General features: G+C 65.9%; 40 protein-coding genes and 5 pseudogenes. 17 read left to right on the top strand and 28 right to left on the bottom strand.

The window, feature by feature from the left end; translation table 11 throughout:
* Positions 1-102 precede the first annotated feature (102 nt).
* Positions 103-525 (bottom strand): Zn-ribbon domain-containing OB-fold protein, encoded by a 423-nt coding sequence (locus tag BST40_RS32535; protein ID WP_075549475.1) that lies wholly within the window; start codon positions 523-525, stop codon positions 103-105.
* Complete coding sequence (locus BST40_RS12150) at positions 522-1,685, bottom strand: thiolase family protein (protein WP_083154380.1); 1,164 nt, start codon at positions 1,683-1,685, stop codon at positions 522-524. Before BST40_RS12150 ends, BST40_RS32535 begins: the two co-directional genes overlap by 4 nt.
* 52 nt (positions 1,686-1,737) lie before the next feature.
* Here BST40_RS12150 and BST40_RS12145 point away from each other — a divergent pair, with 52 nt between their 5' ends.
* Positions 1,738-2,607 carry an NYN domain-containing protein gene (locus BST40_RS12145; protein ID WP_075549565.1) on the top strand — a complete coding sequence of 290 codons (870 nt, stop codon included), beginning with the start codon at positions 1,738-1,740 and terminating at the stop codon, positions 2,605-2,607.
* A gap of 7 nt (positions 2,608-2,614) precedes the next feature.
* Here the strand turns inward: BST40_RS12145 and BST40_RS12140 are convergent, their stop codons facing one another.
* On the bottom strand, positions 2,615-3,274 hold the full coding sequence (locus BST40_RS12140) for a hypothetical protein (protein WP_083154373.1): 660 nt from the start codon (positions 3,272-3,274) through the stop codon (positions 2,615-2,617).
* A gap of 329 nt (positions 3,275-3,603) precedes the next feature.
* Between BST40_RS12140 and BST40_RS12135 the strand changes: the two genes are divergently transcribed.
* A complete protein-coding gene (locus BST40_RS12135) occupies positions 3,604-5,106 on the top strand; it encodes an HNH endonuclease signature motif containing protein (protein ID WP_083154371.1) in 1,503 nt (500 codons plus the stop codon).
* Between the two features lie 43 nt (positions 5,107-5,149).
* Here the strand turns inward: BST40_RS12135 and BST40_RS31650 are convergent, their stop codons facing one another.
* From BST40_RS31650 to BST40_RS12120, 4 genes and pseudogenes are all read right to left on the bottom strand, one after another.
* On the bottom strand, positions 5,150-5,392 hold the full coding sequence (locus BST40_RS31650; RefSeq protein ID WP_244174366.1) for a hypothetical protein: 243 nt from the start codon (positions 5,390-5,392) through the stop codon (positions 5,150-5,152).
* A gap of 76 nt (positions 5,393-5,468) precedes the next feature.
* A pseudogene (locus BST40_RS31645) lies at positions 5,469-5,948 on the bottom strand (SDR family NAD(P)-dependent oxidoreductase); the annotation flags it as partial.
* A gap of 271 nt (positions 5,949-6,219) precedes the next feature.
* On the bottom strand, positions 6,220-6,750 hold the full coding sequence (locus tag BST40_RS12125) for a DUF2231 domain-containing protein (protein ID WP_075549479.1): 531 nt from the start codon (positions 6,748-6,750) through the stop codon (positions 6,220-6,222).
* 201 nt (positions 6,751-6,951) lie between these two features.
* Entirely contained in the window at positions 6,952-7,776 is an 825-nt protein-coding gene (locus tag BST40_RS12120; protein ID WP_371687228.1) for a class I SAM-dependent methyltransferase, read from the bottom strand.
* Between the two features lie 120 nt (positions 7,777-7,896).
* Between BST40_RS12120 and BST40_RS12115 the strand changes: the two genes are divergently transcribed.
* Positions 7,897-8,679, top strand: a complete 783-nt coding sequence (locus BST40_RS12115) for an SDR family oxidoreductase (RefSeq protein ID WP_083154369.1) — start codon at positions 7,897-7,899, stop codon at positions 8,677-8,679.
* Positions 8,680-9,108: 429 nt separating this feature from the next.
* On the opposite strand, the gene BST40_RS12110 is transcribed toward BST40_RS12115, so the two are convergent.
* Positions 9,109-10,752 carry a PE family protein gene (locus tag BST40_RS12110; RefSeq protein ID WP_240316768.1) on the bottom strand — a complete coding sequence of 548 codons (1,644 nt, stop codon included), beginning with the start codon at positions 10,750-10,752 and terminating at the stop codon, positions 9,109-9,111.
* A gap of 310 nt (positions 10,753-11,062) precedes the next feature.
* Between BST40_RS12110 and BST40_RS12105 the strand changes: the two genes are divergently transcribed.
* A complete protein-coding gene (locus BST40_RS12105) occupies positions 11,063-11,479 on the top strand; it encodes a CBS domain-containing protein (RefSeq protein ID WP_075549482.1) in 417 nt (138 codons plus the stop codon).
* Between the two features lie 58 nt (positions 11,480-11,537).
* Here the strand turns inward: BST40_RS12105 and BST40_RS12100 are convergent.
* Positions 11,538-12,243 (bottom strand): annotated as a pseudogene (locus tag BST40_RS12100) (class II aldolase/adducin family protein); the annotation flags it as partial.
* Positions 12,230-13,852: a class I adenylate-forming enzyme family protein gene (locus BST40_RS12095; protein WP_075549483.1), complete on the bottom strand. Its 1,623-nt coding sequence runs from the start codon at positions 13,850-13,852 to the stop codon at positions 12,230-12,232. The gene BST40_RS12095 and the pseudogene BST40_RS12100, both read right to left, overlap by 14 nt.
* Positions 13,853-13,985: 133 nt before the next feature.
* Between BST40_RS12095 and BST40_RS12090 the strand changes: the two genes are divergently transcribed.
* Entirely contained in the window at positions 13,986-14,507 is a 522-nt protein-coding gene (locus tag BST40_RS12090) for a GNAT family N-acetyltransferase (protein ID WP_241780353.1), read from the top strand.
* A gap of 19 nt (positions 14,508-14,526) precedes the next feature.
* Here BST40_RS12090 and BST40_RS12085 read toward each other — a convergent pair whose 3' ends face one another.
* Positions 14,527-17,166, bottom strand: coding sequence for an FHA domain-containing protein (locus BST40_RS12085; protein WP_083154378.1), 2,640 nt, complete (start codon positions 17,164-17,166; stop codon positions 14,527-14,529).
* A gap of 196 nt (positions 17,167-17,362) precedes the next feature.
* On the opposite strand from BST40_RS12085, the gene BST40_RS12080 reads away from it, so the two are divergent.
* On the top strand, positions 17,363-17,668 hold the full coding sequence (locus BST40_RS12080) for a hypothetical protein (protein ID WP_089025109.1): 306 nt from the start codon (positions 17,363-17,365) through the stop codon (positions 17,666-17,668).
* A 434-nt stretch (positions 17,669-18,102) separates the two neighbouring features.
* Complete coding sequence (locus BST40_RS12075; protein WP_083154376.1) at positions 18,103-19,446, top strand: PPE family protein; 1,344 nt, start codon at positions 18,103-18,105, stop codon at positions 19,444-19,446.
* An 83-nt stretch (positions 19,447-19,529) separates the two neighbouring features.
* Here the strand turns inward: BST40_RS12075 and BST40_RS12070 are convergent, their stop codons facing one another.
* Positions 19,530-20,972, bottom strand: coding sequence for a serine/threonine-protein kinase (locus tag BST40_RS12070; RefSeq protein ID WP_075549570.1), 1,443 nt, complete (start codon positions 20,970-20,972; stop codon positions 19,530-19,532).
* A 223-nt stretch (positions 20,973-21,195) separates the two neighbouring features.
* Positions 21,196-22,218, bottom strand: a complete 1,023-nt coding sequence (locus BST40_RS12065; protein WP_176357708.1) for an alpha/beta hydrolase — start codon at positions 22,216-22,218, stop codon at positions 21,196-21,198.
* 379 nt (positions 22,219-22,597) lie between these two features.
* On the opposite strand from BST40_RS12065, the gene BST40_RS12060 reads away from it, so the two are divergent.
* Positions 22,598-22,867, top strand: coding sequence for a DUF4242 domain-containing protein (locus tag BST40_RS12060; RefSeq protein ID WP_075549572.1), 270 nt, complete (start codon positions 22,598-22,600; stop codon positions 22,865-22,867).
* Positions 22,868-22,870: 3 nt separating this feature from the next.
* On the opposite strand, the gene BST40_RS32530 is transcribed toward BST40_RS12060, so the two are convergent.
* Positions 22,871-25,768 (bottom strand): helix-turn-helix transcriptional regulator, encoded by a 2,898-nt coding sequence (locus BST40_RS32530; protein WP_083154367.1) that lies wholly within the window; start codon positions 25,766-25,768, stop codon positions 22,871-22,873.
* A 155-nt stretch (positions 25,769-25,923) separates the two neighbouring features.
* On the opposite strand from BST40_RS32530, the gene BST40_RS12050 reads away from it, so the two are divergent.
* Positions 25,924-27,300 (top strand): FAD-binding oxidoreductase, encoded by a 1,377-nt coding sequence (locus tag BST40_RS12050; RefSeq protein WP_075549486.1) that lies wholly within the window; start codon positions 25,924-25,926, stop codon positions 27,298-27,300.
* A gap of 15 nt (positions 27,301-27,315) precedes the next feature.
* Here BST40_RS12050 and BST40_RS12045 read toward each other — a convergent pair.
* Positions 27,316-27,785, bottom strand: a pseudogene (locus BST40_RS12045) (divalent metal cation transporter); the annotation flags it as partial.
* A 184-nt stretch (positions 27,786-27,969) separates the two neighbouring features.
* Between BST40_RS12045 and BST40_RS12040 the strand changes: the two are divergent.
* Positions 27,970-28,806 (top strand): SDR family NAD(P)-dependent oxidoreductase, encoded by an 837-nt coding sequence (locus BST40_RS12040; protein ID WP_083154365.1) that lies wholly within the window; start codon positions 27,970-27,972, stop codon positions 28,804-28,806.
* Positions 28,807-28,858: 52 nt separating this feature from the next.
* The gene (locus BST40_RS12035; RefSeq protein WP_083154375.1) at positions 28,859-29,356 is read left to right on the top strand and encodes a flavin reductase family protein; all 498 of its coding nucleotides are present in this window, start codon (positions 28,859-28,861) and stop codon (positions 29,354-29,356) included.
* A gap of 10 nt (positions 29,357-29,366) precedes the next feature.
* Here the strand turns inward: BST40_RS12035 and BST40_RS32525 are convergent, their stop codons facing one another.
* The 4 genes and pseudogenes from BST40_RS32525 to BST40_RS12020 all read right to left on the bottom strand — a co-directional run bounded on the left by BST40_RS32525 (position 29,367) and on the right by BST40_RS12020 (position 34,275).
* On the bottom strand, positions 29,367-29,495 hold the full coding sequence (locus BST40_RS32525; protein WP_255245952.1) for a hypothetical protein: 129 nt from the start codon (positions 29,493-29,495) through the stop codon (positions 29,367-29,369).
* Positions 29,496-29,515: 20 nt separating this feature from the next.
* Positions 29,516-31,166: pseudogene (locus BST40_RS12030) on the bottom strand (DUF4185 domain-containing protein).
* A gap of 4 nt (positions 31,167-31,170) precedes the next feature.
* Positions 31,171-33,486, bottom strand: coding sequence for a Tex family protein (locus tag BST40_RS12025; protein ID WP_075549489.1), 2,316 nt, complete (start codon positions 33,484-33,486; stop codon positions 31,171-31,173).
* 84 nt (positions 33,487-33,570) lie between these two features.
* On the bottom strand, positions 33,571-34,275 hold the full coding sequence (locus BST40_RS12020) for a potassium channel family protein (protein WP_075549490.1): 705 nt from the start codon (positions 34,273-34,275) through the stop codon (positions 33,571-33,573).
* Positions 34,276-34,427: 152 nt separating this feature from the next.
* On the opposite strand from BST40_RS12020, the gene BST40_RS12015 reads away from it, so the two are divergent.
* Positions 34,428-35,924 carry a potassium/proton antiporter gene (locus tag BST40_RS12015; RefSeq protein ID WP_083154363.1) on the top strand — a complete coding sequence of 499 codons (1,497 nt, stop codon included), beginning with the start codon at positions 34,428-34,430 and terminating at the stop codon, positions 35,922-35,924.
* Here BST40_RS12015 and BST40_RS12010 read toward each other — a convergent pair.
* The 8 genes and pseudogenes from BST40_RS12010 to BST40_RS11985 all read right to left on the bottom strand — a co-directional run bounded on the left by BST40_RS12010 (position 35,891) and on the right by BST40_RS11985 (position 43,813).
* Positions 35,891-36,897, bottom strand: a pseudogene (locus BST40_RS12010) (acyltransferase family protein). The gene BST40_RS12015 and the pseudogene BST40_RS12010 overlap by 34 nt on opposite strands.
* 59 nt (positions 36,898-36,956) lie before the next feature.
* Positions 36,957-37,820, bottom strand: a complete 864-nt coding sequence (mmaA2, locus tag BST40_RS12005) for a cyclopropane mycolic acid synthase MmaA2 (protein WP_075549492.1) — start codon at positions 37,818-37,820, stop codon at positions 36,957-36,959.
* A 135-nt stretch (positions 37,821-37,955) separates the two neighbouring features.
* On the bottom strand, positions 37,956-39,788 hold the full coding sequence (locus tag BST40_RS12000) for a serine/threonine protein kinase PknE (protein ID WP_083154361.1): 1,833 nt from the start codon (positions 39,786-39,788) through the stop codon (positions 37,956-37,958).
* Positions 39,789-39,921: 133 nt separating this feature from the next.
* On the bottom strand, positions 39,922-40,662 hold the full coding sequence (locus BST40_RS11995; protein ID WP_083154359.1) for a hypothetical protein: 741 nt from the start codon (positions 40,660-40,662) through the stop codon (positions 39,922-39,924).
* Between the two features lie 310 nt (positions 40,663-40,972).
* Entirely contained in the window at positions 40,973-41,122 is a 150-nt protein-coding gene (locus tag BST40_RS33230; RefSeq protein ID WP_373420085.1) for a hypothetical protein, read from the bottom strand.
* Positions 41,107-41,451, bottom strand: a complete 345-nt coding sequence (locus tag BST40_RS33225) for a hypothetical protein (RefSeq protein ID WP_075549495.1) — start codon at positions 41,449-41,451, stop codon at positions 41,107-41,109. Before BST40_RS33225 ends, BST40_RS33230 begins: the two co-directional genes overlap by 16 nt.
* A gap of 111 nt (positions 41,452-41,562) precedes the next feature.
* A complete protein-coding gene (locus BST40_RS33220; RefSeq protein WP_075549496.1) occupies positions 41,563-41,865 on the bottom strand; it encodes a PE family protein in 303 nt (100 codons plus the stop codon).
* Between the two features lie 421 nt (positions 41,866-42,286).
* Positions 42,287-43,813: an MFS transporter gene (locus tag BST40_RS11985; RefSeq protein ID WP_083154357.1), complete on the bottom strand. Its 1,527-nt coding sequence runs from the start codon at positions 43,811-43,813 to the stop codon at positions 42,287-42,289.
* 167 nt (positions 43,814-43,980) lie between these two features.
* Here BST40_RS11985 and BST40_RS11980 point away from each other — a divergent pair, with 167 nt between their 5' ends.
* The 4 genes from BST40_RS11980 to BST40_RS11965 all read left to right on the top strand — a co-directional run bounded on the left by BST40_RS11980 (position 43,981) and on the right by BST40_RS11965 (position 49,526).
* Complete coding sequence (locus BST40_RS11980; RefSeq protein ID WP_075549498.1) at positions 43,981-44,841, top strand: SCO6745 family protein; 861 nt, start codon at positions 43,981-43,983, stop codon at positions 44,839-44,841.
* A gap of 144 nt (positions 44,842-44,985) precedes the next feature.
* Positions 44,986-47,430, top strand: coding sequence for a glycogen/starch/alpha-glucan phosphorylase (locus tag BST40_RS11975; protein WP_241780354.1), 2,445 nt, complete (start codon positions 44,986-44,988; stop codon positions 47,428-47,430).
* A gap of 75 nt (positions 47,431-47,505) precedes the next feature.
* Positions 47,506-48,174 carry a VldE C-terminal domain-containing protein gene (locus BST40_RS11970; RefSeq protein ID WP_075549574.1) on the top strand — a complete coding sequence of 223 codons (669 nt, stop codon included), beginning with the start codon at positions 47,506-47,508 and terminating at the stop codon, positions 48,172-48,174.
* 227 nt (positions 48,175-48,401) lie between these two features.
* The gene (locus tag BST40_RS11965; protein WP_082275658.1) at positions 48,402-49,526 is read left to right on the top strand and encodes a DUF2293 domain-containing protein; all 1,125 of its coding nucleotides are present in this window, start codon (positions 48,402-48,404) and stop codon (positions 49,524-49,526) included.
* Here BST40_RS11965 and BST40_RS11960 read toward each other — a convergent pair.
* Positions 49,523-50,008 (bottom strand): pyridoxamine 5'-phosphate oxidase family protein, encoded by a 486-nt coding sequence (locus BST40_RS11960; RefSeq protein WP_075549500.1) that lies wholly within the window; start codon positions 50,006-50,008, stop codon positions 49,523-49,525. The genes BST40_RS11965 and BST40_RS11960 overlap by 4 nt on opposite strands.
* Positions 50,009-50,283: 275 nt before the next feature.
* Between BST40_RS11960 and BST40_RS11955 the strand changes: the two genes are divergently transcribed.
* Positions 50,284-52,539, top strand: a complete 2,256-nt coding sequence (locus BST40_RS11955; protein ID WP_075549501.1) for a glycoside hydrolase family 3 C-terminal domain-containing protein — start codon at positions 50,284-50,286, stop codon at positions 52,537-52,539.
* Positions 52,540-52,767: the final 228 nt, after the last annotated feature.

Here is a 52,767-nt window from a genome sequence, read left to right as displayed (position 1 = left end):
CCGACTCAGGCTTGCGCCAACCCGCACGAGGCATACCCTACAAACTACACCCATGTAGTCTTAACTGAACGGTATTGGGTCTAAGCCAGGTCTAAGCCAGGTCTAAGCCGGCGTGAAATAAGGCAGTGTCAAATCAGAGCCAATCTCGTGGAATTGCACGTGCACCCGCATGCCGATGTCCAGATCCGCCGGTGCTATGCCGACGATGTTGGTCAGCATCTGGTAGCCCTCGTCCAGCGTGACGATCGCCGGCGCATATGGCGGCTCGAACTCGGGCGTCACCGGCCGGTAAACCACTGTCCAGCTGTATATTTCGCCTACCCCGGCACTGCGCATCCAGATTAGATTCCCGGACATACACTGCCGGCAGTGCTCGGCCGGCGGGAAATGCGCGGCGCCGCACGTCTGACAGTGTTGATAGCGCAGCTCGCCTGCTCGGCATCCGTCCCAGAAAGGAGCGCTGAGCGGACTTCTCGGGTGCGGCGCCGGCCCGCGCTGCGGCCGCAACACCTCGCCCGAACTCATCGCGGTTCGGCTCCGAGGATCAGCACCGTGGTGAACAATGCACCCGCTCCCCCGTTGCTGCACAACGCGATACGTGCATCCGGAACTTGAAGCGCGCCGGCCTCGCCGCGCAACTGCTGAACCGCTCGAATGGCGCGCTGCATCATTTGCGGATTCCTCCCGGCATGGCTGAAGGACATGGTTCCGCCGTCGGTGGTGACCGGGTGGCTACCGCCGATGGCGATGTGACCGTCGGCGACGAACGGTCCGCCTTCGCCCGGGCCGCAGAAGCCGAACGCTTCCAGCTGACGGATGATCTCGAACGAGAACGGATCGTAGAGTTCCAGCACATCCACCTGGTCGCGACGCAGCCCGGCATGCTTAAACGCGCGATCGGCCGCACGGCTGCCCACCCGGCCATTGACCTGACCACCGTGCCGGCCTGCGAGGTCCCAAGCGGGTGGGTGCTGATACGACGGACCGAAATGATCTGCGCCACTTGCCAATACGTAGATCGGCTGGCTGGCGACCGGCACCTTGTCCAGGTTCGCCACCACCAGGGCGCAGCCTCCCTCGGAGGTGGTGGCGCAATCGAGTAGGTGAAAGGGCTCGGCGATGGGTCGTGATGCGGTGATGTCCTCAGGGGCGAAGGGTCCGCGTTGGTAGTACACGGCTTCCGGGTTTCGCGAGCCGTTGTTGCGGATGGTGGCCGCGACGATGGACAGGTGCTCGCGGGTGGTCCCAAAGACGTGCATGTGGCGACGGGCGATGAGTGCGAACTCGGCGGCGGTGAACATCCCCCACGGCGCCACGAACTCGTTCTCCGGCCGGGTCCACGGCGCCGTGGCTACATGGTCGCGATATTCACCTGCCTGGGCGGCGACGAGGACCACCACGTCGGCCATGCCGTGCTCGATCGCGGTGACGGCCTCGGTGATCATGCCGATCCCGAACCCCACCCCCTGCCAGGCCGGCCCGAGCCGGAGGTCGTAGATCAGTGCCGTGGACAAGGTGCCGGCACTGATGCCGTCCACGTCGTCGAGGTTGAGGCCGGCGTCGTCGAGGGCTCCCCGGATGGCCTTCACCGCCAGGCTGCGGGAGGTTTCGCCGTCCAGGCGGCGTCGCTGGCGGGTGTTGTACACGCCGACGACGGCTGCGGTGTTGCGCTTGGTCGCGCCCACTGTCACTCCGTTCTGCTGCCGTGCGGGTGTGGCACACGGCACGATGACGATCATGACCGATTCCAGCGCGACCCGAGTGGCCGTCTACTTCGACTTCGACAACATCGTGATCTCGCGCTACGACCAAGTACACGGACGCGGCACCTTCCAAAAGGACAAGACCAAGGGTCTGGACCCGCAGCGGCTGCGAGCGGCGACGGTCGATTTGGGCGCGATCATGGATTTCGCGTCGTCGTTCGGCACCCTGGTGCTTACCCGCGCGTACGCGGATTGGTCGGCCGAGGTGAACGCCCGCTACCACGGCCAGCTTGTCGGACGCGCGGTCGATCTCGTGCAACTGTTCCCCGCAGCCGCATACGGCAAGAACGGCGCCGACATCCGGCTGGCCGTCGATGCGGTCGAGGACATGTTCCGGCTGCCCGACCTGACCCACGTGGTGATCGTCGGCGGCGACTCCGACTACATCGCGCTCGCACAACGCTGCAAGCGGCTGGGCCGGTACGTCGTCGGCATCGGCGTGGCCGGCGCCAGCAGTCAGTCGCTGGCCGCCGCGTGCGACGAGTTCGTCACCTACGACACGCTGCCCGGGATATCCACCACCGTCGTGGCGGCGCAGCCCAAGAAACGCGGACGCCATGCCAGCACCGCGGAGCCGGACGAGGAGCCGGCTTCACCCGACCCGCAGGCCGCCGCCACCCGACTGCTCGAACGGGCGCTTCGGATCGGCCAGGAGAAAGACGACGCGGACTGGCAGCACAACTCGATGGTCAAGGCCCAGATGAAGCGGATGGACCCCTCGTTCAGCGAGAAGTCGCTGGGCTTCAAGTCGTTCAGCGACTTTCTGCGTTCCCGCAGCGAGGTGGTCGACCTTGACGAGAGCAGCACCACGCGGATGGTGCGCCTGCACAGCGACGCGGGTTGATCGCCGATCATCCGTCTATTTCGCCGGCGATTCCGCGCTCGATGCTGGCCCGGATGCTGCCCGGCAATACGATGAGGCCGTCGAGTTCGGTACGCGCCAAAGCATATGCGCGCTGTCGCTCCTGCTGCGTCGCGGAAGTGTCGGCCGCCACCCGCAACAGGCTCTGGGCACGCGCCAGGCGCTGCCGTTCCTCCCGTGAGAAGTCGTTCCTGCCTTTACGAATGGCCTCTGTTTCCGCGGCGTTGAACGCGGTCACATAGCTTTCGACAGCGTCGAGGTAGTGTCGCGTACCCTCCCGGTCGTCGACCAGATCTTCCGCACGAACCGGCCGATGGAAATCGGCCGCCAGTTTGGCCTTGTGAAACGCCGTTGTCAGCGGATCTCGCATGTCGGTCATCACCGGGAAGTCGAGGAGCTTGGCGGGATCGAGTTCGTACTCCAGCCAGCGAGCATCGGTGTGGTCATGTGCATCGATCGCGCGTCGTATCGCGCGCCAGTGCGACGCATGATTGCCGACCTCACCCGAGTCAGCCGCAGGTTCTGCGGGATCGCCTGAGGACTGTCGTTGTCTATTCAGCGACGACAGCGCCCGGATGCCGGCATAAATCACGCCGATCACCGGTGCGGCCAGCACCAGCAACTCCAGCAGCCGAAACAGCAGTCCCACCAGGCAAGGATGCCATCATTGCGCTTAAAGGGCTGCCTGCTGCGCCAACCGCACCCCGAGATGCGGTGTCGAGCTTGGCATCGACATACGTCGACGTCGACGGCATCGAACCGTCAATGCCGAAGTCGTGAATCGTAAACCGCACCAAGACCATCCGTTGTCGCAGGGTTGCGTTTCGCCGAGCGCCCAATGAGCTTCCGGGCGCTCACCGCCGACGATATCCACGAGATGGCCGACTGAGCTGACGTAAGGCTGCGAACCTGGCGGGTTATCCACAGCCTGACGGTGGACCCGCGGTGTTGTCGGCCGGCCGTGGCATAATCGAATGTATGTTCGACTACCAGACCGGTGAGGTCGCCGAGATGGATGACTGGTTTGAGCGCCGTCATCCCTCCCAAACCCTGGAGTCGGCGAGGTTGTTGGACCGGATGTGTGCGGCGGGCCGGACGGAGAATCGGGCCGCCGCGGCACAGCTGAGCGCGATCGGGGAACTGTTCGCCTATCGGCTCTCCCGGTGTTCAGAGACCGAGGATTGGGCCATCGACACCATGGAGGCGGTGGCCGCCGAAGTCGGGGCGGCGTTGCGGATCAGCCAGGGGTTAGCGGCCAGCCGGCTGCGCTATGCCCGGGTGATGCGTGAGCGGTTGCCGCAGGTCGCCGAGCTCTTTAAGGCCGGGGACATCGACTACCGGGCGTTTCAAACGCTGGCCTATCGCACCGAGCTGATCGAGGATCCGCAGGTGCTGGCAGGGGTAGATTCCCAGTTGGCGGCGCTGGTGCCGCGCTGCCCGTCGCTCAGCCGGGGCCGGCTGGGCGCCCTGGTCGACAAGGTCGTGGCCAACGCCGACGCCGATGCGGTGCGACGCCGCAAGGAACAGCAGACCGAACGCCAGATCCGCATCGACGAGGGTATCGGCGGGATCTCCCAGATCGAGGGCACCCTGTTGACCCCCGATGCCCACGCGCTGGACAAGCGGCTGACCGCGCTGGCGGCCACGGTCTGTGACCATGACCCGCGCACCCGCGACCAGCGCCGCGCCGATGCGTTGGGGGCCTTGGCCGCCGGGGCCGATCGGCTGGGGTGTGGCTGCGGGCGTACCGACTGCTCGGCCGGCAAACGGCCGGCCGCATCCCCGGTGATAATCCACCTGATCGCCGAGCAGGCCAGCCTCGACGGGCGCGCCCAGACGCCGGCATCCCAAGTCTGCGCCGACGGGCTCATCGGCCCCGAAACGGTGGCCGAGTTAGCGGCCTCGGCCAAACTGGTGCCGTTGACCCACCCTGCCGACACCGGCCCGGAGTCGGGCTATGTTCCGTCGAAGGCCTTGGCCGATTTCGTGAGATGCCGCGACTTGACGTGTCGCTGGCCCAACTGTGATCGCCCGGCCTTCGATTGCGACCTCGATCATTCCATCCCCTACGCCGCCGGCGGGCCCACCCATGCGTCAAACCTTAAGTGCTACTGCAGGACTCACCATTTGCTGAAAACCTTCTGGGGCTGGCGCGACATGCAACTGCCCGACGGCACGCTTATCCTGACCTCCCCGACCGGGCACACCTATGTCACCACTCCGGGCAGTGCGCTGCTGTTTCCCCACCTGTGCGCACCCACTGCCGATCTCCCCACCGACCAAATCCAAACACCTGACCCCTGTGCCGGGCGCACTGCGATGATGCCCAGACGCCGCCGCACTCGCGCCCAAGACCGCGCCCAGCGCATCGCCACCGAACGCCGCCACAACCACCGCGCTCGCACCACCCCGCACACCGAACACACCAACCAAACCGGACCCGCCCCACCCGACACCGACGACGAACCACCGCCGTTCTGATACAGAACGGCCTCGATGTAAGCGAGGTCGCTACCGCGCGCCATTACCGCTTGTCGGTCTGACCGGCCGCGATCTCGTCCGCCGCCTTGGCGACAATTCCTCCGGCCAGTCGCGACGACATCTCGGGGGCGTTCGCCGCGAACCGGGCCAGCGCCCGCTGACGCAGCGGGGCCACGGTGACTTCGGCGCGATTTCGCTCGATGGCGTCGACTACCGCCGCACCGACCTGTTCGGGTGTGCCGGTGCCGATCAGCGGCGGCATCGCGGCCCCCGAATCGGCGAACATCCCGGCACCACCGATTGCCCCCCGGGCTAACCACCGAGACGCCCACCCCGGCCGGTCGCAGGTCGTCGCGCAGGCACAGCGCGAATCCCCGGATGCCGAATTTCGTTGCTGCATAGAGCGAGGCGCGCGGTGTGGCGGCCTTGCCGGAGATCGACGAGAGGAAGACGAAATGCCCAGACCTTCGTTTGGTGAACACCGGAATCAGTTCGCGCGTCAGCTGTACCGGTACCTCGAGGTTGACCCGTAGCGCACGGTCTACCTGCTCGGCAGTGAAGCTGTCCAGTTTTCCCGACGCCGGCAGCGCGGCATTGGCGACCAGGACGTCGATCTCCCCCGCCTCGGCAAGCAAGGCGGCTGCGGCGCCGGATTCGGACAGGTCACTGACGACCGTTCGGTGGTCGAGTCCGCTCAGCGAAGCCGCAAGCCTGTCCAGCTCCGCCGGTTTGCGGGAGCTCAGGATCAGTCGCGCGCCGTGGTCGGCGAGTGCCGCGGCGATCGCTCGTCCGAGGCCGCCGGTGGCACCGGTGAGCAGGACGGTCTTGCCCGTGAGTTCCATTCGCTCGACGCTAGTCCAGGTCGCCGTGTCAACCGAATGCATCGTCGAGCAATGGGATTCGATGGCGGCGTGTCAACTGTTGGAACCCGTCGCCTCCCCGGCACGCGGCACCCGCCAGCCGGGCTCACCAAGCCGACCAAGGCCCCGTGGTTCCGCCCGATCGAGCTGGCAAGCGATGCACGCTCTTCAGGATGCCAGGCTGGTGAAGCCGCCGCCGGCGATCAGGACCCACAAGGCGAGAACGGCGCTACCGATAACGTGTCATTGCCCTTCATTGGGTGGGCGTGGCTGGGTATCGGTAGCCTGCGGCCTGATCAGACTCCCGCGCGACGCGTACACCGTAGTAGTACGCCAGCTTGCCGCCCAGGAACCCCGACACCGCCAGGAACGTCAGGCTGACGATGGACAGCACCAGCGGGCCGATGCCCACGGCGGAGGGTTGGTGGTAGTTGCTGTAACGCCAGATGAAGTTGACGATGTAGGCCACCACGACGCTGACGTTGAGCGTCATGTGCAGCAGCCCGGTGCGGAAAGCGGGTGTGCCGGTGGGGATGGTCAACAGATCCAGGAAACCGACGATGGCTGCGGCGAGCGCGCCAATCACACCGATGGCGATCAGCCACTGCGACCCCTGATACAAGAATCCGGGCTGGTCGACGATGCGCGAGGCGATGTCGAAGACCAAGCTGGCCACCCACGCCCCGATGGGCACCGTGACCAGGATCGGGTGATACGGATGACCGTAAGGCCCGGCCAATAGGGAGCTGACGGGCTTCTTTGCCGGCTCAGTGTGCGTTGTCATGGCAGCCTCCCGCGATCCTGTGCCAAACGGTTACTTGGGGTGGGTTCGGTGATCTACTTCCGCATGCCCGGCTACCCGCGGTTGGTTTGGCTAAACCGCGTGGGTGATGCCCAGCGTTGAACCGCTTGGTTTGGGGCCCACATGAACGACGAGCATGAGGCGATCAATCAGTCCGTCCTGGCCCGTCGGCGATTCGGCGGCTCAGTATTCGAAGCGGTTCAAGACGTCATAGTCGCCGAACGGCGTCGCATGCAGCAGCAGCCGGTACATCAATCGCACCGGGGTCGCCTCGATTTTCTGATAGCTGGCCAGTGCGGAGGCCTGTTCGCGGAAACGCAACCTCGGGTTCCACCGTTCAAGGTCTCGGATATCGCCGATGCCCCACTTGACCATGCCTTTGGTGAAGATCTTCGACAGCCGGGGACCCATCGGCGAGATGGTGTCGAAAAGCATTTCGCCGTGCTCGAATCGGTCTGTCAGGCACGCGAGCAGCCGCCGCACATCGCCTTCGGCAAGGTACATCAGCAGCCCTTCGGCGGCGACCAGCGTGGGACGTCCCGTCGGAATCTGCTGCAACCAGCCGGGATCGGTCACCGGCGAGCCGATCATGCGGTAGTTGTCCGTTTCGTCGTAGAGCCGGCGGCGCAAGTCGATGACGCTCGGCTGGTCGAGATCGAACCACAGCACCGACGCCGGGACCGCAAGACGATATGCGCGGCTGTCCAGCCCACAACCGAGGTGCAGCACCACCGCATCGGGATGCTGTCGAAGGAAATCAGCGCACCAGTCGTCAAGCTGCTTGGCGCGCAATACCACCAGATACTGATTGGTGGCGGGCAGCGAAGTTCGACGTATCCGCTTGAAGTCGTAGTCGATCCGATCCACCGCTTCGGCGGCCGCCACATCACCCAAGATGGGCTTACGGGAACGACTTTCATAGCCACGCAAGTACAGGGTCACCAAGTTCGTCCATTCCACCGAACCCCATCGGACCGAACTGAAGTCGACCTTGGGAGGCACCACGATTGCCCACCAATCTCCGGATCTCACCGGTCCTGCGTGCGGACGGTGCCGAGCGTACCGAAGCCGACTGATCACCGACGAGGGCGGTGGTCTTCGCGAATGGGATCGTGGAAGTATCAGAGAATGCCAAACCGACTGACCGGCAAAGTCGCCCTTGTCAGCGGGGGCGCCCGGGGAATGGGCGCCTCGCACGTGCGGGCGCTGGTGGCCGAGGGCGCCAAAGTGGTGTTCGGCGACATCCTCGACGAGGAGGGCAACGCGGTGGCCGGCGACATCGGCGACGCGGCCTACTACGTCCACCTCGACGTCACCGATCCCGATCAGTGGGAGGCGGCGGTCGAGGCGGCCCTGAGCAGGTTCGGCGGGCTCGACATTCTGGTGAACAACGCCGGCATCCTCAACATCGGAACCATCGAGGATTACTCGCTGTCGGAATGGCAGCGGATTCTCGACGTCAACCTCACCGGCGTGTTCCTGGGCATCCGCGCCGTCGTCAAGCCCATGAAGGCCGCCGGCCGCGGATCCATCGTCAATATCTCCTCCATCGAAGGGCTGGCCGGCACCATGGCCTCCCACGGTTACACCGCGACCAAGTTCGGCGTGCGAGGGTTGACCAAGTCGACGGCAGTGGAACTCGGAGTCAACGGAATTCGGGTGAACTCCGTTCATCCCGGGCTCGTCAGGACGCCGATGACGCAGTGGGTGCCCGAGGACCTGTTCCAGACCGCGCTGGGACGCGCCGCCGAACCGCAGGAGGTGTCCAACCTCGTCGTGTACCTGGCCAGCGACGAGTCGAGCTATTCCACCGGTTCGGAATTCGTCGTCGACGGTGGCACCGTGGCGGGCCTGGGACACAACGACTTTTCTGCCGTCGACGTTGCCCAGCAACCGGATTGGGTCACGTAGCCGATAGCCGACGCGCCGCCCGTCGGAGTGCATCTACCCCGGGGCGACCGGACGAGCTTCCAAGCGAGGCCACCGACAACAGGAGGCCCAGAAAGCGCGACTGCCCACCAACGGATCTCAACATCGGCTCCTTGTGCTGGTGCGCGCCACAAACCGGCTGGGGCAGAAGGGCAGACGGCCGTCGCGGACTCGGTTTCCCCGGGCCGGCATCGCCAAATCGGCGCAATTCTCGGGACCGCGTTCACCGGCCGCCCCGCCCACCGCTATCCCAATTTCCACGCGAATCACCGGATGCAGCCGATAGCCATCGTGCCCATCAGTGAGCGACAACCTCGGCTGCGCATCGGATTTGTCAGTGAAACCGAGTGACCGATGTGAATGCGGCCGATCCCGAGGACCGAGCGCTCGAACACCTGCGGCCAGGAGAAGCTAGGAACTGAGCGAGCCGGCCGGTGCGGGTGCGCCGATTGCCATCGCTAGCTGTTCGGGCAGAAAGTCCAGCAGGCCTGGAACGATTCCGCCCAGAGGCGTGCCGACGACGGTTGAGTCAAGGAAGAGCGGACCCAACCCAAACCCGGTGAGATCATCGACCGCGGTGTACGGACCAGGCGGAACGAGAATTCCGCTGAAAGGCAGATTGAGGGTCGTGGGAATGCCCACCACGTCGATCGTCAGCGGAAACGTCGTTTGACCATTGAGGAAGCCGTCGGCGACGACGGCCGGAGCATCGAGGACCGCACCGAAAGCACCCAACGCATTTCCGGTTTGCACGGCGTTCACGAAGGCACTCGCGCTGGAGCCCAACGCGTGCAACCCGCTAACCGGCCCGCCCAGCCCGTCGATAGCCAGCGCCAGCGGCAACCCCATATTGGCGTCGATAACTATTCCGAGACCTATCGGGCTGGTCGGGTCTGCGAACGGCTCGAGCACCGACGTAAGTGATGTGTTCGTGAGCGCCTTGATCACATTGGTAGCGTTCTGCGCCATCTGGGCGGGAATGGACGGGGGGATCAGGTTGGTGAAGTTTTGTGCCATCTGTCCTGGGATGGCGAAGATAGGTAGTAGGTCGCCCAGTGTGCCCGTCGGCGTGATGGTTATGAGTGGCGGATCACCTGCGGGGTCAATTGGGCCGACGGAGACATCGAAGCCCGTGAGGAACAGCTTTCCAAAGCCGGACCCAAGGGTGTCCACCGCACCATTGACATTGCCCGCCATGAATTCCTGGTAGGCAGTTTGGTAGGCCGCCGGTAAGGCGTGCAGCCCAGCGTTGAAGTCCTGGCCGGCACTTTGCAGCGACGTGGCGACCGTCTGCGCGAAGCCCATCTGGTTGGTGATCACCTGGTGTAGGAACGCCGCCGGATCAGCAGTGGCAAGGGCCCGGAAGGCAGCTTGGACAGTCGCCGGCGCATTGGCCAGTACCGCGGGGAAGTTGGTGACGGCGTTGTGCAGTGCCGTGGCGGCCACTTGGCCGTAGCCGAGCTGGTTGGCGATCAACTGGTGCAGGAGTGGCGCCGGATTGGCAGCCACGGCACTTCCGAGGCTTTGTAGGTTGGCGACCGTATTCGAGAACAGGCTCTGGTACGGGCCGGCGACCGTGGCCCCAAAGGTGCGGATCGCCGCGGATGCATTGGTGATTGATTGCGAAATGCTTTGCAGCTCAGCCTGAATCGGACCGGACACCAGCGCGGCGGCGGCGCCGCTCGCAAGCGCCCTGGCCGCGGCGGCGGTGTTGCCCCCGATCAACGGCGCGCCCAGCAACGCCTGGGCGGGCGCGTTCACCGCATTCAGCAGACTCTGCGCACCGGCGGCCTCCGCGCTTGCGTATGCACCGGCGCCGGCGTTCAAGAGGCTCACAAACTCGTCGTGAAAGGCTCCAGCCTGAGCGCTGATGGCTTGGAATTCCTGGCCGTGGGCGCTGAACATCGCCGAGATGGCCGCCGATACCTCATCACCCCCGGCGGCCAGGATCCGGGTGGTAGGCGCAGCCGCGACCGCGGTGGCCTCGTTGATCCCCGAGCGCAGACCAACCAGGTCTTGTGCCGCAGCCTCAACCAATTCCGGCACCATGAACATGAATGACACTTCCGCCTCCCTCACCCAGGTCCGACGGTGACCGGGCGGTCATCGGACAACTCCGACGCTAAACCTACTCCCGGGTAAGTTGCGGAATTCACAGTAACCTCGCAGGGTTTATTACCAAATCACACAGGAAACCCGCGCGGCCCGTCGGCATCGGGTCGGCATTGAAACGTTGCCCAGCAACCTGATTGGGTCACGTAGCCCGGCAGCTTGAGCCGTCTGGCCATCGCGCCGGTACCAAGGCCACCTGATTTGAGGACTCAAGTCACTAGAACGCGCGAGCGGGGCCGGGTGAGATGGTGGCGTGACTACCCTTCCTTCTGCCGGATCGCTTCCGATCTCCACCGTTACCGGTGACCCAGTGGCCCGTGTCGTCGCCGACGCCACCGTGGCCGACGTCGCCAACGCGATGGTCGCCGACAACGTCGGAGCAATTGTCATCGGCGACGACGAACGGCCCGCCGCGCTGGTCAGCGAACGCGACATCGTCCGGGTTGTAGCCGCCGGGAAAGACCCGAATGCGGTACGGGCCCTGGACATCGCCAGCACCAAGCTGGTGTGGTGCGACGCCGATGCGACCGTCGACCAGGTGGCCAACTGGATGATGCAGCGCTACATCCGTCATGTTCTGGTGGAGCAGGACGGTATGCCGGCCGGGATCGTTTCGGCTCGCGACCTGCTCGGCGTCTACTGCGCCGAAGCCGATCTTGACATGGGCTGACCCCGGACCGGCGGTCAGAAGGCGTCGGGGTTGCGCTGAATCTCGGCGGGCACCGGGTGCGTTCGATGAGCGAGCGTTGCATACCTGCCATGTCCGCCCATGTCATCTGCGCGGGTTCCTTGCCGGTAAGTATGACGTCGCAGGCCAGCTTGCATACCCGTTCTATCGACGCCGCGCGGTAGACGGCTTCGGCGAGAGTGCGGCCGGTTGCGATGACGCCGTGGTTGGCCAGAATCGTCAGATTTGTGTCTCCGATGTGCGCCGCGAGATCTGCTGCGCGGGAAGCGCTGTCGACTTCGCCATCGTAGGTGTCGACCAGGCACAGATCGTCGAGGAATAGCGAGCCCGTCTGGTGCACCAGCTCGGGCAGCCTTCCCAGCGCGGCCAGCACACACACGTAGTAGGGGTGGTTGTGAATGACCACCCTTGCGTCATCCCGGACCCGGTGCAGTTCGGTATGGATGTGGATCGCCGGGGTGACATCCCAGCGGCCGCGGACCACTCGCGCGTCGGCGTCCACCACGCAGATATCCGAACGCGGTGAGCTCCTGCCACCACAACCCCCACGGGTTGACCAACATGTCGGTGTGCCCGTTGGGTTGCCAGGTGATGTGTCCGGCCATGTTCTCCGCGAACCCGATCGCGGCGAGGTGGCGAAAGGCCACGGCCAGCGCCTGTGCGTCGGACAGCTCGACTCCGATCGGGGGCATCACGGCCGGCGCCCACACCTCCAGACCGCCCGGGCGTGGCTCAGCAGTGTTCATCATCGACCTCCATCCTGGCGCGAATATCTTCGCGGAGCGCGCCTTTGGCGACCTTGCCGCCCGAGGAACGAGGCAGTTCGTCGACCACGATCAGTCGCTCGGGCAGTAGCTCCTTGGAATAGCCCAAGCCCAGCAGATGATTCACCAGTTCGGCCAGCTCCAGGGTGTGCGAGCCGACGAGTTCGGCATAGAGGCAGACCTTTTCACCGAACACCGGATCGGGCATAGCGACCGCGGCGGCCACCGCAATCGCCGGATGAGTCAGCACGGCGTCTTCGACCTGCGCCGCGCTGATGTTCTTGCCGCCGCGCACAATGAACTCGGAGATCCGGCCGGTGACCGTCAGGTACCCCTCGGCGTCAATTTCGCAGAGGTCACCCATGCGCATCCACCCGTCGGCGGTGAACAGGGTGTCGTGGTCGGTGCCATTCAGATAGCCGAGGCTGGTCGCCGGTCCCCGGCAGGCGGGCTGGCCGCGACCCGTCGCGGTGACGTCGCGATCCCCGTCAAAAAGCCGGACCGACATCTCCGACACCACCCGTCCAGCGGTCCGCAGCCGGCGTTGCCGCGCGTCATCCATCGTGGTCCCGCTGAGCAGCCCGGTCTCGTTGGAGCCGTAGAACTGCAAAATCTTGGCTCCGGTGATTTCCTCGAACTCCGCGGCCGGCCGGTACGGCACCGCCTCACCGCCGGTGAAAACGACACGCAGCGAGCTCAGATCGACATTGCGGCATCCCGAGTCGGCCATCAGCATCGTCAACTGCGTACTGACACAACACAACACGGTGACCCGGTGGTCGGCTATCGCCTGCGCCGCCGCCCTTGTGGTGAACCGGTCCAGGATCACCGCGGTGGCGCCAAGGTGGATCGGAGTCGTATGACTGGTCCAGATCCCGAACCCGAACGGTGTCGCGATGACCGGCAGGAACACGTCGTCAGAGATCAACAACCCATGAGTGACCGCCTTCAGATGGAAGTAGTGCCAACGGTTTTGGGTGTGCACCACACATTTGGGCCGTCCCGTGGTGCCGGAGGTGGAGTTGATCAGGAAGACGTCGTCGGGTCCGAGCCGGCAGTCGATGTCCAGCGCCCCGGGTTTGGTCTCGACGCTCAGCGCCGGCGCTTCCCCGCGCCGGCCGAGCTCCAGCAACGGCACCGCGCATTCGGCGGCCACACTCGCAGCAGCGTGGCCACGATGCCGGTCGCTGATCAGGATTTTCGGCCGGGTATCGCGCACAATCCGCACGACTTCGCGAGGGCCAGCACGCGCGCCGAGGCCGACGACGACGGCGCCGCAGCGCTCGATCGCGACGAACAGCAGATGGATGGCTGCCGAGTCACCGTGCCACACCGCCACCCGGTCCCCCCGCACCACCCCGACACTTGCCAGTTGTTCGGCCAATAGCGTTGCGCCACAGTCAAATTCATTCCAGCTCAGCGATCCGCCCGGGCGGTCGACATAGGCGGCCCGGCCGGGTGAGAGTTCGGCGTTTCGACGTACCGCATCAGACAACGTGGTGTCCGACCACCAACCGTCCGCGTGGTAGCGGGCTGCCTCGTCGGCGCTGAACGCCGGAGAACCCACGGTATCGAGCCCACCGCTACCCATCACCAAATAATAGGAAAGCGGCGTGGCGCGTCATCCGGAGCCGCCACTGCGCGAGTCTGCCCCGCCGCGGCGCTGCGCTACCCTGCCCTCAACATCCCCTCGAACGAGACCAGCGGGAGCGAGCGTGACGGAGATGCCCGACGGTATCTCGATCCGGCGAGCCAAGCCGGCGGACTACGCGAACGTCGCGCCGATGCACTACCGGAGCTGGCGACTGTCGTACCGGGGAATCGTGATTCCCGAGCTGCTCGATCTCTTCGATTGGCGGGCGTGGATCGGTCGGGAATACCCGCTGGCGTTGAGCCGCGCCGGATGGGGAATGTGGCTGGCCGAGTCGAGCGGCCACATCGTCGGGGTGAGCATCTTCGGGCCGGAGCCGGGCAATCCCGACCATCTCGAGATCGATGCGCTCTACGTCGCCGCGGGACATGAACGCCGGGGCATCGGCAGCCTCTTGCTCGACCACGCGCTCAGCTCCGAGCCCTCGCATGACGCCGTCCTATGGTGTGCCGAGATGAACCATCAGGCGCAGTGCTTCTACCGCAAGAAGGGCTTCCGGCCCGACGGGCGCTCCGACCTCTTGACCCTGCTACCGGGCGTGCTGGCGGTACCCCAGATAGGTTTCACCCTGCATCGATCCACCGGCCAGGGCTGAGTCGCCCTACCGGTCACAATCAGCCGCGCGGCAGGCGGATCTTCCACCGCACGAAGCACAGGTAGGCAACGCTGATCACGGCCAGCATGCCCATGTCGAACCACCACGCGCCGGGCGTGTGATGCCAGTGCGAATCCTTGGGAGTCAGCGGGCCGGGCACCAACTTGATCAGGTCGACGGTGGACGCCGAGGCCGCGAATCCCCAGCGCGCCGGGGTGGCCCAAGACATCTGGTCGAGGCCGGCACGTCCGGTGACCGGAATCATGCCGCCCGAGAACACCAGCTGCGACATGACCGCGACCACCAGCAGCGGCATGATCTGCTCATTGGATTTGGCGATAGCCGACAATGCCAGCCCGAGCATCGCCGAGGCGACGCAGGTCAACGCGACGTCGGCGAATAGCTCGAGTCCCGGCTTGCCCAATGCCACCGCACCCTGCGTCGGGCCGCCCTTGCCGATCAGCACGATGATCGTGACGATCGCCGACTGAACCACCGCGAACACGGTGTACACACAGATCTTGGCGACCAGGTACGCGGTGGTGGACAAGCCGACCGCCTGTTCCCGCCGGAAAATGGGCCGCTCACCGATGAGGTCGCGGATGGTCAGCGCGGTTCCCATGAAGACGGCGCCGACATTGAGCAACACCAGGATCTGGCCGGGCTCGTTGGGCGCATTGCCCATCGGGTTGGGGAAACCGAAGCCGACGTCACCGGGTACCGACATCGACAGCGAACCCATGATGAACGGCAGGAGCGCCAGAAAGACGAAGTAGCCGCGGTCGGAGACGATCAACCGGATCTGCCGTCGAGCGATCGTGGAGAACTGCCGGAACAGGCTGGTGTGCGACGGATCGCCCAACTCGGCGGGTTGCTCGGCTGGCGGCGGCGGCGGCGGCGGGCCGGTACGTGACAGATACCGGGCCTGGGCGCCGTCCGGGTCGTCGGCCACCGTGCTGAAGATGTCGGCCCAGTTGGTGGTGCCCATGGCCGGGCCGATCTGGTTGGGCGGCCCGCAGAACGCCGTCTTGCCGCCGGGGGCCAGCAGCAGCACCTGATCGCAGACGTCGAGGTAGGTCAGCGAATGGGTGACCACCAGCACCACCCGGCCGGCGTCGGCCAACTGTCGCAGCATGGTCATGACCTGGCGGTCCAGCGCCGGGTCCAGGCCCGAGGTCGGCTCGTCGAGGATCAGCAACGACGGTCCGGTCAGCAGTTCCAGCGCCACCGAGGCACGCTTACGTTGACCGCCCGACAGCTTGTCGACCCGGGTCTCGAGATGCTTGGACATCTCGAGTTCCTCGAGTACCCGGGCAACCACCTGTTCCCGGTCATCCTTGGTGGTGTCGGGCGGCAGCCGCAGCTCGGCGGCATACATCAGCGCTTGTTTGACGGTCAGCTGGCCGTGCACCACATCGTCTTGCGGGACCATGCCGATCCTGCTTCGCAGCGAGGCGTATTCGGCGTGCACGTTGTGACCCTCGAACGCCACCGTGCCGCTGGTCGGATGCGTGTAGCCGGCCACCAACCGCGCGAAGGTCGACTTGCCCGCACCGGAGGGACCGATGACGGCCGTGAGCATGCCCGGGCGCGCGGTCAACGAAATGTTGTCCAACAACGTCTTGTTGTTCTCGATCGTCCAGGTAACCCCGCGCACATCCAGACCGCCGGTGCGCGTCTCCAACAACGTCTCTTCGCGACGCGCCAGCGCGCCGCCGGCGAAAACCAGGTCGATGTTGCCGATCGTGACGACGTCGCCGTCATGCAGCAACGCCGATTCAACCCGCACCCCGTTGACGAAAGTGCCGTTGATGCTGCGGTTGTCGCGGATCTCGGTGCCGCCGGGCGTCGGGACCAGGGTGGCGTGGTGGCGCGACGCCAGCACCTCGGGGATGACGATGTCGTTGTCGTCGGCCCGGCCGATCCGCAGCGAGCCGGGCGGCAACTCCCCCGCGGCTTTGCCGGGCCGCAGGATCTTCATCATCGACGTCGCGATGTTGCCCGTTTCACCGCCGGGACGGACGGTTACCGGCGGTGGCGGACTCGCCGCGGGTGGGCGGTATATCTGCGGTGCCGGCTGTGGCCCCGACTGCGGGCGGACCGGTTGAGCGCCGGTCGGGTAGTGCGGCGGCGGCCCCGACGGCGGCGCGTGCTGTGGCCCGCTGGGCGGTTGGGCGGGTATCCGGGTGGTCGGCGGTGGCTGCTGTGGCGCTTGTGGCGGTGGCGTCTGGTGCGGCTGCCATTGAGCACCGGTCTGCGGCGCAGCGTGGGCCGGCCAGGGGCCGCTCGGAATAGGGGGGACCGGCATCGCCGTCGTCGGCGGGGGACGCCCGACAGAACCCTGCTGGCGCCGACCGACCTCGAAGTCCAGAGCCGGACCGTCGGGATTGCCGATGTTGATCCGCTGGCCGTCGTGGATGTCGACAACCGGTACGCGGCGGTTATTGACATAGAGGCCATTGAGGCTGCCGTTGTCGATGGCGATCCAGCGGCCCTGGTCGAAGCGCAGCAACAGGTGCACTCGCGAGATGAGCGGGTCCGCGACACGGACGTCGGCGCGTAGATCACGGCCGATAACGACATCGTGGCCGGCTGCGAAGGTGCGCTCAGCTCCGTTGTATCGCACGGTCAGCACTGGCGGCGCGACTGTTTGGGTCATCGGGACCAACTGTAACGGCAGCAGCGCCAACTGCAGAACAAGACGTTGATGAGTGTTCGTCGCGTGGAATCCGGCGGCGCGCAGGATGACCTGTGCTTGGTTATCCGAGAACGCGGATAAAATTCGTTGCCTAACGAGTCCCACGCGATCGATTGGTAAAGCCGGGCAGGTGCCAGCCAGCAGCAAGGAGATCTCGATGCGTCCCTGGAAGCGGCCCGCGGCCGTGTTAGCGACATCGGCACTGGCGTTCACCGCCGTGCCAGAAGTGTTCGCCAACATGGCGCCGACCGCCCAAGTGAATGCGGATGTATGCGTCAATGCCGGCCGGCGAGTCTCCGTCAGCGGATGCGCCAACATTGCCGATGCGGTGGCTCCCTACGTACCACCGCCGTCGGAATACGCCCCGTTGCCGGAAGACTATCCGCCTCCCCCACCCCCGGCGCCCAATGTCAACGTCTGCGCCAATGTCGGCCGGCGCATCAGCGTCAGCGGGTGTGTGTAATCGCTGATTTGTGACTCGCTGTCGGCGCGCCTGGTGGGTTGAGCCGGGGCGTGGCGACACGACCGTCGCCCGCCTGAGGGCCTGAGGGCATAACGGCCATGGGCTTCGCTGTGCAGGTTGCCCCAGGTTGAACTCTTGGCGCGGCGTCTTGCACACCCCGGCGGCAGGCCGGCCGATGCCACGGGCGCTTTGTCCCACCCATTTGGCAATTGCGGGATCAATCAACCCTAGGCACGCGGGTGGTCAGCGCCAACACTATGCCAAGTCGGAAGTCTTGACCGAACAACAATTTTCGAGCGCGACTCGAGGAGAACGTGGTTGATGTGCGGTGGCGCCGAAGGCTGGGCCCGCGCTCGCGGAGCATTCGCCGAACCGAGGCCCAATGCCCTTGTTGATGCCGCGGCGGCGCCTTGAGTCACAACGGAAGGTTCTTGATGATTGCCCAAATCTGGATGGCATTGCCGCCGGAGGTGCATTCGACGACGTTGGGCAGCGGTCCGGGACCCGGCCCACTGTTGGCTGCCGCCGACGCGTGGACGTCGCTGAGTACTGAATATGCTGACGCGGCAGCGGAATTGACCGCCTTACTGGCCGGCGTGCAGGCTGCGGACTGGCAGGGCCCAACCGCCGAGAGCTATGCCGCCGCGCACCTGCCCTACGTGGCATGGTTGACGAAGGCCAGCACCGACAGCCTGGACGCAGCAGCCCAGCATGAAACCGTGGCTGCGGCCTATGCCTCCGCGTTGGCGGCAATGCCGACCCTTGCTGAGCTGGCGGCCAACCACGTCGCTCACGCGGTGTTGATGGCGACGAATTTCTTTGGGATCAATGCAATCCCGATTGCGCTCAACGAAGCCGACTATGCGCGGATGTGGGTCCAGGCCGCGGTCACGATGAGTGTGTACGCTGCCGTCAGCGGTGCGGCGTTGGTCGCGGCACCGCATACGCTGCCAGCCCCCGCCATAGTCAAACACCACGTCGGTCACGTGGGGAGCTTTCCCCCGCCCCCCAAACCTCCCTGGTGGCACATAATCTGGCAGCTGCTTGAAACGCTGGCCCAAGTGCTGAGCCAGGCGCTCTGGGAGTTGGTCGGCGAGCTGGCCCGGTTCGGGGTTGAAATGCTCTTCGACCTAGTGCAACTCCTGGTCGCCTACGTGGTCTTGCTTGCCGGCTATGCGCTTCAAATGGTGAAGATACTGAACCTTCTCATCGCCGACCTGCTGGTATTGCTGCTGGACCAAGTTCAGTTGGTCCTCCTCTTCCTGGATATCACGCTGCTGTGGATGAAGGCGGTGGTCCAGCAGCTGGCCGTGTTCCTGGGGAAGGTGCTGGGAACGCTGTACTGGGCGGTCGACAACGCAGCTGCAGCGGTGGCGCAGGCGATACGCGAGCTGCTCGGCGGTGCCGCAATTGCGGCGGAAATGATGGGGGTTTCACCGGGTGTGCCGCAAACCGGTGTTGCGACTCCCTTGCCGATTGGCGGATTGACCACGCCGCCGGTCGCTCTGTCGGCCGGAATCGCCCCGGCAACCGGCTCGGCCGCGGATGCGGCCGCAGCGGCGAACTCGGTGGTGGCGCAGGCCGGCGCTTCCGGTTCTTCAGCAGGGTCGGAAGTGCTGGCATCCGAATCGGGCGCCGAGATCTCAAGGTTTGCTGGGACCGCCCCTCACGGGGCCGTCCTGCGACCGTCCGGGTTGACGGCCTTGAGCAGCGAATTTGGCGGCGGCTTAGCGGTGCCGATGTTGCCCGGTACCTGGGATTCGAGCATGGCCAGCTGAGCACCGGCGCCGGCAGCCCTTGCGGCGAGCCCCTTCGAGACCGCGACACCGCCTGGTCTACGGGGTAGCGGTAGCAGCGATGATCAGGGCCAGCCGTTGCTGCGGCGAATCTCCTCGCGACATTGCCGACGGGTCTGGCCCGTCTGCTGCATGCAGATCCGGATCGGCGATTCCTGCTCGGTGGGCAGCGGCGACTCGGTGGGCTCCGCGGTGGCGGTGATCGTCGGACTTGCGACCGTGCCCGGGGTGAGCGACCAGATGGTGGTGTTGGTGCCCTGCAGGGTCGAGCAGTAGGCGGTCGCCCCGGTCTTGGTGACGCCGGTACTGCCCTGCGGTGCGCAGACCGCGCCGATGACCACGACGGGCGCGGGTGCTATCGACGTAGTGGTTTCGGTCTGCGCCGCTGCGGTAGTCGATGGTGTGGTCGGCGGCGCGGTGGTGCTAGTCGTGGTAGTGGACGTCGTTGCCGCCGATGTGGTGGTTGTCGCCGGTGAGCCGGACGTCGTTGCGGACACCACGCGCTCGTCGTCGGCGCGCTGGAACTCGCGGAGCGCCACCACGATCGCGATGACCAGCAGTATCGCCAGCACCGCGGGGATCAGCACGGCTGGTCGCACCAGCGACCGTTTGGCCGGCGGCACGGCCAGCGCGACGGGCCGGGCGATAGTTTCGTCGACGTCGCCAGCACCGCCTACCCGATGTCCGAGCGCCCGGGCGAAATCGATGCACCGCTGATACCGGTCCTTGGGATCTTTGGCTAATGCCTTGGCGAACACCGGGTCGAGGTCCGCCAGCGCGGGCAGCCGATCACCGATCGGCGGGGGCGACGCGCTGAGGTGCTGGCTGATCACCACGGCGGGGTTGGAGTGCTGGAACGGTGGGGTGCCGGTGAGCAGGTGGAACGCGGTCGCGGCCAGGGCATACTGGTCGGCCCTGCCGTCGAGGTCTTGGCCCATCAGTTGTTCGGGCGCTGCGTAGGACACGGTGCCCACGGTCATATTGGTCGCGGTCAGCCCGCTGGCTTCGCCCACCCAACCGGCGATCCCGAAGTCGGCCAACATGATTCGCCGATCCGGGGAGTCTGGCTTGGCGATCAGGATGTTGGCGGGCTTGACGTCGCGGTGCAGCAGCTTGTGTTCGTGGGCGTAGTCGAGCGCTTCGGCCACCGCAGTGATGATCGCGGTGACCTCGGGGCCCGGCATCCCGTTGGGATACCGCTCGCGCAGCAACCGCACGGCGTCCACACCGTCGACGTAGTCCATGTCGATCCACAACTGGCCGTCGGTTTCGCCGCGGTCGTGCACCGCGACAATATGCGGGTGCCACAGCGAAGCCGCGGCGTCGGCTTCACGGTTGAAGCGTTCCCGGTACTCGGTGTCGGCGGACACCTCCGGCCGGAGTACCTTCAGGGCGTCCTGGCGTGGCAGTCTCGGGTGGCGGGCCAGGTAGACCTCGCCCATCCCGCCGGAGCCCAGCTGTCGGACGATGGTGTAGCCCGCGAACGTCGAACCTTCGGCGAGCGGCATGGCGGCATCGTAGCCCGCCATGCCGTTGAGGGGTCGACGATCAGGGTGTCCGGCCAGCTCAGGACCTACCGGCTGTGATCGATCACACGGGTGCTGCGCGCCCGGCAATCGGTTTATCGCGTTTTCGACGCCAAGGCGCCGGGTAACCCGGCGTCCATGCGCGATAGCCCCATGCGTGATATTCGACTAGGAGTTGATCGGGCGGCTAAATCCGCGACAGGCGCTACCCGGCTACCGCGGCGGGCATGCGCGCCGCACAACCGTCGGTGACCTCTTTGACGAAGTCGCCGAGGTATCGAATGGCCCGCCTGCCTTCCGGCAAGACGTCCGCCGCCAGCGGGAAATCGTGAATTTGGCCGTCCCACAGGTGCAGATCACACCGGACTCCCGCGGCGTTGAGCCGTTTCGCCATGAGCTCAGCGTCGGCCAGCAACAGTTCGTCCGAACTCGCGTGGATGGCGACGGGCGGCAACGGGGATAGCTCGGCGTCCACCGGGGACTCGACCCGACGTGACGATTTCGGCTGATCCTGCGGCAGCTGCACCTGTCCCAGATACCGGGCGAACATCGACAGGGCTCCGCAGGTGAACATCGAACATCGGCGTGCGTTGCGGTGGGCGAGCTTGCGGGCCGGATCGGGATCGGTGAAGGGCGAAACGGTGGCGATGCCGGCCGGCTTCGCCAGGCGGCTGCGAATCGCCGACAACGTCGTCATGAACGCCAAGTACCCGCCCGCCGAATCGCCCGCCACCACGACCTGCTCGCCGGCGAAGCCTTGATCCTGCAACCAGGCCAGACCGCTCAGTGCGTCCTCGATCGCGTCGGTGATCTGGTACGACGGCAGCTTGCGGTATCCGACGTTGAGCACACCGGCATCCGCCGCCCTCGACAACCGGCACACCAGAGCGCGGTGGGTGTTGAGGCCGCAGGTGAGGAAGGCGCCGCCATGAAGGTAAAGAATTGCCCGTGTCGGGGAAACACCCGGTGCTCGAACCCATTCAGCAGCGCAGTGATCGAGGCGTACCGGGTCAATCCTGGCCGACGAGCGAAAACGCGGCAGCAAACCCGCTAAGCCGTCGATGTAATCAAATGGCCAGCGCAGATTCGGTTGGCTGGCCCAGGCGCGCACCGCGTTCTTCACGATCAACCGGGTGGCAAGCGAGACGGCAATTGATTGCGGACTGTGGCGATGGTGAATTCGCCGACCATCCGGCTTCCTCCCCCGGTCGTGCCGGGGATTCTTCATCATGACCATTGTGATCAACTCCTCATGATGGCCAATGGATACCCTGGCCGGTGACCACCAAACTGCGGTACTTGCTCGCACTGCGCGTAGGATTTGTCACGTTTATTCGGCAAACGACCGGGTATACGGGGAGTGCGATCTGTGGTGCGGTGGGGCGATAGTTTGTTTGCGCCCCTGGCCGGTGATAAAGGTGCTTCCGCAAATTCGCGAGGTCTTTTCCGGGTCTGGCTAATCGACCGTCACCGGAAGGCCATTGAGCACACCCGCTGTTCCGCTACCACTGGTAGCGGAAGTGGTCCTCGACCGCGGCCGTATGATGAACCGACGCGGGGCGGGTTCGACCCGTAAACCGGCGAAAAAGGGGCGCGAAGGAGGCCGGGTGCCGATATTCATGGTCGAGCGCACCTATGCCGAAAAGCTGGAACCCAGCTTCGAGGTCGCCGACGGCATCAATCGGATTAATGCCGAGGAGGGTGTTCGTTGGCTGTATTCGTTCTTGTCGGCGGACAAGCGAAAGACATACTGCCTCTACGAAGCACCCTCTCCTGAAGCGATCCGAACCGCGGCTTCCCGGGCCGGTCTTCCGGCCGATGTCATCGTCGAGGTCAGCCAACGCGTCTTGCCGGACGGCGCGTCGGCCGACATTTGATCGTCACCCCAGCAATTGGTGGTCGGCGGCATACATAGCCGCCTGCGTGCGATTGGCCGCCCCGGTCTTGATCAGGATGCTGCGAACATGGTTGGCGGCCGTGTTGGTGCTGATGTAAAGCCGTTCGCCGATGGCCCGGTTGCTCAATCCCGCTGCCAGCAACCGCAGCACTTCGACCTCCCGGTCGGTCAGTCCGTCGGGGCCGCTCGTCAGCAACGAATCCACCAGGCCAAGAACCCGTACCTGACCGATCGGCGCGGCGATGGCACCGGCCTCGTCCGCCAGTCGCCGGGCCTCCTCGGCTCGCCCGCGCGATGCGGCGAACAAGGCTTGGCGGGCCAGCGTCTCGCTCACATGGACGACCGAACCCATCCGCCGGTCCATCTCCAGCGCGGTGCCGAAAAGGCGCTCAGCCGCCGGATTGTCGCCGCCCAGTGCCGCGATGCGGGCTAGATACCGGTCGGCGCTACCGAACAGCGCGACGAACTGGCCGGCCAACAGGTTCTTGCCGGCGTAGCGGGCAACGAACGGGCGCAGTGCGTGTAACGCTTCCCGGTTGCCCAGCTCTAGGGCCGCCTCCACCATGAACACCAGCTCCATCGGCCACTGGGCCTCGTCGGTGTGGTCGCCGAGATTGCGGTTGAGCAAGTGGTTCAGGGCGCGGGCCATGCCGCGTTGACAGTCGAGCTCGGTGTACAGCGCCAGCAGACCGGGGACCCAGCGGCCGGCGAATCTCTCGCTGCCGTCGACGAAACCGGCGAATCTGTCCAGCCCGCCGGTTTCGCGGCGGATCATGAACATCTGGACTCCGTGCGAGCCCTCGGTTCCGTCAGCGCCGAACGAATTGCCGGTGCGCAACGCGATGTCGGCCCACCGCTGCGCACCGGCGAAGTCGCCGCGCAGAAATGCCAGTGCTTGCTCGACGCACGCGCTGATGAAACCGAAGAAGGGCTGGCCGCAGGCTTGTACCGATCGCTGCATGTCGGCGGCCGAAGCCGCCAGGGCCTCGGGCCGCCCCGTCAGATAGCTGACCATGGCGCGAAAGTGCGCGGCCGAACCCAGCGCGTCGTAGTCACGACGAGCCTGCGCCGCATGCAGCAGCTCGGTGGACCGCTCCTCCTGGATGGCGCACATGTCCGGCGTCAGGTGCCAAAGGCTCGTCATCAAGGCATGCTGAACCACTGGCGGATCATCGACTGCCCGCGCGAGTTCGATTGCGCGGTCGCTGATTTCGCGGGCACGTGCCGCCTCGCCGGCAAAGCCCAGAGCCCGTCCGAAACTGCCGAGAGCGTGGATGTAGCGCGGGTCGTCGGTGTCCAGCCCACAGCTTTCCAGCGCCGACGCCAATAGGTCGGCGGCCTTGGAGTCGGCCAGCCCCGGACGCCAGCTCGCGTCCTCGTAACCGACCGCGGCCTGCAGCCGAATCAGCGGGTCTTCGATTGCGCTGATGCGCTCATAGATGGCCCGCGCGCGGGCGAAATCGCCGGCTCGCATGTGGTTAGCGGCCGCCCAGAGGTTGAGCTTTGCCCGGTCGGCGAGCTTCAGCTCGGCGAGGGAGGCCGCCCGCTCGTACCATTTGGCCGCGTCCTCGTAGGCCAGGCTCTGTTCGGCCATCCGCGCCGCCTGGCCCGCGTACCGCAGCGCCTGCTCGTGGTAGCCCAGCACGTGCGCCACCAGGTAATGATTGGCCAGACGGGGAACCACCGACGGGTCCGCGCGCCCCTGCAGCGCTTCGGCCGCGCGGGCATGCAGGATCCGCAGCCGAGATGCCGCCATCCCACCGAGCACCGCTTCGCGGGTGAGCGCGTGCACGAAGGCGAACTCGCCGTCGGAGTCGGGCACCGCCCGGACCAGCCCGACGGCTTCGGCCGAATCGATCGCTGCCAGCGTCGCGGTGAGATCGGTCTGACTGGTGGCGATCAGCGCGGGCAGGTCGAACGTTTGGCCCAGCACCGCGGCCTGCTCGACGACGTCGCGGACAGCCGCGCCAAGTCCGCCGACGCGCCGGGCGATGGCGTCGCCGATCGACGCCGGGACGGTCCGCTGCGAACCCAGCGCCGCTATCCCGCCCCGGATTTCCAGGTGGTTGCACAGTTCGTTGAGGAAGAACGGATTGCCGCCGGTCTTGTCGCGTAACAGGGCGGCGGTGCTGCGCAGCGACGGCGTGGGCAATTGCTGTGTGCGGCGGACGAACTCGGCGATCGCCTCGGTGTCCAAACCCTCCAGGTCGAGGCGCCGGACGCCGTCGAACCGGTGCAGATCAGCCAGCCGGGTGACCAGCTCCTCGGTGCGGTCCGGTTCGGTGGTGCGGAAGGTGGCCACCACCAGCATGCGGACATCGGCGCAGCCGATCAGCACATGTTCGAGCATCGCGAGGGTGGGCAGCTGCGCCCACTGGAGATCTTCGATCACCAGCGCGATCGGGCGGTCGACGCTCAGGCGCCGCAAGAAGCCGGTCAACGCGTCGAAAAGAGCCCGCCGGGGCGCCGCCACGTCGTCTTCGGCGGCGACACCGGGAAGATGGCGGTCGACCTCGGTTGTCAGCCGGCGCAGCTGGACTGCCACATCGGCCAGCAGCTCCCCCATCGTCTGCGGCGGACCGGCGGTCAGCAGCCGATCCAGCGCCTCGGTGAACGGCGCATACGGCACGCCCGCGTCGGCCGTCGAACTGCCCACCAGCACCGCCACCCCATGTTCGGCCAGCGTTCCGGCGACCTCGGCAACCAATCGCGTCTTGCCGGCCCCCGGTTCACCGCCGACGAACACCGCCTGACGGTTACCGCTTTCCACCCGTTCCCAGGCCTGCTCGAACACCGCGAGTTCCGGGTCGCGACCCACCATCGGACTGCCGCGACGCGCGATCAGCTCGGCTGGAAGCGGTGGCTGCTCCCACTGCGCCATGGTGTCAAGGTAATCTCGGCGTCGCGGCCGGTCGATAGTCAGATGTGACTATCGCGGGACGGCTCAACAATCCCTCGTTGTGGTCATGACCTGGGACCTCGGCACCTCGTAGCGTCTGTCATCAAGAGCTATCCAGCACCGAGGGAGATACCGACATGAGCCTCACCACGGAGACCGACGAACTGCGCACCCGGTTGGGCACGCAGCTGATCCTGCCCGACGACCCCGGTTACGACGAGGCCAGGTCGGTCCACAACGCGATGATCGACAAGCGGCCGGCGATGATCGCGCGCTGCCGATCCGCCGCCGACGTCGTGGCCGCCCTCGAGTACGCACGCACCGCCAACCTCGCGGTCGCCGTGCGCGGGGGTGGCCACAACGGCCCGGGATTCGGCACCGTCGACGGCGGCCTCGTCATCGACCTGTCGCCGATGAACCGGATCGACGTGGACGCCGACCGGCGGACCGTCCGGGTGCAAGGCGGCGCCACGTGGGGGCAGGTGGACGCCGCGACCCACGCGCACGGTCTGGCGACGCCGTCGGGCATCATTTCCACCACCGGCGTCGGCGGGCTGACCCTCGGCGGCGGCCACGGCTACTTGTCGCGCAAGTACGGCTTGACCATCGACAACCTGCTCGAAGCCGAGCTTGTGCTGGCCGATGGTCGCGTGGTGGCGGCCTCGGAATCTGAGCATCCCGACCTGTTCTGGGCGCTGCGCGGCGGCGGCGGAAACTTCGGCGTGGCCACGGCGTTTACCTTCCGGCTGCATCCGGTACCCACCGTGATCTGCGGTCCCACCGCGTGGCCGGCATCGGCCACGGCCGACATCCTGAGCTGGTACCGGGACTTCCTACCCGCCCAGGACGAAGATCTCTACGGGTTCTTCGCCGCCATGACCGTCCCGCCGGTGGCGCCCTTCCCCGAGGCTTTCCACCTGCACAAGGCGTGTGCGGTGGTCTGGTGCTACACCGGCGACCCGGCCGCGGCCGAGGAGGCGTTCGCCCCGGTGCGCCAGATGGAGCCGGCCTTCGACGGTCTGGGCGCGGCGCCCTACCCCGCGCTGCAGTCCACCTTCGACCCCCTGTATCCCAAAGGGCTGCAATGGTATTGGCGCGGCGACTTCTTCCGGACCATCGCCGACGGTGCCGTGCAGGCGCACGCCCGGTTCACCGAGGAACTGCCGACCATGCACTCCACCATGCACCTCTACCCGGTCGACGGCGCGGTGCACCGGGTCGGCCAGACCGACACCGCCTGGGCGTACCGGGATGTCAACTTCTCACAAGTCATCGCCGGTGTCGACCCGGACCCGGCGAACGCCGCGGCCCTGAAGCGCTGGACGGTGGACTACTGGGACGCCACCCACCCGTATTCGGCGGGCGGCGCGTACGTCAACTTCATGATGGACGAGGGCCAAGACCGGGTCCGCGCCACCTACGGTCCCAACTATCAGCGGCTCAGCCAGGTCAAGGCGACCTACGACCCGCACAACGTGTTCCACATCAACCAGAACATCGTTCCGGCGGGATGACCGGCACCGGATGGGTCACGTCCAGCCGAGGGCTTGCGGAACCATGTACAGCCCGAAGGCGATGACAACCAGGCACAGCGCACGGGCTTCCCGCACCAGCAGCTGCCCCAGCACGATCGGTAGCAGCAACGCGTTCATCACTTCGACGTCGACGGCCAGATTGACCAGGTCGACGCTGCCCAAGACCAGTGCCGCACCGACGAGGTGAGCAAGGGCGTAGGTGGTGTAGAACTTGGCGTTGGCCGAGTGGGCCGCTGGTTGAGGGTGTACTGCCACCCGAAGACCTGCGACAGCCTCCAGGCACCGGCCAGCGAAGCGACGATCGCGGCGACCAGGGCCTCGCCCAGCATCCCCAAACCGAACAACGCGGTGCCGCCGAATTCGCCCAGATGCGGGGGCAGGGCGCCGGCGATCTGCCCGACGGTTTGCAGATGCGCCGCGCCAGCAGTGCCCACCGCCCGCGGCCGCGCCCCGATCGTGGCGACGAACGCTCCTCCGACGGCCTGCTAACCCCAGTCACGGCTCGACCGACCCCTCGATCTGACGGCAACGCGATGCGCCATACCGGGTTCTTGCCGAAGCCGCACCGGCCTGCCGGTACTCCTTCGAAAGACTGCCAGCCAAGGCGGATGAACCACAACTCGCGCCGGTATCCCAGGATGGGTAAGCATGAACGACATCACGCCCGGCCGCCCGCTACTCGACGACCGGGTGGCGGTGGTGACCGGTGGCGGCGGCGGTATCGGCGCGGCGACCTCACGGTTGTTCGCCGAACACGGCGCCCGGGTGGTCGTCGCCGACATCGACCCCGACCTCGCCGAGCGAACCGTCGAAGAGATCGGTGACGCGGCCTTCGCGGTCGTCACCGATGTCCGTGACGCTGGCCAGATCGGCGCGCTGGCCCGGACCGTGCTCGACCGCCACGGCCGGGTGGATGTCCTGGTCAATAACGTGGGTCACTGGCTGCGCCACCCCGGCAATTTCGTCGACACCGACCCGGAATTGTGGGGCGAGCTCTACCGGGTGAACCTGCATCACGTGTTGTCGGCCACTCACGCGTTCCTGCCGGCGATGATCGATCGAGGTGCCGGCGCGATCGTCAACGTGTCGTCCGTGGAGGGGCTGCGCGGTTACCCGGAGGATCCGGTGTACGCCGCCTTCAAAGCCGCCGTCATTCATTTCACCCGCAGCCTTGCCGTGCAGGTCGGCCGACACGGGGTGCGAGTCAACGCGATCGCTCCCGATGTGACGGAAACACTGCAGGTGCCGTATTCGCAGTGGTTGTCCGACGACGAAAAAGCCCAGTGGCCGCAGTGGGTTCCGGTCGGACGGATGGGTGTGCCGCAAGACCAGGCCCGGGTCATCCTCTTCCTGGCCTCCGACCTGTCGACATTCGTCACCGGCCACACCATCCCGACCGACGGCGGCACCGGCGCGGCCGGCGGATGGTTCCGCTCGGCGCGCCGACCCGACCGGGAATGGACGAACCGGCCCATCGCGCCGTAGCTTCGCCGGCACCCGGCGATTCCAATTCTTGGTGAACGGGAAGACTGAGCAGGTGACCGAGCCCGACGTGGAAGCGTTCGACAAGCTGGTGTCCCTGCTGGACTACCCGATTTTCGTCGTCACCGCCGCAGCCGGCGGCGCCCCGGCCGGCTGCCTGGTGGGGTTCGCCAGTCAGGCCAGCATCCATCCCCCACGCTTCCTGGTCGGCCTGTCCGAGCAGAACCACACGTTCCAGGTGGCGGCCCACGCCACCCATCTGGCGGTACACCTGTTCGACCGTGAGCATCTCGACGTCGTCGAGCTTTTCGGCAGCCGCAGCGGCGACACCGTCAACAAGTTCGACCGCTGCACGTGGCATCTCGGCCCGGCGCGGACGCCCATCCTCGACGACGCCGCGGCCTGGTTCGTCGGCAAGATTGTGGATCGGTTTCCGCTCGGCGACCATGTCGGATATCTGCTGGAACCGGTGGACGGCAGCCCGCCGCACCAGCTGGAACAGTGGGTGTCGTTCCGCGACGTTCGCGGCCTGCCTCCGGGCCATGAGGCCTAGCTTGCGCTGATCAGGCGCCCAGCAGAATGTCGATGCAGGCCCCGGCAACGGCCGCTCCGGCGTCGCGGGCCACGCCGCCACCAGCTACCACCGCCGGTTCACGCCCGACCAGGTGGGGAAACCGGGACGGGCTCGTCAACGGCTTGTGGAGAACCCACGTTATCCCAGGACGGTGTGCATCAACATCACGTTGTAAGCCGACCACAGCGACAGGTTGAAGTAGACGTCCTTGCCGGTCGACCAGGGATGCATCATCGGCGCGTAGATGCCGCCGGGCATCTGCCAGGACGACACGAGCATCTGCTCGGGGCTCCACGGGCCCTGCGGAGCCGGCGCCGTGCGCGCCACGACGTCATTCATACCGTTGGTGTACATCACCAGATATTGCTTCAGATAAGTGTTGTATTGAGCCGACATTTCGCCCACCGGCCCCGGGATAACCGGCGTCGCGGCATCCGGTTTGTTCGGCACCCAGGAATTCGAGTCACCGTTCCAGTATTGGTATTTGCTCAGATCCGGCACGAACTGCTGGGGAACTCGCGCCAAAAACGCCGAACCGCCGCGTCCCGGTGGGGTTCCGAACGAGTACAGATAGCCGTCGTTCGACTTGACGAACGCCCCCATCTGGAAGTTCTCATTTCCGGGCACAAACCGGGCTCGTCCGCTGTCTGGCCCGGATGCGCGGATGGTGCCGGGATAGACCCCCCAGTTCTGGCCGTTGTCCTTGGACACCGCGATGCCCGAGTAGTTGGTGGTCCATTCACCGTCGCGGCCCCAATCTCTGATGGACATGAAGTTGATGTATTGGGTTCTTCCGATGGAGATTCCGGAGGTCGGAATGATTCCGGTCTCGTCGGGCGCCCACTTGATGCTGCTGATGATCTGCTTGGAAAAGCCCGGTTGACGCACCGGCGATCCGGAGTACCGGTTGGCGGCGTCGCCAGGCGCGACGCGGATTCCGTCGCCCAGATCACGGTCCTGACTGCGGAACAGCGTGTTGTACCGCCACTGGTGTTCCTTGACCGCGCAATAGCCGAAGGTGTCGCCGAAGGCCATGAGTACCTGGTGGTTGGCGGGATCGCCGTTGTCCCAAAGGATTCCGAGGTCGGTTCCGGAAATGCCGAATTGTTCGAGAGTCTTGTTGGGGCTGTCGGGTCCGGTCACCCACTCGGCAAGCGACGTCGTGGCACCCCCGAGTGCGGCGCCAGGATCGGGTGCGCCGGGCGGCGGCACCGGCGCCGCATTGGGGGCCAACTGGGTGGCATTGGGAGACGGGTTGCCCGGGTTGGGCGGAGCGGGTGGGGGGACCGCCGCCTGGTGCGGCGGAGTCGCCGCTTGCTGCTGGATCGGCGCGGATCGAGGACCCGGATTGATCAACCGCGACAGGGGCCCCAACCTAGGTAACGGCGCCCGGTCGTTGGCACCACGAGGCCTCGGCCCCCTTGTCATCGGGCCGAGCGTGGTGCCCCCCGGGTTGGTCACAATGGCGTTCGGCGGCGGCGGGGCGTTGGCGGCGTCCCCGCTGCACGGCACCGCCGTTGCCACCGGCGCCAGGCCCACCACGCTGATGAGTCCCAATGCGGCCGCCGACGCCACCGATACCGACACGACTCGATGAATCGCCGACATGTCACAACCTTCCAGGGGCACAAACGTCGGATTGACGTCCGCAGTTGGCTGATGTGACGATAGTGATTCATGTGGACGTTGTGATCACGGATCCACGATAGGTATGCAGCTGTGACCGTGTCGCAATGCAATTCGCGCCCCGCGTAATTGGCCCGTGGCGGACGCGGAGGCTCGAGGGCACATGCTCAGCTCCCGAATCCCGCGTTCCGCAACGCCCGGGCCATCGAGCCGGCCGGCGAGTCGGCCGGCTGACGGCCAAAGTTCTTGCCATGAGCCGAGTTTGGCCGCTCTGGCCGGCTCACCGGCCGGCGTTGCGGGTCGTCGTTGAGGCGTAGGCTCAGTCCGATCCGCCGGCGTTCGACGTCGACATCCATGACCTTTACCCGTACCACCTGTCCGGACCGTACGACGTCGTGTGGGTCGGCAACGAAGCGCTCGGCCATCGCGGAGACATGCACCAGGCCATCCTGATGCACGCCGATGTCAACGAAGGCGCCGAAGGCGGCGACGTTGGTCACCACCCCCTCCAAGATCATCCCCGCCTCGAGATCGGCCATCTTCTGCACGCCGGCGGCGAAGGTGGCCGTGGTGAATGTCGGACGCGGATCGCGTCCTGGTTTCTCCAGCTCGGCGAGGATATCGGTGACAGTGGGGACGCCGAAGCGGTCGTCGGCGAAGTCAGCGGGCCGCAGTGATCTCAAAGCAGCTGCGTCGCCGATGATTTCGGCCAGCGAGACACCCGCTCGATCGAGAATGCGGCGGACGACCGGGTATGCCTCGGGATGAACACCGGACGCGTCCAGCGGGTCGTCGCCGTCGCGAATCCGCAGAAACCCGGCACACTGCTCAAATGCTTTGGACCCCAGGCGAGGAACGTCCAGCAAAGCCTGGCGACTGGTGAACGGACCTGTCGTGTCACGATGCGCGACGATCGCTTCGGCCAACGATTCCGTTATCCCGGAGACCCGCGCCAGCAGTGGGACCGATGCCGTGTTGAGGTCAACGCCCACCGCGTTCACCGCGTCCTCGACCACAGCGTCGAGGCTGCGGGCCAACACCGCCGGGGTCACGTCATGCTGATACTGCCCCACCCCGATCGACTTCGGGTCGATTTTCACCAACTCGGCCAGCGGATCCTGTAGCCGCCGCGCTATCGACACCGCTCCGCGCAGCGTCACATCGAGCTCGGGCAGCTCGTGCGCAGCGTAGGCCGAGGCCGAATACACCGATGCGCCGGCCTCGCTGACCATCGCCTTGGTGGGTGCGGGGGCCCCGGCGGCCCGGATGTCGTTGATGAGTTCGGCTGCCAGCGTGTCGGTCTCGCGCGACGCGGTGCCGTTGCCGACGGCGATCAACTCGACGCCGTGACGCGCCACCAGCGCGGCCAACGTCGCCTTGGCCAAATCCCATTGCCGTTGCGGCTGATGCGGGTAGATCGCACAAGTGTCCACCACCTTGCCCGTCGGGTCGACCACGGCAACTTTGACACCCGTCCGGAAGCCGGGATCCAGGCCGAGGGTCGTGCGCGCCCCGGCCGGGGCGGCGAGCAGCAGGTGAGTCAAGTTCTTGGCGAACACCGTGACGGCCTGTTCTTCCGCGCGTTGCCGCAGTCGGATCCGGGCGTCCACGGCCGCCGACGACATCAGCCTGGTGCGCCAGGCGAATCTCACCGTCGCGGCCAGCCACGGCGTCGCGGCCGTCTGCGCCGACAGGTCCACGCCAAGGCGAGCGGCAACCATCGCTTCGTAACCGTCGTCCGCGCCGCCGTCGAAGGTCAGGGCAAGGATCTTTTCCTTCTCGCCGCGCAGCAGGGCCAGCACCCGGTGTGACGGCATCGTCTGCAGTGACTCGGAGAACCCGAAGTAGTCACGAAAGTTCTGTGCGGCAGCAGTTTTGGCGACCTCTTCCGACCAAGGCGCGCTACCCAGCGAGCCTTGGGCCCAGAACTTCTCCCGGATGGCGCCGATCAGCTCGGCGTCCTCGGCGGCTCGCTCGACGATGATGTGCCGGGCGCCATCCAGCGCGGCAGCGACATCGGCGACATCGGCGCACACGAAGGCCGCGGCCGCGGCCTCGGGAACCAGGGCCGGGTCGGACAGTAATCGATCGGCCAGCGGCTCGAGCCCTGCCTGGCGGGCGATCTGCGCCTTGGTCCGACGCTTCGGTTTGTAGGGCAGGTAGATGTCTTCGACCCGCGATTTGGTGTCGGCGCGCAGCAGCGCAGCCCTCAGCTCGTCAGTCAGCTTTCCCTGTTCCCGGATAGACGCCAGCACCGCTGCCCGGCGTTGGTCGAGCTCCCGTAGGTACAACAAACGCTCGGCCAGGGTTCGCAGCTGCCCGTCGTCGAGACCGCCGGTAGCCTCCTTGCGGTACCGGGCGATGAACGGGACCGTGGCGCCACCGTCGAGCAACCCGACCGCCGCGGCCACGTGGGCCTCCTCGACGGCGAGTTCCTCAGCGAGCCGGGTGGTTACGGATTTGATTGCGGTGCTTGGATTCACGCGCAGGAACCCTACCGAATGGTCCCGACACCGCTCGGGCAACCGGGCACGGCGCGTCGCAGACGTGCCCTCCCCGCTGGCCCCTCATGACGACCGTGGCCGGCCCGGCCTGGTCGAGGCACGTGCGGGCGCGGCGCTGTACATGGCAGCCCACACCGAACGCTCCAGGAAGCTGTCGGCGATGAACAGCATCTCGTCGCCGGCGCGGAGCACGTCTTCGGGCTGCGGAACTTTGACCGCGTCGCCGCGCAGCACGGTGACCAACGCGGTATTTGCCGGTAGGTCAAGCTCGCACACCCGTCGTCCCACCAGCGGATTGTCTTCGGGTAGTGTGAGTTTCGTCAAAGCCGCCCGGCCCTCGCGCAACACCATCATGCGCACCAGGTGACCGACGTCGATGGCGCCCTCGACACCGGCGATCATGGCGCCCGGTGTCGAGACCGCCACATCGATACCCCAGGCGCGGCCGAACAGCCACTCGTTGCGCAGGTCGTTGATCCGCGCCACCACCCGGGGCACCCCGAACTCGGTCTTGGCCAGCAGGCCCACCACCAGATTGGCCTTGTCGTCTCCGGTGGCGGCGATCAGCACGTCGCAGGTCTGCACCCCCGCTTCATGCATCGTCGACAGTTCGCAGGCGTCGGCATGCAACCAATCCGCGGCAGCAACCGTATGTGGTTCAAAGTTGTTCCGTTGCCGTTCGATCAACAAGACCTTGTGACCGCGATCCAGCAATTCCTGCGCGACCGAACGGCCGACCTTGCCCGCGCCGGCAATCGCGATGCGCATTTTTCCCGTCGCCACCCAGTCATCTTGTCTCATCGGCTGCCAGGGTCCGCAGTGTGCGGCCAACAGCGGGCCGCGCCTTACTGATTTACTGGCAGCACGCCGCCTCGCGCGCCGAGCTACCGCCGCCGAGATCACATCTGGACGGAAACCAAATGAGCTTGCAGCAGCTGTATCTGGCTTTGTTGATCGGTGGCCTCGTGCTGCTGGCAAGCATCGTGGGCACCCGGTTGGCGACTCGGGTGGGATTTCCCAGCATGCTGCTCTTCCTGCTGGTCGGCGTCGCCGTCGGGGAGGACGGGCTGGGGCTGAGGTTCGACGATGTCCAGCTGGCCAGAAACGTGGGCACCGCGGCGCTGGCCCTGATTCTCGTCGAAGGCGGATTGACCACCCGATTCACCGACATCCGCACGGTGCTGGGACCCGCGGCGACATTGGCCACCGTCGGCGTCCTGGTCAGCATGGCGGTTACGGCCGTTGGCGCGCACCTGCTGCTGCGCGTCGACTGGCAGGTGGCCCTGTTGCTCGGAGCCATCGTCTCCTCCACCGACGCCGCAGCGGTGTTCTCGGTCCTGCGGGTGCTGCCGCTGCCGCGGCGCGTCGCCGGACTGCTCGAGGCCGAATCCGGGTTCAACGATGCTCCCGCGGTGATCCTGGTGCTGATGTTCAGTGCGGTGCCCTTCGCCGTCGAGCCCGGGACGGCGATCGCCGATCTGCTGTTCGAGCTCCTCGCCGGCTCCGCGGTGGGCGTGACGATCGGCTACCTGGGCGCCTTCGCGCTGCGACGTATCGCGCTGCCCGCCTCCGGCCTGTACCCGATCGCGACCTTCGGATTGGGTCTGGTCGCGTTCGCGGCCGCCGGCGCCAGCCACGCCAGCGGATTCATCGCCGCCTATCTGGCCGCGGTGGTGTTGGCCAACTCGGGCCTGCCGCACCGGTCGGCGACCCGGTCGTTCGCCGAGGGCGTCGGCTGGCTGGCGCAGATTGGGCTGTTCGTGTTGCTCGGACTGCTGGTGGACCCTGGCGACGTGGCCCACGACGTGGTGGCCGCGATCGTCGTCGGACTGCTGTTGCTGCTGATCGCCCGGCCGCTGTCGGTGGTGGCGTCGCTGGCGGCGTTCCGGATCCCGTGGCAGGACCAGGTCTTCCTGTCGTGGGCAGGTCTGCGGGGGGCGGTGCCGATCGTGCTGGCCACCTTTCCGGTCGTCGCGGGCGTCGCGGACAGTTATCGGCTGCTCAACATCGTCTTCATGCTGGTCGTGGTGTTCACCCTGGTGCAGGGCCCGAGCCTGCGCCCGATCGCGCATCGGCTGGGACTGATTGCCCGCGAGGACACCCGCGAGATCCAGGTGGAAGCGGCGCCGCTGGACGTGCTCGACGCGGAGCTGCTGACCATGACGGTGCAGCCGCCGTCGCGCCTGCACAACGTCACCGTCCTGGAGCTGCGGCTGCCCGACCCGGCCGTGATCACCCTGATCATCCGCAACGGCCACACCTTCGTCCCGCTGCCCGACACACGGATCGAACGCGGCGACGAACTACTTATCGTCACCACCTCCAACACACGGGCGGCGGCCGAGGCGAGACTTCGCGCGGTGAGCCGGCGGGGCAAACTGGCCTACTGGTTCGACGAGTACGGCGAACCCGACTGACGCCCGGCCGGCATCGGCCGCGACACCAACCCGGAGCTCGTCCGCGCCGCCAGCAACGCCGCCAGGAAGCATCCCAGCGCTGTCCACCCCTCGACATCGCCGAGGCCGTTCTTGGCCAGCGCGACGAGCGCGACACCCGCCGCACATACCAGCGCGCCGGCGGCGACCGACCGGGCGCCGCCGGTGCCCTGAACCGGCCCGTCCCACCACGGCAGCCGCCGGTGCTCGAGCGGTGCGAGCAGCCGCAACACCCCGGCCATGACGATGGTGAAGACAATCGCGCGCAGTGCCAGCCGAGCCCAGAACCCGGGCGCGTGCACGTCGTATGCGTCGAGGCCCATGGCATGCAAGTAAACGGCCGCAACCGCGATCGACGGGATGTGCCAAAGGTAGAGCGTCATCGCGCCACCGTTACCCAGCGCCACCACCTGCCAGACACGCCGTCGCGCGGCCCATCGCCGGATGGCTCCCGCCGCGGCGACGAACACGCACGACATCCACGTGCAGTGCAGCGCAAGCAGCAACGTCGGCGGCGACACGTTGGAGATCCGTTCGGCACCGGTCACCACCAGCGAGACGTCGTAGGCGCCGGCGAGGGCGAGCTCGAATTGTGCGGTGAACGCGAAGCCGGCTGCCACGAGCGCGGCCCGCGGGCCGATCAGCCGCCGCGCATAGCCGACACCGATGACCACCGGGATCAGCCACACGATCACGAAGTTCGCCACGCCCGATTCGGGAGTGCCGGCAGCGAACCGTATCTGGTCGACCGCGGTTGCTGCCGCCAGCAGCGACGCGATCACGACCGCAGGTTGGCGATCCGGACGCCGTGGGAATCGATGGTGGCAAGCAGCAGGGCGCAGTGCCCGAACATCACGACGACGAGCGCGGCAAGCCGCGCCGCATCGACGGCGCGGTCGCGGTCAGTGGGTGTGTGGTGCGCGGTGGCGGCGGCATCGAATTGGGTCGCGGGCATGCGACCAGCATGCGGAACCGCACGCCCGCCGCGGATGAGTAGGACTGCCCCCGAAACCCCTACTTCTGCAAGGTGTACTGGTTGACGTCGATGTAGCCGTCGCGGAAGAGCTTGGCACAGCCGGTCAGGTACTTCAGGTAGCGCTGGTAGACCTCTTCGGACTGGATCGCGACGGCCTCGTCGTGGTGTGCCTCCAGGGCCTGCGCCCACAGGTCCAGGGTCCGCGCGTAGTGCAGTTGCAGCGACTGGCGCCGCGTCAGGGCAAAGCCTGCCGCAGTGGACTGCTCTGCCACCATCTCGATCGTCGGCGGATGGCCGCCGGGGAAGATCTCGGTCTGGATGAACTTCAGGAAGCGGGCCAACCACAAGGTGAGCGGCAAGCCGGCGTCGACCATTTGCTGCATGGTCAGTCCGGTGATGGTATGCAGCAGCATCACGCCGTCGGCGGGCAGGATCCGATAGGCCCGGGCGAAGAAGTCCGCGTGACGGTCGTGGCCGAAGTGCTCGAAGGCGCCGATGGACACGATCCGGTCGACGGGCTCGTCGAACTGTTCCCAGCCCGCCAGCAGCACCCGCCTGCTGCGGGGGGTGTCGAGTTCGTCGAAGGTCTTCTGGACGTGGGCGGCCTGGTTCTTCGACAAGGTCAGCCCGATGACGTTGACGTCGTACTTCTCGATGGCCCGGCGCATGGTGGCACCCCAACCGCAGCCGACGTCGAGCAGCGTCATGCCGGGCTGCAGGCCCAGCTTGCCCAGCGACAGGTCGATCTTGGCGATCTGGGCCTGCTCCAGCGTCAGGTCGTCGCGCTCGAAGTAGGCGCAGCTGTAGGTCTGGGTCGGGTCCAGAAATAACCGGAAGAAGTCGTCGGACAAGTCGTAGTGCGCCTGCACGTCGTCGAAATGCGGCGTCAGTTGTCCAGCCATTGAGTTTGTTACGCCTTTCCGGCCCGGAGACCACGTTTATGGTGCCCCCCGAATGTGCACCGACAATCTCCCCCAAGGCGTGCCCGGAAATGCTAGCCGATTCGGCGTCGCGTCGCTAAATCCAAGCGGCCCACGTCATCCGATCAGCCTGGTCAGCCAGCTCGAATTCTGCAGATCCACGGCCTTGGTGCCGTCCCACACGAAGGGGGTCCCATTGGCGTTGAACGTAGCCAGGGTCTCGCTGGCCGCGGCGGCCTTCGATTGGGCGGTGCCGAGGTCAGATCCGGCCTTGATGCAGCTGACCACGGTGGCGTTGGCGCCGACGGTCTGAGCCAGATGGGCCAGCTCGGCGTCGGTGCGATCGGATGCGGCGCCCTCCTGGGGTTGGAAGTCACTGCCGAACAAGGCCGAATAGAAGTTGGTGTACGTCTTCGGATCGTTTTGGCCGGCAACACAATACGAGGCCGCCACCGCCCGCGTCGAGTAATTCTTGGTGTGCGATTGGTCGTCGAGAAAGTTGAGCAGGTGATAGCGCACCGCAAGCTTCTTGTCGGCCACTCCAGCGTCGATGTCGCTCGCATACGACCTGATGAAAGCGCCGCACGGCGGACAGATGGGTTCGTTGAAAATGTCGATCGTTTTCACCGCGGCGGAGCTGCCGACAAATACCCCGTCATTGAGCACTCGGAGTTCCACCGCGTCGGCCGGCGGCGGTGGCGACGTAGGCGTCGGCCGCGGTGTCGACGACCGCCACGGCTGCGCGACAACGATGCCCAGTCCTGCCGCGACGGCTACCACGACGGCCACCGCAACGCCCACCCACAACCAGGGCTTTCCGCCGCCACCAGAGGGCTGGACCGGCGGTTGACCCCACGGTGGCGCACCGGCGGTCCCGGGATACCCGGTGCCCCATCCGGTGGCGCCGGTCCACGGTGTCGGCTGCGGCACACCCGTCGGGACCGGCGACCCGGGCGGCAGCGGCGCCGGCGGGGACCACCCGGTGGGCTGTGCCGCGGGAGTCGACGGCGCAGGCATCGGGGGTGCGAAACCCGCGGCAGGCTGGCCGACGGCCGCGGCCGGCAGTTGCGCTACCTGGCTGCGCTGCAAGATGTCGGTGGCCCGGTCCTGGTCGGGGGTGGCCAGGGCCGCGTAGGCGGCCGCGGACAGGTCGCCGCAGGTGGCGTATCGGTCGGCCGGATCCTTGGCCATGCCGCGGGCGATCACCTGGTCGAAGGCGGCCGGAATGCCGGGCCGTGCAGCGCTGGGCCTCGGGATGGCCTGACTCAGGTGTGCGCCCATGACGCTGAGCTGGTCGCCTCGATACGGTGGTGAGCCGGTCAAGCACTCGTACAGCACGCAGGCCAACGCGTAGATGTCGGCCCGATAGGTGACCTCGGTATTGGCGAACCGTTCCGGCGCCATGTAGTAGAGGGTGCCGACCGTGCTGCCCAGCTGCGTCAGCTTTTCGTCGGAGGTGGCGCTGGCGATCCCGAAATCGACGAGGTAGGCGAAGTCGTCGCCACTGACCAAGATGTTTTCCGGCTTCACGTCGCGATGTGTCACCCCGGCAGCGTGCGCGGCGTCGAGCGCTGAGCCAATCTGGCGCACCACCGCCACGGCCCGCGGCGGGGTCAGCGGACCGTAGCGCTTCAATATGGCGGCCAGGTCCTTGCCGTCGATCAGGCGCATGTCCACGTAGAGCTGACCGTCGATTTCGCCGTAATCGTGAATCGGCACCACATGCGGTTCGTGTAGCCGCCCGGCGGTGCGGGCTTCGCGCTGCATGCGGGTGCGGAATACCGGATCGCTGGACAGCGTCGGCGACATGAGCTTCAGCGCCACGACGCGCTCGCGCACGGTGTCTTCGGCCTCATAGACGTCGCCCATGGCGCCGCGACCGACCAGCCGCCGCAGCCGATACTGACCGAACTGCGAACCCTCCCGCGAATCCGCGGTCGTATCACCCATCGCCGACTCCTCACCCGCCTTCCGCGTGCACGACTGAAAGCGCCTGGACGCGGTGACGTGCAGGCATAAGGCTAATCGGTTCGCCTGCCGGGAGGCGCGGTGGACAACGAGAATGCCGCCGCGACAGCGGGTCCTATCCGGTATCGACCCGCAGGTCGGACAGCTGCATCGACACCAGGGTCGGAGCGGGCAGCGGGCGATTGCCGGGGCCGATCGGGTAGACCCGCCGGCGCGTCTGGAAAACCAGCCCGCCGGCGTGAACCGGCTCGGTGCAGTAGTGCGCGGCCCGTGCCCAGTGGCCGACCACCTCGGCGACGTAGTCATGTCGACGCAACCGACCGCTGGCATCGAAATAGAAACTCTGCCGCGGCGAGTGGGTATGGATGTGCGCCGGGAACGTCGCGTTGAGCCGCCGCCAGGTCTCGCCGCCCTCGTGCCATGTCCCTGCCTCGTCGACTTCGACGTCGTCGCGCGTCAACAGGTAGGGCGTGGTCAGGTAATTCCACATGGCATAGCCGGCGAAGTAGACCGAATCCAGCGGATCCCACCGGAAGTTCCGCCGTAGGCCCGAGCGCCCGAAAAACGCCGGCCGCGGGTTCGCCCGCGAGCTGAGGACGTGGCCGTCGTGACTCTCGATCCGCACTATCCCGTTTTCGAAGACCCCGCGCTGCTCGTCAACCGGGAACGGGTCAATGACCGTGCGGGGTTCGTGGACGTCGACGGTGATGCGGTAGTCGGCAAACCGGTTGCCCGGGACGCGGGTACGGACCAGCAGCCCGCCGCTGCGTACCCGCGCATGGATTCTGACGGCGGATCGCCATGCCTGCAGCCCGCCGTGGGCTTCCAGCGCCTCATCCAGCAGGGTGCTCGTCATTGTCACGTCCTCGGCGGCGATCGGTGCTCATCGGAGTAATCGAACACCATCGTCAGCGTGCGCACGGATCTGCTGCGCGAATTGGTTGAGAGTTATCGTTGCGCAGTCGGATGGACGGCAACGTTATCGGCGACAGCCCCCGAATGCCGGTACCCCTGAAGGCAGCGACCGCGACTCGCTTCCGCGAGGAAATCCGGGTCCGCACGCGATCATGGTGGCCGGAACGGCCGCCGTCGCGTGTGACAGGCCGACACCTCGGGCTGGACAGTTCACCGATGCGCAGCGTCCCGAAAGCGATAAGTACGCTGTGTTACGGCAATCCGGCAATCCCGTTGAGGCCCGACAACAGCCCGGACGCACCGCCGGCCCCGCCGCTACCTGCGGTCGGGCCGGTTCCGCCGTTGCCACCATTGCCGCCGGTGCCGACCAGCACGGCGTTGCCGCCTACCCCGCCCGGCACCCCCGGTCGATCCGGCGAAAACGCCCGGTGCCACCGGCTCCGCCGATCCCGAACAGAAACCCGGCTTGCCCGCCGCTTCCGCCGGCGCCGGATTTGCCGCCTGAGCTGGCCCCACCGACCCCGCCGATCCCGCCGTTGCCGAGCAGGGAGGCGTTGCCGCCGTTCCCACCGGCCGCGCCCTTACCGGTAACCATTCCACCGTTCCCGCCGGCTCCGCCGCTGGAGAAGAGGAGGCCAGCGTTGCCGCCATTGCCGCCGGCACCGCTGGTCGCGGCGGTGATCCCGCCGCCGGGCCCGCCATCGCCGCCCGCACCGCCGCTGCCGAACAACAGGCCGGCGTTGCCCCCGGGCGCCGTCTTGCCCGGTTCGCGAAACCCCGTTGGCGCCGTTGCCGATCAGCGGGCGCCCGGTCAGCGCCTGGACGGGGCCGTTGATCGCGTTCAGCAGGTCTTGTTGCACGCTTTGCAGCGGATTGGACAACGAAGCGGCGCTGGCTGCCTCGGCAACGGCATAGGACCCGGCGCCAGAAACGCGCCCACCTGCTCGCTGAGGGCTTGATACGCCTGGCCGTGCGCCGAAAACAGTACGGTGACAGCCGCCGAAACCTCATCCTCGGCGGCGGCCAGCAATGTCGTCGTCGGTGTCGCGGCGGCGGCGTTAGCGGTGCTGAGCGTCGAACCGAGTGCCGCTAAATCCCTTGCCGCATCGGCTACTACGTCCGGCAACGCGATCAGAAAAGACATCTGATTGCTCCCAACAACTCAACCGGGCCAGCGGGTGTTTGATCACGTCGACGTGGTGCATCACATCGCGCGACCCGCCACCGTGTCTTTCGCCAGGTTGACCCCGATGCGGTGCGTTGCCAGCCGGCAACCCGAGTGCGCACACGTGTCGACGACAATCGGTTGGCGTTGCCACACCTGGGACCGGTCCTCGGTGCCGAAGAAAGGTCACGCTATCAGGCGTTCTCACGATTGTTGGGAGTTAAGGCATTTGCGGACCGCCGCGCGAACGAACCAGCGCGGCCCCGCCGTTGGGGTAAGAGTTAGACGGCAGACCCGCGGTACTGCTCGACGCGTGCGGCCATCTTCTCGTCCAGCTGCAGCACCGGGTTCCACGCTGTGGTGCGCAGCCGCCCATCGGACTGGTCAATGCCGATTACTCTTAGTGACGTTTTTGTTGAACAGGGGCTCCACTCGCCGGCTGGCCCCCCGTGACATCCTCCGCGCCGCCGTGGCTTTCTGCGTCGGCCACCGTCAGCGGCAACGCCAGTTCTTCCAGCGGGCGCCGCTCGGCCGCCACCCCGAGCCACAGTTCGACCAGGCCGGCGGCGGCCATCACCACGGCACCGATGAGGAACGACCAGAACACGTGGCTGCGCTGGCCGGAATTGATGAGCTGCCCGAACAACAGCGGGCCGCTGATGCCGCCGATCGCGGTGCCGACCGCGTAGAAAAATGCGATCGCCAACGCGCGTGTCTCCATCGGGAAGATCTCGCTGACGGTCAGGTAAGCGGCGCTCGCACCCGCCGAGGCCAGGAAGAATGCCACCGCCAGCACGCTGATGAATGTCCAGACACCTCCGGTTCGAGTCACGAACAGCGCCGCGAGCACCACGGCCACCACCGCCGACCCGATGTAAGAGAAGGTGATCATGGGTTTGCGGCCGACGGTGTCGAACAGCCGACCGAGCAGCAGCGGGCCGACGAAATTACTGAGTGCCCACACGATGAAGAACACCGGCACGTGTCCCGACTCGACCCCGTAGAAACCACTCAACAGCGTGCCCAGGTTGAACGTCACACCGTTGTAGAGGAATGCCTGCCCGATGAACAGCGCCAGGCCGAGGACCGCGCGGCGCGGATAGAGCGTGAACGCCACCCGGGCAATCTCCCAGAACGAAATCGTATGGCGTTGACGTACTTTGAGTGGTTTTCCGGGCGGCTCGGGCAACGGTTGACCGGTATCCCGCTCCACTTCCCCCTCGATTTCCCCGACGATCCGCTCGGCTTCGTGCTCGCGCCCGTGAATGAACAACCATCGGGGACTCTCCGGAACGTTTCGCCGGACCAGCAGAACGAAGATGCCGAAGATGGCCCCCACACCGAAGGCGAGCCGCCAGCCGACGTTCGCCGGAAAGTGCGAGGTGTCCAACAGGACCAAAGCGCCAGCCGCTCCGGCCGCCGACCCCAGCCAATAGGTCCCGTTGATCACCAAATCCACCCGACCGCGCACCCGCGCCGGGATCAGCTCGTCGATCGCGGAATTGATGGCGGCATACTCGCCGCCGATGCCCGAGCCGGTGAAAAAGCGGGTCAGGAAGAAATACCACGGCGCAAACGCGAAAGCCGTTGCCACGGTCGCGATCAAGTACACCGCGAGGGTCAGCAGAAACAGATTCCGCCGGCCGAACCTGTCGGTCAGGTGACCGAAGAACAACGCCCCCAGGCAGGCCCCGGCGATATAGAACGATGCCGCCAAGCCGATGTCTGCGGCGTTGAGCTCGATACCGCTACTGTGCTCGGTCAGGCGTGACGACACGTTACCGACCATCGTGACTTCGAGACCATCGAGAATCCACACGCCGCCCAGGCCGATGACGACGCGCCAGTGAAACCGCCCCCAGGGCAGTCGGTCCAGGCGTGCCGGCACCTGGGTGGTGATGGTTCCGGTTTGCGCGCTCGCACTCATGGCTGGCTCCGTTCTGGTAGGCGGCGACTGGCCCGCTACCGCGCCTAGAGGATGCCGACGGCGCGCCGGCACCAAACACCGTTCGCGACACTAACCAACCTATCGGCGTGACCCATACTCGGCCATGCCCGAGGCGCCATCCCCAAACCGAGTGGTTAGCTTCAGGAATGCAACGCAAACCCGAGCTTGCCCGTCAACTCTACGATCGCTTCGAACCGGTCCACGCCGTGACGTACTTCGCACCGGAGGCGCGTGCTGCCCTGACAAATCTCGGTTACCGCGGATTTTGGATGGGTTACTTCGCTGCTCGGTCGGCCCCGCTGGGCCAGGTGCCACCCGAAGTCGTGGCCGCGGTGTTCTACAACTTCGACCTGGGGCGGGTGGCCAAGGCGCTACCGACGGCGTGGGAAATCGCGGGGCCGCACCTTGCATTGCAAGCGCGCGCCGAGTCGGCGGTGGCGGCGCTGCGACGGTACGGACTCACCGACGACGAAAACGTGCGCACCGCAGCCCGATTAGCGGGTAGCGCTGCGCGGCGGGCGCGGGTCGACGGCCGGCCGCTATTCGCCGCCAACCGCGCCTTGCCCTGGCCCGAGGATCCGGTGGCCGCGCTCTGGCATGCGACAACGTTGCTACGCGAGCATCGCGGCGACGGTCATGTAGCCGTGCTGCTCGCCGCCGGTATCTCCGGACGAGAGGCCAACGTGTTGCACAGCGCCGCCGACGCGGTGCCCCGCGACTACATCATGCAGACCCGCCACTACGACGACGCCGAGTGGCGCGCATGCCAGCAGAGCCTGATCGACCGCGGCCTGCTCGACGAGGATGGTCGCATGACGCCCGCCGGACGCGATGTGAAGAACCACATCGAGGCCACCACCGACGCGCTGGGGTTGCACGCGTACGACACGTTGGACGACGGCGAGCTCGAGGCATTACTGCAGGCGCTGACCCCGATCGCGCGGACGGTGATCGACGGCGGTGACATGCCGGCCGTCACGCCGATGAGACTGCGACGGGATTTCTAAAAGGCCCGATACTCGCACCCACCACCCGGCTGAAAACTAGGGAATACGAACATGAGCGATGTCATTCGATCTTCGGCCCACGCGTCGACGACAGCCTCCGCGGAGGCGGCGGCATCCACCTGCGCCGAGGACGTCCGCACCGGAATGAGTTCGGAGGCTCTTCGCCAGGCCATCGAAGACCACCTGCGCTACTCACTGGGCCGCCCCGCCACCCTGTTGCAGCCGAAGCATTACTACCGCGCCTTGGCGCTGGCCGTGCGCGACCGGATGCAGCAGCGGTGGATCGAGACCACCCAGACCTATCTGGACCTTTCCCGCAAGGTGGCGTGTTATCTGTCGGCGGAGTTCCTGCTCGGCCCGCACCTGGGCAACAACCTGCTCAACCTGCAACTTGAGGACCAGGCCCGCACCGCGTTGGCCGCGCTGGGCCAAGACCTCGACGAAGTGCTGGCCTGCGAGGAGGAGCCGGGCCTGGGCAACGGCGGACTGGGCCGGCTGGCGGCCTGCTACCTGGACTCACTGGCCGCCCTGGAGCGTCCGGCCATCGGTTATGGCATCCGCTATGAGTTCGGCATTTTCGACCAGGAAATCCACGACGGCTGGCAGGTGGAGAAAACCGACAACTGGCTGGCCGACGGCAATCCGTGGGAGATCGCCAAGCCCGAACTGAGCTACCAGGTCGGCTGGGGCGGCCGCACCGAGTCCTACACCGACGAGCGGGGCAGGTACCGGGTGCGCTGGATCCCGCAGCGCGCGGCCAAGGGCGTCTACTACGGCACGCCCATCCAGGGTTACGGCGTCAACACCTGCAACACCCTGACCCTGTGGAGCGCCCGCGCCATCCAGTCGCTGGCCCTGGACGCATTCAACGCCGGCGACTACTACCGGGCCGTGGATGACCAGGTGGTGTCCGAAACCCTCACCAAGGTGCTCTACCCCAATGATCAGCCGGAAGTCGGTAAGCAACTGCGGCTGGCCCAGCAGTATTTCTTCGTGTCCTGCTCGCTGCAGGACATGCTGCACCTACTCGAGGACTTCGCCGGTCTGCCCGTCAGGGAACTCTCGAACCGGGTCGCGATACAACTCAACGACACCCACCCCTCGATCGCCGTCGCCGAGCTGATGCGGCTGCTCGTCGACGAGCGCGACCTCGACTGGGACGAGGCATGGCAGATCACCGTGGCCTCGCTGGGCTACACCAACCACACCCTGCTTCCCGAAGCGCTCGAAACCTGGCCGCTGTCAATGTTTCAGCGGTTCTTGCCGCGGCACCTGGAGATCATCTACGAGATCAACCGCCGCTTCCTCGACCAGGTGCGGGCGCGGTTCCCCGGTGACGAGGACCGCGTCCGGCGGATGTCGCTGATCGACGAGGACGGCGACCGGCGAATTCGGATGGCGCACCTGGCCACCGTCGGCAGCCATGCCGTCAACGGTGTCGCGGCATTGCACTCCGAGCTACTGAAAACCACTGTTCTCAAAGACTTCTACGAGATGTGGCCGGAGCGCTTCAGCAACAAAACCAATGGGGCGACACCGCGCCGGTTCGTCGCCCTGGCCAATCCCGGTCTGCGCAGACTGCTCGATCAGCGGCTCGGAGAGGGGTGGTTGCGGGACTTGGACCGGTTGCGTGCGCTGGCGCCCTTGGCGGGTGATCCCGCACTGCAGCAACAGTGGCGGGCCGTCAAGCGGGAGAACAAGACGCGGCTGTCGGACTATGTACGAGCCAACACCGGTATCGCGCTGGATCCGGACTGGCTTTTCGATATCCAGGTCAAGCGCATTCACGAATACAAGCGCCAGCATCTCAACCTGCTGCACATCATCACCGCCTACCACCGGCTCAAGCAGCGACCGGATCTCGAAATGGCGCCGCGCGCATACATTTTCGGCGGCAAGGCGGCGCCCGGTTACACGATGGCAAAACTCATCATCAAACTGGTCAACTCCGTTGCGGAAACGGTGAACGCGGACCCGGACGTCAACGACCGCATGAAGGTGGCGTTCATCCCGAACTTCAACGTGCAAAACGCCCAAGTGATCTATCCGGCAGCAGATCTCTCCGAGCAGATCTCGACGGCCGGCAAGGAAGCATCGGGCACCGGGAATATGAAATTCATGATGAACGGGGCGCTGACCATCGGCACCCTCGACGGCGCCAACGTCGAGATCCGCGAGCAGGTCGGCGCGGAGAACTTCTTCCTCTTCGGGCTGACGGTCCAAGAGGTGCGGCAGGTGCTCGGCCAAGGCTATCGGCCCAGGGACTACATCGCCGAAAGCGACGAGCTCACAGCGGTTCTCGGGCTGATCGCCGACGGCCGGTTCTCGCGCGGCGACACCGAGGTGTTCGCCCCGCTGATCACCAACCTGACCGACCACGATCCGTTTTTGGTCATCGCCGACTACGCCGACTATCTGCGCGCCCAGCAGGAGGTCGACGCCACCTGGCGGAACACCGAAAGCTGGACCCGCAAGTCCATCCTCAACTCCGCGCACAGCGGAAAGTTCTCCTCGGACCGGGCGATCGCCGAGTACTGCGACGACATCTGGAACATCACGCCGGTGCCAATCGGATCTCCGAGCGACTGACCCGGTCGGGACTCGTGCAACAAAAAGATCAAAAGGACTGCCACATGCGTCGCACACGCCACTAGAGTGCTGTGCGTGGGCACCGCCGCGTTAGCCAACGGGCGAGGCCGCTGGTTGGCAATCGCGGCCTCACTCGTCGTCTCTGCCGCCATGATCTACGCCCAAGCCACCGAGCGGCCGTGCTGCGTCCAGACCCCGGCGGCAACCCCCACAAGTACCGCGGCCGTGCCGCCCAGCGCAGCGCCCACCGCCAGTCCGGCGGAGGTGGACATGTTGACGGCGGCCGCACCCGTCGCCGGCCAAGACTTCCAAATGGCGTTACCTGCCGGCGTCGCATCCGAGCAGGGGCTGCAGATCAAGACCATCTGGGCGGCCCGCGCCATCAGCGTGCTCTTTCCCCAGATCAGCACCATCTACGGGTTTCGGCAGGATCCGTTGAAGTGGCATCCCAACGGGTTGGCGATCGACGTGATGATCCCCGGCCATGACTCCCCCGCCGGTATCGAGCTCGGCAACCAGATCGCCGGGTATGCCCTGGCGAACGCCAAACGCTGGGGCGTGCTCCATGTGATCTGGCGGCAGAAGCTCTACCCGGGCATCGGCGCCCCGAGCTGGACGGCGGATTACGGCTCCGAAACGCTCAACCATTACGACCACGTTCATATCGCCACTGACGGCGGCGGATACCCCACCGGGCAGGAAAGCTACTTCATCGGATCCATGCGGCCGATGCCGCCACGGTGATCGGCCAATTGATCAGCTGATCGATCAACATGTCTGGCGCCTCGGTCACGCAGCGTCCTCGGCGGTCGGGTAGCCGACTGCACGGTCCTGGTTGCCGGCCGCCCGGGTGTTTCGCGAGGTGGTATTGAGAGTCCCTGTGCCACTAGTGCTTTCGGGAAGCTGATGGTCCGGTCTGCGGGTGGCCACCGTTTCGTCGAGCACACCCGGCGGGTAGGCTTGGCCCGTCTATGACACGGCAGGACCTGGAACAGCGCGTCACGCGAGCGGCCGAGGCGCTGCTCGCGGAACGGCGATTGGTCAGCGCGATCGATGTGTTGGTCGGCTTGAACTGGCTTGCGCCGTCGCAGCTCGACATCTGGCGGCAGGGTCGGGTGGCAGCCTTGGAGCAACTCATGCAGGTCAAACCGGCCAAGGTCGCGGCGGCGATGGCGGCGTTGCGGCAGTGGGCGCAGAACCGCGGGCTCCAGCCGTCGGAAACCGATTACATTGCCCGCACCCGGGACCGCCGCGAGCTGCGGTTCAGCGTCACCGCCGATGCCGCAACCGAGCGCGCCTACCGTACGCGCTGGGTGTCTCCGTACCTGTCTCAGAACGCGATCAAGCGGCAGAGCCGGCCACCGGATCTCGTGGTGATCTCGCCGCTCAAAGAGTGGACCTGCACGGCCTGCGATGGCACCGGCGACCTGCTGTTCATGGAGGACGACGGGCCCCGCTGCCTGGACTGCGCGGACCTGGGCCATCTCGAGTTCCTGCCGTCTGGTGATGCCGCGCTTACCCGGCGGGCCAAGAAGATCAGCCGGCTTTCGGCGGTGGTGGTGCGGTGGAGTCGTTCACGCAACCGCTACGAACGCCAGGGCATCCTCGCCGAGCCGGAGGCCATTGAACGGGCCGAGCAGGGATGCCTCTCCGACGCCGAGTTGCGGCTGCGCCGCCGGGAGCGCGACAAAGTGCGACGGGCCGGCGAGGATGCGCGGTTTCAGGCGGAATTTGCCGGCGCGATCCGGGAGTTGTTTCCGTATTGTCCTGCGGACCGGGCCGAGTCGATCGCACGCCACGCGGCGGCGCGTGCCAGCGGCCGGATCGGACGAACCGCGGCCGGACGGGCCCTGGATCCGGACGCGATACGACTAGCCGTAGCGGCGTCGGTCCGACACGTCGACACCGATTACGACATGCTGCTGATGTCGGCGGTCGAACGGGAAACCGCGCGGCACCGGGTACATCAGCGTGTCGCGGACGTAATGAACGGCTGGCACGACGGTGGCATGGCGACAACACGGCAGGCTCGGGCTGTGACCGCATCGCTACCGGGTCCCCATTCGCTTCCGCGATGCAAGGCCGAGTCTGGCTAACGATCCTTGATCAGGTTCGCGAGGAAAGCCGGTAACCGGCCGGCGCCAAAGTCATAGAGCCGCGCCCAGCGTGGCTCGATCGAGATGCGCACCATCTGCTGATACGTCGACCGCACGTTGTGTTCGAACTCGGCGAGTTGGGTTTCGTCCATCGACCTCCTCGCCGCCGCGAGGTACTCGTCGGTGACGCCGTCGACGGTTTGCAGTGTGGCGAGGCCACGCACCAACAGGGCCTTCGCCTCTTCTGGGGTGGAGCCGGTGTCGATCGTCAATGCCACGTGCGGACGGCGCGAAAGCGCGCGGGCCTTGGGGGAGGTCGGTGCCGTGGAGACGACGATGCGGTCTCCGGTCCAGTAGAACCCGACCGGGATCACCCGCGGGAAGCCATCGTGTCCGTTGTAGGCGAGCCGGGCCATGGAGCCGGAGAGCAGCTTCTGGGCTTCCGGGTGGCCAAGCTCAGCGGCCAACTCTTGCTCAGTCATCACAACGGCAGTCCTACCCGTTCCGCCCCGGCCCGACACCCGCGGCTGCGGGTTGAGTGGTCGGCAGTTGAGATAAGAAACAGGGCACTCTGGAAACGCATCAGGGTCAAAGGCTCTTTACTGGAGACCGGGCGAAGCCGAACCTCATTGCCTACGAGCGCAAGCTCGGAGCACGTGATCTGGTTCGGCCGGCCGCGATGGTCGATGATTTCCCAGGAAGTCAAAACCGAAACGGAGGAGCTGATCGATCTGACGAGATTTCTGGAGCGCAATCGATGATTCTGCGCAGGTCCCTGCTGAAAGCAGCTAATTTAATACTGGCATTCTTCTTTCTTGTCGCCTCGGCCCCAATGTACACGCAATTCAGACAACCAGTAAATGCCGCACCCGAACGCCCATGGGAAAACAAATACCTCTCTCCTGATGAGCGGGCCGATCTGGTCATCCAGCAGATGACGCTCGACGAAAAAGTGCAATTGCTTCACGGCTTGGGATGGCGGACTCTCCTTGAGGGAACCACGTCAGTGCCTGGCGTGCGTTCTCTTGGGGGCGCGGGTTTTATTCCCGGTATTGAACGCTTGGGGATTCCTGACCTGCAGATGTCCGATGCCGCCGTTGGTGTTGCCCGTGGAGCACCGCGTAGCCGCTATTCCACGGCGCTGCCTTCCGGTGTGGCCGAGGCCTCGAGCTGGGATCCCGAAATCGCCTACGAATACGGCGACCTCATCGGCACCGAGTTACGCGACCAGGGCTTCAACATGTCGTTGGGCGGCGGTGTCAATCTTACCCGCGAACCGCGTAATGGCCGCACTTTCGAATACAAGGGCGAGGATCCGATTCTCGCCGGCACGCTGGTCGGTGAGGAAATTAAAGGTCTGCAGAATCAGCATGTGATCGGCAATATCAAGCACTACGCTGTCAACGATCAGGAAGACGGCCGCCACTTCGCCAACTCCATCATTGGCAAGCGCTCGATGCAGGAGTCAGACTTGCTCGCGTTCCAGATTGGCATCCGTAATTCAGACGTCGGCGCGGTGATGTGCTCCTACAACTTGATCAACGGCACGTATGCCTGCGAGAACGATTATCTACTCCGCGATGTCCTCAAGGATGCCTGGGGATTTAGGGGCTTTGTCGTTTCCGATTGGGGCGGAACGCACAGCACCGTGAACGCGGCCAGAGCCGGCCTTGACATTGAAATGCCGGGCAGCGACTATTTCGGCGAACCACTCAAAAAAGCGGTCCGGCGCGGAGAGATTTCCCAGCACCAGTTGAACTCCATGGTTCACCGTGTACTTCGCACTGAATTCGCCACCGGGGTCATCGATTATCCTGCGCATCCGAAGGTGGTCGACGTCATGCATGGCTTCAAGGTCGCGCAGCGGGTTGAGGAGGCTGGCGCAGTGCTTCTGAAGAATGCGGCGAGCCAACTGCCATTGGACGCGTCCTCGATTAAATCCATCGCGGTCATTGGCGGCCATGCCGACGGTGGTGTCATCTCGGGCGGCGGTTCGGCACAGGTCGATCCCGCCGGAGGCAATCCCGTTATCACGCCCGGCGTCAATAACGGCGATATCATGGCGCTCCCCCCGGAATGGGTCTATCACCGCTCACCACCATTAGACGCTATTATCCAACGAGTCCCGCAGGCAAAAGTTGAATATAATCCCGGGAATGATCCCGCCTCCGCAGCCGCGCTGGCAAAATCCTCCGAAGTCGCGATTGTCTTTGCTGTCCAGCACGAGTCTGAAGGTGCCGATCTCCCCAACCTCTCGCTCCCCAACAATCAGGACGCGCTGATTCAGGCCGTCGTTGCCGCCAATCCGCATACCATCGTGGTGCTTGAGACGGGAGGAGCGGTAACCATGCCCTGGCTGGATCAGGTGAGCGCCGTGCTTGAATCGTGGTATCCGGGCATACGTGGCGGACAGGCGATAGCCGCCATTCTTTTCGGCGATATCAACCCGTCAGGCAAGCTGCCGATCACGTTCCCGAAACGCGAGGCCGATATGCCGCATCCGGACGCGACGAAACCGCCGGCCGAGCCAGCTGCCCCCACCGGCCCCAAGGCCGGCGAAAAAGTCTTCGATGTGCATTATGACGAAGGCCTGAAGGTCGGCTACAAATGGTATGACGCGGAGAATAGGATGCCTCTGTTTCCGTTTGGATTCGGCCTGTCCTACACCACCTTCTCTTACTCGGAACTGAACGTCACCCCCGGAGTCGCGCTTGACGTCACCGTCCGCGTCACGAATACCGGCAAGCGCGCCGGAGAGGAGATAGCCGAAATCTACGCGGGTTTGCCAGAAAGTGCGCAAGAGCCGCCGCGCAGGCTGATCGGCTGGAAAAAGGTGGCACTCGAACCCGGTGAGTCGAAGACCGTCACCGTACATGTGGAACCGCTGTTTCTTTCCAGCTACGACGGTGATCGCAACGCATTCCGGCTCGTTCCCGGAGAATATTCGATATGGGCAGGAAACTCTTCGCGTGACCTGCCTCTGAAAGTAGCCGTAACCCTCCAAGGCAGGTAAATGCACCTCGGGAGTTATCTGCGGTGAACGAATCCGCCTAAGAGGTGACCCGGAGCGGGACCGGAAGCGACGACGAATCACCGGACCGGCCGGAGTCCGGCCGCCTATCTCGCTATCGCCGCTGAACTTTGGCGACCATTTTGTCGGCTAACCCGGATGTTTCGCGGGGTTGACGTGGCGGCCTGATCGGTTCGGATTGCGGTTTTCGATCTTGATTTTCGACGGTGG

It is taken from the genome of Mycobacterium persicum, assembly GCF_002086675.1.
GTDB lineage: Bacteria > Actinomycetota > Actinomycetes > Mycobacteriales > Mycobacteriaceae > Mycobacterium > Mycobacterium persicum.
This window is presented reverse-complemented; position numbering and strand designations above follow the sequence as displayed.

Excerpts from the sequence above, each read along its gene's own strand:
- BST40_RS12135 (WP_083154371.1), top strand. The coding sequence starts at position 3,604 with ATGTTCGACTACCAGACCGGTGAGGTCGCCGAGATGGATGACTGGTTT.
- BST40_RS12110 (WP_240316768.1), bottom strand. The coding sequence starts at position 10,752 with ATGTTCATGGTGCCGGAATTGGTTGAGGCTGCGGCACAAGACCTGGTT.
- BST40_RS12015 (WP_083154363.1), top strand. The coding sequence starts at position 34,428 with ATGAGCTTGCAGCAGCTGTATCTGGCTTTGTTGATCGGTGGCCTCGTG.
- BST40_RS32535 (WP_075549475.1), bottom strand. The coding sequence starts at position 525 with ATGAGTTCGGGCGAGGTGTTGCGGCCGCAGCGCGGGCCGGCGCCGCAC.
- BST40_RS11955 (WP_075549501.1), top strand. The coding sequence starts at position 50,284 with ATGATTCTGCGCAGGTCCCTGCTGAAAGCAGCTAATTTAATACTGGCA.
- BST40_RS12115 (WP_083154369.1), top strand. The coding sequence starts at position 7,897 with ATGCCAAACCGACTGACCGGCAAAGTCGCCCTTGTCAGCGGGGGCGCC.
- BST40_RS11980 (WP_075549498.1), top strand. The coding sequence starts at position 43,981 with ATGCAACGCAAACCCGAGCTTGCCCGTCAACTCTACGATCGCTTCGAA.
- mmaA2 (WP_075549492.1), bottom strand. The coding sequence starts at position 37,820 with ATGGCTGGACAACTGACGCCGCATTTCGACGACGTGCAGGCGCACTAC.
- BST40_RS12020 (WP_075549490.1), bottom strand. The coding sequence starts at position 34,275 with ATGCGCATCGCGATTGCCGGCGCGGGCAAGGTCGGCCGTTCGGTCGCG.
- BST40_RS12145 (WP_075549565.1), top strand. The coding sequence starts at position 1,738 with ATGACCGATTCCAGCGCGACCCGAGTGGCCGTCTACTTCGACTTCGAC.
- BST40_RS12090 (WP_241780353.1), top strand. The coding sequence starts at position 13,986 with ATGCCCGACGGTATCTCGATCCGGCGAGCCAAGCCGGCGGACTACGCG.
- BST40_RS31650 (WP_244174366.1), bottom strand. The coding sequence starts at position 5,392 with ATGTTCGCCGATTCGGGGGCCGCGATGCCGCCGCTGATCGGCACCGGC.
- BST40_RS12000 (WP_083154361.1), bottom strand. The coding sequence starts at position 39,788 with ATGGGTGATACGACCGCGGATTCGCGGGAGGGTTCGCAGTTCGGTCAG.
- BST40_RS12125 (WP_075549479.1), bottom strand. The coding sequence starts at position 6,750 with ATGACAACGCACACTGAGCCGGCAAAGAAGCCCGTCAGCTCCCTATTG.
- BST40_RS32530 (WP_083154367.1), bottom strand. The coding sequence starts at position 25,768 with ATGGCGCAGTGGGAGCAGCCACCGCTTCCAGCCGAGCTGATCGCGCGT.
- BST40_RS12050 (WP_075549486.1), top strand. The coding sequence starts at position 25,924 with ATGAGCCTCACCACGGAGACCGACGAACTGCGCACCCGGTTGGGCACG.
- BST40_RS11975 (WP_241780354.1), top strand. The coding sequence starts at position 44,986 with ATGAGTTCGGAGGCTCTTCGCCAGGCCATCGAAGACCACCTGCGCTAC.
- BST40_RS12085 (WP_083154378.1), bottom strand. The coding sequence starts at position 17,166 with ATGACCCAAACAGTCGCGCCGCCAGTGCTGACCGTGCGATACAACGGA.
- BST40_RS11960 (WP_075549500.1), bottom strand. The coding sequence starts at position 50,008 with ATGACTGAGCAAGAGTTGGCCGCTGAGCTTGGCCACCCGGAAGCCCAG.
- BST40_RS11985 (WP_083154357.1), bottom strand. The coding sequence starts at position 43,813 with ATGAGTGCGAGCGCGCAAACCGGAACCATCACCACCCAGGTGCCGGCA.
- BST40_RS12080 (WP_089025109.1), top strand. The coding sequence starts at position 17,363 with ATGCGTCCCTGGAAGCGGCCCGCGGCCGTGTTAGCGACATCGGCACTG.
- BST40_RS33220 (WP_075549496.1), bottom strand. The coding sequence starts at position 41,865 with ATGTCTTTTCTGATCGCGTTGCCGGACGTAGTAGCCGATGCGGCAAGG.
- BST40_RS12075 (WP_083154376.1), top strand. The coding sequence starts at position 18,103 with ATGATTGCCCAAATCTGGATGGCATTGCCGCCGGAGGTGCATTCGACG.
- BST40_RS12070 (WP_075549570.1), bottom strand. The coding sequence starts at position 20,972 with ATGCCGCTCGCCGAAGGTTCGACGTTCGCGGGCTACACCATCGTCCGA.
- BST40_RS12065 (WP_176357708.1), bottom strand. The coding sequence starts at position 22,218 with ATGAAGAATCCCCGGCACGACCGGGGGAGGAAGCCGGATGGTCGGCGA.
- BST40_RS11995 (WP_083154359.1), bottom strand. The coding sequence starts at position 40,662 with ATGACGAGCACCCTGCTGGATGAGGCGCTGGAAGCCCACGGCGGGCTG.
- BST40_RS12040 (WP_083154365.1), top strand. The coding sequence starts at position 27,970 with ATGAACGACATCACGCCCGGCCGCCCGCTACTCGACGACCGGGTGGCG.
- BST40_RS12095 (WP_075549483.1), bottom strand. The coding sequence starts at position 13,852 with ATGGGTAGCGGTGGGCTCGATACCGTGGGTTCTCCGGCGTTCAGCGCC.
- BST40_RS11965 (WP_082275658.1), top strand. The coding sequence starts at position 48,402 with ATGACACGGCAGGACCTGGAACAGCGCGTCACGCGAGCGGCCGAGGCG.